The 54,087-nt window shown below is 58.2% G+C and carries 48 protein-coding genes; 11 read left to right on the top strand and 37 right to left on the bottom strand.

All coding sequences use genetic code 11. The features are described from left to right. Positions 1-92: 92 nt before the first annotated feature. From WMP96_RS08665 to WMP96_RS08635, 7 genes are read right to left on the bottom strand one after another with little or no spacing between them, the layout of a single operon-like run. The gene (locus tag WMP96_RS08665) at positions 93-500 is read right to left on the bottom strand and encodes a metal-sulfur cluster assembly factor (RefSeq protein ID WP_023021516.1); all 408 of its coding nucleotides are present in this window, start codon (positions 498-500) and stop codon (positions 93-95) included. Beyond that, positions 501-953, bottom strand: a complete 453-nt coding sequence (gene sufU, locus WMP96_RS08660; RefSeq protein ID WP_023021515.1) for a Fe-S cluster assembly sulfur transfer protein SufU — start codon at positions 951-953, stop codon at positions 501-503. After that, positions 950-2,197 carry a cysteine desulfurase gene (locus WMP96_RS08655; RefSeq protein WP_239203994.1) on the bottom strand — a complete coding sequence of 416 codons (1,248 nt, stop codon included), beginning with the start codon at positions 2,195-2,197 and terminating at the stop codon, positions 950-952. Before WMP96_RS08655 ends, sufU begins: the two co-directional genes overlap by 4 nt. 45 nt (positions 2,198-2,242) lie before the next feature. Next, positions 2,243-3,001 carry a Fe-S cluster assembly ATPase SufC gene (gene sufC, locus WMP96_RS08650; protein ID WP_023021513.1) on the bottom strand — a complete coding sequence of 253 codons (759 nt, stop codon included), beginning with the start codon at positions 2,999-3,001 and terminating at the stop codon, positions 2,243-2,245. 29 nt (positions 3,002-3,030) lie between these two features. Further along, a complete protein-coding gene (sufD, locus tag WMP96_RS08645) occupies positions 3,031-4,185 on the bottom strand; it encodes a Fe-S cluster assembly protein SufD (protein WP_340432912.1) in 1,155 nt (384 codons plus the stop codon). Positions 4,186-4,190: 5 nt separating this feature from the next. Continuing rightward, positions 4,191-5,630 carry a Fe-S cluster assembly protein SufB gene (sufB, locus tag WMP96_RS08640; protein WP_023021511.1) on the bottom strand — a complete coding sequence of 480 codons (1,440 nt, stop codon included), beginning with the start codon at positions 5,628-5,630 and terminating at the stop codon, positions 4,191-4,193. Next, positions 5,627-6,364, bottom strand: a complete 738-nt coding sequence (locus WMP96_RS08635; RefSeq protein WP_239203998.1) for a helix-turn-helix transcriptional regulator — start codon at positions 6,362-6,364, stop codon at positions 5,627-5,629. Before WMP96_RS08635 ends, sufB begins: the two co-directional genes overlap by 4 nt. Before the next feature lie 268 nt (positions 6,365-6,632). Between WMP96_RS08635 and mptB the strand changes: the two genes are divergently transcribed. From mptB to WMP96_RS08610, 5 genes are all read left to right on the top strand, one after another. Beyond that, positions 6,633-8,357: a polyprenol phosphomannose-dependent alpha 1,6 mannosyltransferase MptB gene (gene mptB, locus WMP96_RS08630; protein ID WP_239204000.1), complete on the top strand. Its 1,725-nt coding sequence runs from the start codon at positions 6,633-6,635 to the stop codon at positions 8,355-8,357. Positions 8,358-8,363: 6 nt separating this feature from the next. Next, positions 8,364-9,293, top strand: coding sequence for an ABC transporter ATP-binding protein (locus WMP96_RS08625; protein WP_023021508.1), 930 nt, complete (start codon positions 8,364-8,366; stop codon positions 9,291-9,293). Between the two features lie 57 nt (positions 9,294-9,350). Continuing rightward, positions 9,351-10,115, top strand: a complete 765-nt coding sequence (locus tag WMP96_RS08620; RefSeq protein ID WP_239204004.1) for an ABC transporter permease — start codon at positions 9,351-9,353, stop codon at positions 10,113-10,115. Positions 10,116-10,184: 69 nt separating this feature from the next. After that, positions 10,185-11,213, top strand: coding sequence for a COX15/CtaA family protein (locus tag WMP96_RS08615; RefSeq protein WP_239204006.1), 1,029 nt, complete (start codon positions 10,185-10,187; stop codon positions 11,211-11,213). Between the two features lie 64 nt (positions 11,214-11,277). After that, positions 11,278-12,267 carry a quinone oxidoreductase family protein gene (locus tag WMP96_RS08610; RefSeq protein WP_239204008.1) on the top strand — a complete coding sequence of 330 codons (990 nt, stop codon included), beginning with the start codon at positions 11,278-11,280 and terminating at the stop codon, positions 12,265-12,267. A gap of 88 nt (positions 12,268-12,355) precedes the next feature. On the opposite strand, the gene WMP96_RS08605 is transcribed toward WMP96_RS08610, so the two are convergent. Next, a complete protein-coding gene (locus tag WMP96_RS08605; protein ID WP_239204010.1) occupies positions 12,356-13,300 on the bottom strand; it encodes a heme o synthase in 945 nt (314 codons plus the stop codon). 347 nt (positions 13,301-13,647) lie between these two features. On the opposite strand from WMP96_RS08605, the gene tkt reads away from it, so the two are divergent. The 5 genes from tkt to pgl all read left to right on the top strand — a co-directional run bounded on the left by tkt (position 13,648) and on the right by pgl (position 20,220). Further along, on the top strand, positions 13,648-15,720 hold the full coding sequence (gene tkt, locus WMP96_RS08600) for a transketolase (protein ID WP_340432920.1): 2,073 nt from the start codon (positions 13,648-13,650) through the stop codon (positions 15,718-15,720). Between the two features lie 29 nt (positions 15,721-15,749). Further along, the gene (tal, locus tag WMP96_RS08595; protein WP_301715730.1) at positions 15,750-16,835 is read left to right on the top strand and encodes a transaldolase; all 1,086 of its coding nucleotides are present in this window, start codon (positions 15,750-15,752) and stop codon (positions 16,833-16,835) included. Between the two features lie 99 nt (positions 16,836-16,934). Beyond that, a complete protein-coding gene (gene zwf / locus WMP96_RS08590; protein WP_023021501.1) occupies positions 16,935-18,467 on the top strand; it encodes a glucose-6-phosphate dehydrogenase in 1,533 nt (510 codons plus the stop codon). 14 nt (positions 18,468-18,481) lie between these two features. Further along, complete coding sequence (locus WMP96_RS08585) at positions 18,482-19,417, top strand: glucose-6-phosphate dehydrogenase assembly protein OpcA (RefSeq protein WP_239204014.1); 936 nt, start codon at positions 18,482-18,484, stop codon at positions 19,415-19,417. A 41-nt stretch (positions 19,418-19,458) separates the two neighbouring features. Further along, the gene (pgl, locus tag WMP96_RS08580) at positions 19,459-20,220 is read left to right on the top strand and encodes a 6-phosphogluconolactonase (RefSeq protein ID WP_239204016.1); all 762 of its coding nucleotides are present in this window, start codon (positions 19,459-19,461) and stop codon (positions 20,218-20,220) included. Positions 20,221-20,371: 151 nt separating this feature from the next. Here the strand turns inward: pgl and secG are convergent, their stop codons facing one another. From secG to gap, 4 genes are all read right to left on the bottom strand, one after another. Continuing rightward, the gene (gene secG, locus WMP96_RS08575; RefSeq protein ID WP_005324856.1) at positions 20,372-20,605 is read right to left on the bottom strand and encodes a preprotein translocase subunit SecG; all 234 of its coding nucleotides are present in this window, start codon (positions 20,603-20,605) and stop codon (positions 20,372-20,374) included. Positions 20,606-20,788: 183 nt separating this feature from the next. After that, the gene (tpiA, locus tag WMP96_RS08570; protein ID WP_023021498.1) at positions 20,789-21,571 is read right to left on the bottom strand and encodes a triose-phosphate isomerase; all 783 of its coding nucleotides are present in this window, start codon (positions 21,569-21,571) and stop codon (positions 20,789-20,791) included. 37 nt (positions 21,572-21,608) lie between these two features. Further along, positions 21,609-22,826 (bottom strand): phosphoglycerate kinase, encoded by a 1,218-nt coding sequence (locus WMP96_RS08565; RefSeq protein WP_301715729.1) that lies wholly within the window; start codon positions 22,824-22,826, stop codon positions 21,609-21,611. Between the two features lie 119 nt (positions 22,827-22,945). Further along, positions 22,946-23,953, bottom strand: a complete 1,008-nt coding sequence (gene gap, locus WMP96_RS08560) for a type I glyceraldehyde-3-phosphate dehydrogenase (RefSeq protein ID WP_239204020.1) — start codon at positions 23,951-23,953, stop codon at positions 22,946-22,948. 541 nt (positions 23,954-24,494) lie between these two features. Here gap and WMP96_RS08555 point away from each other — a divergent pair. Continuing rightward, positions 24,495-26,141 carry an L-lactate permease gene (locus WMP96_RS08555; protein WP_239204022.1) on the top strand — a complete coding sequence of 549 codons (1,647 nt, stop codon included), beginning with the start codon at positions 24,495-24,497 and terminating at the stop codon, positions 26,139-26,141. A 130-nt stretch (positions 26,142-26,271) separates the two neighbouring features. Here WMP96_RS08555 and whiA read toward each other — a convergent pair whose 3' ends face one another. From whiA to pyrR, 25 genes are all read right to left on the bottom strand, one after another. Further along, the gene (whiA, locus tag WMP96_RS08550) at positions 26,272-27,261 is read right to left on the bottom strand and encodes a DNA-binding protein WhiA (protein WP_340432895.1); all 990 of its coding nucleotides are present in this window, start codon (positions 27,259-27,261) and stop codon (positions 26,272-26,274) included. Between the two features lie 171 nt (positions 27,262-27,432). Next, on the bottom strand, positions 27,433-28,428 hold the full coding sequence (locus WMP96_RS08545; RefSeq protein WP_200287481.1) for a gluconeogenesis factor YvcK family protein: 996 nt from the start codon (positions 28,426-28,428) through the stop codon (positions 27,433-27,435). Between the two features lie 23 nt (positions 28,429-28,451). Further along, on the bottom strand, positions 28,452-29,333 hold the full coding sequence (rapZ, locus tag WMP96_RS08540; protein WP_340432918.1) for an RNase adapter RapZ: 882 nt from the start codon (positions 29,331-29,333) through the stop codon (positions 28,452-28,454). Between the two features lie 40 nt (positions 29,334-29,373). Further along, positions 29,374-31,449, bottom strand: a complete 2,076-nt coding sequence (gene uvrC, locus WMP96_RS08535) for an excinuclease ABC subunit UvrC (RefSeq protein ID WP_340432890.1) — start codon at positions 31,447-31,449, stop codon at positions 29,374-29,376. Between the two features lie 3 nt (positions 31,450-31,452). Then, positions 31,453-32,001 (bottom strand): PH domain-containing protein, encoded by a 549-nt coding sequence (locus tag WMP96_RS08530; RefSeq protein ID WP_023021490.1) that lies wholly within the window; start codon positions 31,999-32,001, stop codon positions 31,453-31,455. A gap of 73 nt (positions 32,002-32,074) precedes the next feature. Then, a complete protein-coding gene (gene ribH / locus WMP96_RS08525) occupies positions 32,075-32,554 on the bottom strand; it encodes a 6,7-dimethyl-8-ribityllumazine synthase (protein ID WP_086587628.1) in 480 nt (159 codons plus the stop codon). Positions 32,555-32,594: 40 nt separating this feature from the next. Then, complete coding sequence (locus WMP96_RS08520) at positions 32,595-33,857, bottom strand: bifunctional 3,4-dihydroxy-2-butanone-4-phosphate synthase/GTP cyclohydrolase II (RefSeq protein WP_340432886.1); 1,263 nt, start codon at positions 33,855-33,857, stop codon at positions 32,595-32,597. A gap of 11 nt (positions 33,858-33,868) precedes the next feature. Then, the gene (locus tag WMP96_RS08515) at positions 33,869-34,483 is read right to left on the bottom strand and encodes a riboflavin synthase (RefSeq protein WP_301715727.1); all 615 of its coding nucleotides are present in this window, start codon (positions 34,481-34,483) and stop codon (positions 33,869-33,871) included. 35 nt (positions 34,484-34,518) lie between these two features. Continuing rightward, positions 34,519-35,541: a bifunctional diaminohydroxyphosphoribosylaminopyrimidine deaminase/5-amino-6-(5-phosphoribosylamino)uracil reductase RibD gene (ribD, locus tag WMP96_RS08510; RefSeq protein ID WP_239204032.1), complete on the bottom strand. Its 1,023-nt coding sequence runs from the start codon at positions 35,539-35,541 to the stop codon at positions 34,519-34,521. After that, positions 35,541-36,209, bottom strand: a complete 669-nt coding sequence (rpe, locus tag WMP96_RS08505; RefSeq protein WP_340432883.1) for a ribulose-phosphate 3-epimerase — start codon at positions 36,207-36,209, stop codon at positions 35,541-35,543. The genes ribD and rpe overlap by 1 nt, the downstream gene beginning before the upstream one ends. Positions 36,210-36,228: 19 nt before the next feature. Then, on the bottom strand, positions 36,229-37,782 hold the full coding sequence (locus tag WMP96_RS08500; RefSeq protein WP_239204034.1) for an RsmB/NOP family class I SAM-dependent RNA methyltransferase: 1,554 nt from the start codon (positions 37,780-37,782) through the stop codon (positions 36,229-36,231). After that, positions 37,779-38,729 (bottom strand): methionyl-tRNA formyltransferase, encoded by a 951-nt coding sequence (gene fmt / locus WMP96_RS08495; protein WP_023021483.1) that lies wholly within the window; start codon positions 38,727-38,729, stop codon positions 37,779-37,781. Before fmt ends, WMP96_RS08500 begins: the two co-directional genes overlap by 4 nt. Positions 38,730-38,804: 75 nt before the next feature. Further along, entirely contained in the window at positions 38,805-39,317 is a 513-nt protein-coding gene (gene def, locus WMP96_RS08490; RefSeq protein WP_023021482.1) for a peptide deformylase, read from the bottom strand. A gap of 98 nt (positions 39,318-39,415) precedes the next feature. Beyond that, on the bottom strand, positions 39,416-41,458 hold the full coding sequence (locus WMP96_RS08485; RefSeq protein WP_340432879.1) for a primosomal protein N': 2,043 nt from the start codon (positions 41,456-41,458) through the stop codon (positions 39,416-39,418). An 11-nt stretch (positions 41,459-41,469) separates the two neighbouring features. Continuing rightward, positions 41,470-42,702 (bottom strand): methionine adenosyltransferase, encoded by a 1,233-nt coding sequence (gene metK / locus WMP96_RS08480; protein ID WP_340432876.1) that lies wholly within the window; start codon positions 42,700-42,702, stop codon positions 41,470-41,472. Positions 42,703-42,811: 109 nt separating this feature from the next. Further along, positions 42,812-44,059 (bottom strand): bifunctional phosphopantothenoylcysteine decarboxylase/phosphopantothenate--cysteine ligase CoaBC, encoded by a 1,248-nt coding sequence (gene coaBC / locus WMP96_RS08475; protein WP_200287469.1) that lies wholly within the window; start codon positions 44,057-44,059, stop codon positions 42,812-42,814. A gap of 130 nt (positions 44,060-44,189) precedes the next feature. Beyond that, positions 44,190-44,492: a DNA-directed RNA polymerase subunit omega gene (gene rpoZ, locus WMP96_RS08470; protein WP_340432873.1), complete on the bottom strand. Its 303-nt coding sequence runs from the start codon at positions 44,490-44,492 to the stop codon at positions 44,190-44,192. 40 nt (positions 44,493-44,532) lie between these two features. Beyond that, on the bottom strand, positions 44,533-45,102 hold the full coding sequence (gmk, locus tag WMP96_RS08465) for a guanylate kinase (protein WP_301715722.1): 570 nt from the start codon (positions 45,100-45,102) through the stop codon (positions 44,533-44,535). An 8-nt stretch (positions 45,103-45,110) separates the two neighbouring features. Continuing rightward, positions 45,111-45,431 carry an integration host factor, actinobacterial type gene (gene mihF / locus WMP96_RS08460; protein ID WP_005328460.1) on the bottom strand — a complete coding sequence of 107 codons (321 nt, stop codon included), beginning with the start codon at positions 45,429-45,431 and terminating at the stop codon, positions 45,111-45,113. Positions 45,432-45,690: 259 nt separating this feature from the next. After that, positions 45,691-46,530, bottom strand: coding sequence for an orotidine-5'-phosphate decarboxylase (pyrF, locus tag WMP96_RS08455; protein ID WP_023021477.1), 840 nt, complete (start codon positions 46,528-46,530; stop codon positions 45,691-45,693). Beyond that, positions 46,514-49,855 carry a carbamoyl-phosphate synthase large subunit gene (gene carB, locus WMP96_RS08450; protein ID WP_239204040.1) on the bottom strand — a complete coding sequence of 1,114 codons (3,342 nt, stop codon included), beginning with the start codon at positions 49,853-49,855 and terminating at the stop codon, positions 46,514-46,516. The genes pyrF and carB overlap by 17 nt, the downstream gene beginning before the upstream one ends. Positions 49,856-49,880: 25 nt before the next feature. After that, the gene (gene carA, locus WMP96_RS08445; protein WP_340432917.1) at positions 49,881-51,062 is read right to left on the bottom strand and encodes a glutamine-hydrolyzing carbamoyl-phosphate synthase small subunit; all 1,182 of its coding nucleotides are present in this window, start codon (positions 51,060-51,062) and stop codon (positions 49,881-49,883) included. Positions 51,063-51,085: 23 nt separating this feature from the next. Then, positions 51,086-52,423, bottom strand: a complete 1,338-nt coding sequence (locus WMP96_RS08440; protein ID WP_301715720.1) for a dihydroorotase — start codon at positions 52,421-52,423, stop codon at positions 51,086-51,088. A gap of 34 nt (positions 52,424-52,457) precedes the next feature. Next, positions 52,458-53,414, bottom strand: a complete 957-nt coding sequence (locus tag WMP96_RS08435) for an aspartate carbamoyltransferase catalytic subunit (protein WP_086587612.1) — start codon at positions 53,412-53,414, stop codon at positions 52,458-52,460. Positions 53,415-53,416: 2 nt separating this feature from the next. Continuing rightward, positions 53,417-54,025 (bottom strand): bifunctional pyr operon transcriptional regulator/uracil phosphoribosyltransferase PyrR, encoded by a 609-nt coding sequence (gene pyrR / locus WMP96_RS08430; RefSeq protein ID WP_049360744.1) that lies wholly within the window; start codon positions 54,023-54,025, stop codon positions 53,417-53,419. Between the last annotated feature and the right edge of the window lie 62 nt (positions 54,026-54,087).

Raw genomic sequence — 54,087 nt, 5'->3', positions numbered from 1 at the left:
TCGGTGCCGACGCTAAGACGCGCTAACGCCCCCAACAACTGTCTCCCTAGACCGGGAAATGCGCTGCTGGAGGCGTGTGCGTAGGACGCGATTTAAACCGCGAAGCCGAGGGCCTGAAGTTGCTCGCGGCCCTCTTCCGTAATCATCTGCGGACCCCATGGTGGCATCCATACCCAGTTGATACGGACGGCATCGGCCAATTTATTGGCCTTGACGATGTCTTCCACCTGCTCAGCAATGACATCGGTCAATGGGCAGGCCGGCGAGGTCAACGTCATATTAATCATGACGATCTCCTTGCCATTGTCCTCTTCGAACCACAGATCATAGACAAGGCCCAAGTCAACAACGTTGATCCCGAGCTCAGGGTCAATGACGTCTCGCATAAATTCGGTGACGTCAAAGGCCTTGGAAATCTGCTCTTCGGTTTGCTCCGGTCGCTCGCCGCTGCCGGAGAAAGAGGAATTCTCGTTCTGATAAGGATCTACGGGATCAGTCATCTAGCTCTCCACTTCTGTTAGTGCATCGGCGGAAGCAGCCTGGAAGGCCTTCCATCCGAGGAGCGCACACTTTACGCGCGCTGGGTACTGGGACACTCCGGCGAAGGCTACGCCATCACCGATGAGGTCTTCATCGCCCTCGTCCTGGCCGCGAGAGGTGATCATCTTTTCAAACTCGGCCAGCTTCTCATTGGCTTGCGCGAGCGGTAGCCCAACGATTTCTTCAGCCATAACCGAGGTAGAAGCTTGCGAGATGGAACAGCCTTCCGCGTCATAGGAGACGTCCTCAACGGTCTTGCCGTCATCGGAAAGACGCACGCGCAGGGTCAGCTCATCTCCGCAGGACGGGTTCACATGGTGAACCTCAGCCTGATAAGGCTCCCTCAGTCCGGCGTGCTGCGGGTTCTTGTAGTGGTCCAGGATGACGTCCTGGTACATGGAATCTAGGTTCATGAGGCAACTCCAAAGAATTCGCGGGCGGCCTTGATTGCTTCCACCAGCTTATCTACTTCTTCCTCGGTGTTATAGAGGTAGAAGCTGGCTCGGGCGGTGGACTGTGCCCCGCAGGCGCGGTGCAATGGCCACGCGCAGTGGTGGCCAACGCGAATGGACACGCCGTGGTCATCGAGGACCTGGCCCAAGTCATGCGGGTGAACGCCGTCCACGGTGAAAGAAATGGCACCGCCGCGGTTTTCAGTGGTTTCCGGGCCGATGATGCGCAGGCCCGGGATTTCCTTCAGCTGGCGCAGTGCGCGCTCCGTAAGTTTCTTTTCGTGCGCGTGGATATTATCCATGCCCACTTCTTCCAAAAACTTCACCGCGGCGCCGAGGCCTACTACCTGGCTGGTCATCTGCGTGCCTGCCTCAAAGCGTGTCGGCGGCTCGGCAAAGGTTGTCTCTTCCATCTTGACAATCTCAATCATGGAGCCACCGGTCAAGAAAGGCGGCAGCTTCTTGAGCAGCTCCTCCTTGCCGTAGAGGACACCAACGCCGCTGGGGCCACACATCTTGTGACCGGAAAACGCCGCGAAGTCCACATCCAAGGCGTGGAAATCTACCGCCATGTGCGGTACGGATTGGCAAGCGTCGAGTACAACCATGGCGTCAACCGCGCGGGCGCGGCGTACCAGCTCATCCACATCCGCCACAGCACCGGTCACATTGGACTGATGGGTAAACGCAACGACCTTGACGGATTCATCGAGTTCGAGCGAATCGAGATCGATGCGACCGTCTTCGGTCATGGAGTACCACTTCAACGTAGCGCCGGTACGAGCGCAAAGCTCCTGCCACGGCACCAAGTTAGCGTGGTGCTCCAGTTCGGTGATCACAACGGTATCGCCCTCGCCTACGTAGAGGTCCCCCGCGCGTTCGTCGCTAAGCACATAAGCAACCTCGTTCAGGGCCTCGGTGGCGTTTTTGCTAAAGGCGATTTCATCGCGGTCCGCGCCTACGAACGCGGCGATAGCCTGTCGCGCGGACTCATAGGCATCATCGGCTTCTTCCGCCAACTGGTAGGAACCGCGGTGAACAGGAGCGTTCGTGTGCAACACAAACTCCTCTTCCGCCTTCCACACCGGCAGCGGGCGCTGGGAGGTAGCGCCTGAATCCAGATACACCAGAGGCTTATCACCACGGACGGTGCGCTGGAGAATCGGGAACTGCTCCCTGATTGCGTTTACATCAAATCCAGACATGAATCTTCTTAGGATAGTCTCGGTTGACCGGCCGGTGGCCGGTCCTTACTTGAGGAACTGGTCGTAGCCGTCAGACTCGAGCTGATCGGCCAATTCAGCGCCACCGGTCTTGATGACGTGGCCATCAGCGAAGACGTGGACAAAATCCGGCTTCACGTAGTTCAGGATGCGCTTATAGTGGGTAATCATCAAAATGCCACCATTGGTTTCCTTCTGGTAGCTGTTGATGCCCTCAGAAACGATGCGCAAGGCGTCAACGTCCAAGCCGGAGTCCGTCTCATCCATCACTGCGAACTTTGGCTTGAGGATATCCAGCTGCATAACCTCATGGCGCTTCTTCTCGCCACCGGAAAATCCCTCGTTAACGGAGCGGGAGATGAAGGACTTATCGATCTTCAGGTTCTCGCGGGCCTGGGTAAGCTCCTTATTCCATTCACGCAGCTTCGGTGCCTCACCACGGATGGAGGTGACGGCGGAACGCATGAACTGGGAGACCTTTACGCCTGGGACCTCAGTGGGGTACTGCATGGCCAGGAAAAGGCCGGCACGAGCGCGCTCATCGACGGGCATGTCCAGTAGGTTTTCGCCGTCGAGCAGCACCTCGCCCTCGGTGACCTCATACTTTGGGTGGCCGGCGATGGTGTAGGACAAGGTGGACTTGCCGGAGCCGTTCGGGCCCATAATGGCGTGGATCTCGCCAGAGTTGATGGTCAGGTTGACGCCCTTGAGAATTTCCTTCGGCTCGCCGCCTTCTTCCGTCGGCAGCACCTGAGCGTGGAGGTTCTTAATTTCCAGAGTAGACATAATGTGTGTGGTTTCCTTCTATGAAAGCTTTAGGCGGAGATCTTTTCCAGTTCTTCGGAAATGCGGTCTTCCAATTCCTCAGACAGGGACTGCACCGGGATGCGGTGGATGACCTCATTGAAGAAGCCACGGATGATGAGGCGGCGGGCTTCAGCCTCTGGAATGCCGCGAGACATGAGGTAGAACAACTCAATGTCATCGAAGCGACCAACGGTGGCTGCGTGGCCAGCGCCGGTAATTTCACCAGTCTCAATCTCCAGGTTAGGGATTGCATCCGCGCGAGCGCCCTCGGTCAGGATCAGATTGTTATTGGTCTCGTAGGTATCAGTGCCCTTTGCATTGGAGCGAATGAGAACATCGCCCACCCAGCAGGTGCGGGCCTCATTTTGCTTAGTACCCTGCAGCGCGCCCTTATAAAGAACATGGGAGCGGCAGTTAGGAACGGAGTGATCCACGAGCATGCGGTTCTCAAAGTACTGGCCTTCGTCCGCGAAGTACACGCCCAATAGCTCTGCGTCGCCACCTTGCTCGGTGAAGTTCACGCGCGGCACGATGCGTACTACTTCGCCGCCAAAAATGGCAGAGTTATGGCGTAGCACGGAATCGCGGCCGAGCTGGGCAACGTGGTTGGACAGGTGAACCGCATCGTCTTCCCAGTCAACGTCAACGACAACGGTCAAGTGAGCACCATCGCCCACGATGAACTCGACGTTATCCGCGTGGGTGCCGGAGCCGACATACTTCAAAATGACGGTAGCTTCGGCGTGGTGGCCTACCTCGATGGAGGTGGCGCCAAAGGACGTTACGCCCTCTCCCCTGCCGGTATAGGTGATGACGACGGGTTCTTCGACCTGAGCCTCTGCATCGATGGTGACAACCTGGCCTTCTGGCATGGAGGTCCATGCCTGTGCCGCGACACGATCAGACGGGGTACCTACACGACCCAATCGTTCATCCTCACGAGCGACGGTCTCGGAGCTTACGCCCTGGTGCTCGCTCACGGTGACATCCTGGGCTACAGCCTCAGCAAAGTCGCCATTATGCAGGCCACGGAGCTTGCGCAGGGAAACAAAGCGCCAGACCTCGTCACGGCCGTGCGGCACCGGGAAGTCCTCCACGTTGGTGGAGGTAAAGACATCACCCTTGGTGATCTTATCCGGATTGAATTCGTTCGAAGCGACCATTTTCTTTAGCCGACCGATCCTTCCATTTGCAGTTCGATGAGGCGGTTGAGCTCGAGGGCGTACTCCATCGGCAGCTCCTTAGCAATCGGCTCAACGAAGCCACGCACGATCATCGCCATTGCTTCTTCTTCCGCAATGCCGCGGGACATCAAGTAAAACAACTGCTCCTCAGAAACCTGGGAAACGGTTGCCTCATGGCCCAGCGTGACGTGGTCATTACGGATGTCGTTATACGGATATGTATCCGAACGCGAGATGTTGTCGACCAACAGCGCATCGCATTCGACGTTCGAAGTGGAATGGTGCGCGTTCTGATTGACCTGCACCAAGCCGCGGTAAGCGGCGCGACCGCCGGCACGTGCCACCGACTTGGAAACGATATTGGAAGAGGTGTGCGGGGCCATGTGGGTCATCTTGGCACCGGTGTCTTGGAACTGATCCTCACCAGCAAAAGCAACGGAGAGGACCTCGCCCTTTGCATATGGTCCGGTCATCCACACTGCCGGGTACTTCATCGTGACCTTGGAACCAATATTGCCGTCGACCCATTCCATGGTGCCGCCCTCTTCTACCTTGGTGCGCTTGGTCACCAAGTTGTAGACGTTGCTGGACCAGTTCTGAATGGTGGTGTAGCGGCAACGGCCGCCCTTCTTCACAATGATCTCCACTACTGCAGAGTGCAAAGAGTCAGACTTATAGATAGGTGCGGTACAGCCCTCGACGTAGTGCACATAGGCGTCCTCATCAACGATGATGAGGGTGCGCTCAAACTGACCCATGTTTTCCGTGTTGATGCGGAAATAAGCCTGCAGCGGAATATCCACGTGCACGCCCTTTGGCACGTAAATAAAGGAGCCACCCGACCACACGGCGGAGTTCAGCGCGGAGAACTTATTATCGCCCGCGGGGATGACGGTACCGAAATACTCCTTGAAGAGCTCTGGGTAGTCACGCAGCGCAGTGTCGGTATCGACGAAGATAACGCCCTGGCTTTCTAGGTCCTCACGAATCTGGTGGTAGACAACCTCAGATTCGTACTGGGCTGCCACGCCTGCAACGAGGCGCTGCTTTTCGGCCTCTGGAATGCCCAACTTATCGTAAGTGGCCTTAATGTCATCCGGGAGGTCTTCCCACGTCTGGGCCTGCTCCTCGGTGGACTTCACGTAGTACTTAATCTGGTCAAAATCGATGCCAGATAGGTCCGCGCCCCACGTGGGGATGGGCTTTTTATCAAAGATATTGAGAGCCTTTAGGCGCTGGTTAAGCATCCATTCTGGCTCGCCCTTCTTGGCGGAAATATCGCGTACTACATCTTCGTTTAAGCCGCGGCGAGCAGAAGCACCAGCCGCGTCCGAGTCGTGCCAGCCGTACTCATATGCACCAATGGAATCAATGATTTCATCATCGGTCATCTTGTTGTCGGGTGCCGATTGTGCCTGGGTCATGACTCGCTCCTTTCAGTATTTGTATTAACGGGTGTCAAGGGGATGTTAGTGGTACAGATTCCGTGACCTCCAGCAATGGAAGCCAAAGGCTGTACGTGTTTGCCTAATAAAGCAGAAAAGACTTCCTGTTCCGCCTCACACAGCTCTGGATGCTCGGCCGCCACGTGGGAGACCGGACAATGGTGTTGACAGATCTGCACTCCTTGGCCGGCGCGGTCCACCGTGGCGGCGTACCCGTGCTCATCCAAGACCTCGGCCAGCTTGCGAGCCACGTCTTCAACAGACTCGCCCTCTTCTATCAGAGGCCGAACATCTGCCACGAGGCGCTCAAAGCGGACTTTGGCAAAGTGTTTGACGGCCTCGGACCCGCCGACCGCGCGTAAAGCTGTCAGGGCTTCTGAGGCCAGATCATCATAAGCGTGACCGAATTGTGCGCGGCCACGATCGGTGAGGCGGAAGTATTTGGCTGGTCGCCCGCGACCAGAACCGCTGACCGCAGAGCCGCGGGGAGCGGGGCGGCGGCGCACGACCTCCGTCAGTTCCTCTTCCACCAAGTTGTCTAAGTGCCGGCGAATTCCGGCAGCAGAAAGGCCAAGGCGTTCACCCAAGTGGGAAGCGGTAACGGGCCCGTCTTTCAACAGCAACAGCATAACTTGACGGCGGGTATCACCATCCGTGGTGCGGGATTCCTTCGCCGGCTTCGGCGTAGCCACACTACGTTGCGGACTGCTCATGCTGGGACCTCCCTTCGCGCTTCAGACACTTACTGCCGTCCCGCAACGTCCTCCCGTAGCTCCGGGATGCTCGCCGCAGTTCAACAGCGCCTTCAATATTAGACAACACTAGTGTTCCTTAATTCATTCCGGAATGCCACCATTGGCCAAACTTCGGCGTGGCACGGGGGTGGCAACACTCCCCTAACGGCCCGACTCGACCGTGCTGCCCACGATGTGGGCGGGCCCGCTGGGGTTTAAGCAATTGATTCGCGTAAAGTCATATGCCATGACAGGCAAAATCCGCGGCTTATTTTCTGGCGTGAAGGCAGAGCTGCCGCAGCTGGGTACCGCTGGTTCCCGGTCGGCACGGTTACACGCCGAAGACACGGGGGCCGCCGAACCTGATTCTCGGTTTGATTTTGTCCCCGCCAATGCGGATGGCCTCAAGCGCACCACCACAGCACAGTGGCGGACATTTTTCATTCTGCGCTGGGTAGGCACGGTAGGCTCCCTGCTCATTGCGTTCGGCGCCCTAGGCGCCGGCGCACTCCCCGTGGTGGGCAATCCCTACGACAACGTGCCCTTCGGCTCCTTGATGTCCCGCATGCTGCAAACCTCCTCCGCCATAGTAATGGTGGGAGTAGGCCTATTGGTCTCCGCTTGGGTGTTCCTCGCCCCCTTTGTCGGAACCCCCTTGCGCCAACCTCAGGACAAGGCCACCGCCCCAGCGGGTGCTCGCCGTCTGGTGACCACGCATCAACTGTGGCAAACCTGGGCGGGGTGGGTCATCCCGTTGATTTTTACCGCCCCGCTATTCACCCAAGATATCTACTCCTACTTGGCTAATGGTTCCATCGTGGCACAGGGCATGGATCCATATTCTGCCGGGCCCGTTCAATTGCTAGGGGCAGGTAATAAGCTCGCCCGCTCCGTGCCGTTTATCTGGGCTAATTCCCCTTCCCCTTATGGCCCGGTAGCACTCGGCCTAGCAGCTGTGGTCAGCGCGGTTACTTCTAACTCCATCCTCTTGGGCGTTATCACCCATCGCCTATTGTCCATCGCCGGGATTATTGTTGCTGGTTGGGCCATAAGCTGTCTCGCGCGGCGCTGCCGGGTATCTCCAGAATCTGCACTGTGGCTCGGCATCCTCAACCCGCTGACCATCTTGCATCTAGTGGGCGGAATCCATAATGAGTCCATCATGTTGGGTTTGCTATTGGTGGGCATGGAACTGGGTCTCCGCGGCGTCGACAAGCTGGATGCCTCCCGACGCAGTGCCTACCTAGCCCTGGTAGCTTCCGGTTTTTGCCTTTCCTGTGCCGGAATGGTCAAGGTTACTGGCTTTATTGGGCTGGGCTTTGTGGGCATGGCCTACGCTCGCCGCCTCATCAACGCACACGGTACGGCACGCTGGAAGGCCCTGGCCTACGCCATCGCTTTGCAAATAATCGTTTTAGTAGCAACCGTTGCTCTTATTAGCGTCTGCACCGGCATTAGCTTGGGGTGGATTACCGGGCAAGGCGGGGCGGCGTCCATTCGCTCGTGGCTTTCTACGTCCACCGCCGTAGGCGTAGGTACCGGTTTTATCGGAATGCTCCTAGGCCTTGGCGACCACACCGAAGCCATTCTCACAGTCACCCGCACCTTTGGTGTTCTCGTGGCGGTAGCCTTCATGGCCCGCATGCTCTTTGCCACCTTGCGCGGCCACATCCACCCCGTGGGAGGACTCGGCATCGCCTCTTTAGTACTGGTTATCTTTTTCCCCGTCGTCCATCCGTGGTACATCCTATGGGCCGTACTACCTTTGGCCGCGTGGGCTAATAGGCTCATTTTCCGCTTCAGCGTCGTAGCCTATTCCGCAGCGATGAGCTTCTTTGTGCTGCCGCGCGGTCTCGGCCTTCCCCCCAGCACCATCACTGTGGTCTACGTGTCAGCCGCCTGTGCCTTCACTGCTATCGCCACCCTGTGGTGGGTTGCAGTGCGGCGCAGCGGAATCCGTGTCCTAAACTAATGCCACGTGAATTCCATTTCAGCCGACCGCCCAGCCCTAACCTTGGACAACGTGGTGAAGAAGTTTGGCTCCACCACTGCCGTAAACGGCCTTAGCCTCAGCGTTGCCCAGGGCGAGGTCTTTTGTCTCCTTGGCCCCAATGGTGCCGGAAAGTCCACGACGATTGAAATGTCAGAGGGCTTTCTCCATCCCACCAGCGGCACCATCGACGTCCTAGGGCTAAACCCAAGTACCGAACCAGATAGGGTGCGAGAAAAGGTCGGTATCATGCTCCAAGGCGGCGGTTCCTATTCCGGCATCCGCGTGCTAGAAATGCTGGAGCTTTCTGCCCGATACAGCGCCCGGCCTCTCTCCCCGCAGTGGCTACTAGAAACGTTGGGGCTTGAGGGGGTGGCTCGCACCCCTTATCGCAGGCTATCTGGAGGACAACAGCAACGCCTGTCCCTCGCCTTGGCTATCATCGGACGACCCGAGTTGGTTTTTCTGGATGAACCTACGGCAGGCATGGATGCACAATCCCGGTTGGCGGTCTGGGACCTAGTCCGAGCCCTGCAGCGGGATGGCGTAACCATCGTTCTAACCACCCACCTGATGGATGAGGCGGAGTCGCTGGCAGACCGCTTGGCCATCATGGATCATGGTCAGCTGGTAGCTCACGGCACCCCCGCAGAACTTACCGCCCAGACGGAATCGGCAGGGCTTAATTTCAGCACCGACATCGACGTAGATATGGAGGCCCTAGCTGCGGCGGGGATTAATGCCACCAAATCCCGTCCCCTGCATTACCGCTTGAGCCAAGCCGGCACTCCCGAGACCATCGCCACGCTCAGCGCTGAGCTCGCCCGCCAAGGAGTCTTACTGCGGTACTTAGATGCGGCCCACCGCAATCTGGAAGAGGTATTCCTTGACCTCACGGGCCGCCACTTGCGCAGCTAGCTGCAATCCCATCTTGGGAAAATATTCAATTCATTGTGTCGAGGAAAGAAGCCATTTATGAGCACCACCTTTAAACCCGGGACCTTTACTCCCGCCCCCAAGCGGACCAGCGCCGGCGCTATGCTGCTCGCGCAAGGCACGATGGAAGCTAAGCTCATGCTGCGCCACGGCGAGCAGCAACTGCTCAGCGTCATCATTCCACTGGCCATCCTCATTGGTGCGGCCCACTTGGAGTCCGTTACCAAGCACGGCCTGCACGAGGTTTTCCCCATGGTGCTTGCAGTTGCGGCCACCTCTGCGGGCTTTACAGGTCAAGCTATTTCACTTGCCTTTGACCGACGCTACGGGGCCCTCAAGCGCACCGGGGCATCCGGGGTGCCGGCATGGGCCATTATCGGCGGCAAAATCCTCGGCGTGCTCACGATGGTGGTATTCCAAATCCTTGTCTTGGGCATAGCCGCCTTCATTTTGGGTCTGCGTATCAGCGCGGGTGGGGTGTTGCTCATGCTCCTCTCCCTTTTCTTTGGCGTCGCGGCTTTTACCGCCATGGGGCTACTGCTTGGCGGCACGCTTAGTTCAGAGATGGTGCTCGCGCTGGCCAACCTCATCTGGTTCCTGCTCCTCGGCGTGGTCGGGTGGACCCTATACTCCCAGGGATTGGGCGATAATGGCATCCTCAACGTGGTCCCCACCGTCGCTCTGGCTGGCGCACTTACCGACGCCTCCAATTCCACCTTCCCCGGCCTCGAACTTATTTCCTTGGTAGCTTGGCTCGCCGTGGCGTCGTTCGCAGCGGTCCGTTGGTTCCGCTTCGAGGGCTAAATGTGACTTTTGTCCGGTTCCGCCCGAAACAAGAGGAATTTTTATGCCCAAAATCTCCCGACTAGTAGGATGCTATGCGTGAATTACTGGACAAAAATCAAGCGCTTCTTTAAAGAAGCCGCCCCTACGCTGCAGCAACAGCGCCTCATCGCGCTCATCCTTCTCTTATGCCAGGGTGGCATTACCGTGTCTGGGTCCATTGTCCGCGTGACCGGCTCGGGACTCGGCTGCCCTACCTGGCCCGAGTGCCAGCCTGGCTCCCTTGTCCCCATGGAAGGCGCCGCTCCTGCACTGCACCAGGCCATCGAGTTTGGTAACCGCCTGCTCACGTTCGTCGTCACCGCTGCGGCGGTAGCCGCCGTCATCGCCATGCGCATGGCACGTCGGCGCACAGAGCTTAAGGTGTATGCATGGCTCAATGTCGCTGGCATTGTGCTACAGGCGGTCATTGGCGGAATTTCTGTCCATCTCGACCTGCGCTGGTGGTCTGTAGCACTGCACTTCCTGCCATCAATGCTCTTGGTATGGCTGGCGGCAATGCTCTATTCCCGCATCTTGGAACCCGATGACGGAACGCCACGAGCACGATTCCCCCAGGCGATTCGCTTACTCGCTGCAGTCGCTACCGTTGCCCTCAGCATTGTCCTTATCACCGGCACTATGGTTACCGGTTCGGGCGTCCACTCTGGCGATTCCGGGGTCGGAATGGAAGGCCGCTTGCAGGTGGATACCGAAGCCATGGCCGTCACCCACGCCATGTGCATGTACGCCTACCTGACGCTTACCGTGATTACCATCTTCCTGCTCTATAAGAACCGTGCCCCACAGGACGCGAAGAAGGCGGGCTGGGTCCTCATCGCCTGCATCCTTATCCAGTGGGCCGTAGGCGTCTACCAGTTCTATATGAGCATTCCGCGCTGGACTGTTCCTTTCCACATTGGGCTATCCTCCTTTGTCACGGCCTATACCGCACTACTGTGGGCACACGGCGTACGCCGTACCGATGGCACCGCAGATCTCATCACCGGCTCCCCTAGCGGCGATGAAAAGTACGCCGCACGCCAAGCCTCGCTAGAAGCAGCACGCGTGACGGCTTAACGCGCAGCGCAACCAGCCGGCCGAAGTCCTGCACTCGGCCGGCTTTTTGCGCTAGCCTGGCTATATGCACGCAATTCAGGTCACAGAAACCGGCGGACCAGAAGTACTTCGCTATACCGAAGTTCCCGCCCCCACCCCGAATGACGATGAGGTCTTGGTAGACGTCATCATGGCCGGCGTCAACTACATCGATACCTATTACCGTGAGGGTATCTATAATGCGACCGCCCCTTTCATTCCCGGATTCGAAGGTACTGGGCGAGTCGTCCACGATCCAAAGGGAGAAATTGCGGAAGGCACAATGGTGGCGTGGAACCAGGCCTTCGGCTCCTACGCCGAAAAGGTCTGCGTCCCGCGCGAGGGACTGGTGGCAGTCCCAGACGATTTCCAACCTGAGGTCGCAGCATCCATGTTGCTCCAAGGCATTACCGCGCACTATCTAGCGCACGGGGTCTATCAATTGGGCGAAGGTGCTTCTTGCCTGATTACCGCCGGTGCCGGCGGCGTGGGGCAAATCCTCACCCAGATGGCATCGTCGCTAGGTGCTACCGTTTATACGGTCGTGTCCACGGACGAAAAGGAAGAACTATCCTACGCGGCCGGGGCGGATAAGGTTTTTCGCTACGGCGAGGGGCTCGCCGAGCAAGTTCGCCGCTACAACGGTGACAAGGGCGTCGACGTGGTTTATGACGGCGTCGGCAAAGCTACCTTCCAGGAATCGCTAGAGGCAGTACGCCCACGCGGCACCGTCGCGCTTTTTGGTGCCGCCTCTGGCCCGGTTGAGCCTATCGACCCACAGCTGCTGAACAAGCATGGGTCCATCTTCCTGACGCGGCCTTCCATCGGCGCATGGACGGCACAAGAAGGCGAGTTTCAAATGCGCGCCCAAGCAGTCGTCCAAGCTGTCATGGACGGCGACCTACGCTTTAACGTCACGGCCTCCTATCCTTTGGCAGAAGCCGCTGCGGCTCACCGCGACCTGCAGGAGCGCAAGACTACCGGCTCCATCGTTCTGCGCGTCCAAGACGGCGACGGAGACGGGGACAAGGACTAGGTTTCACCCACCTACACCTAGAGCGCGGGAGAAAAGCAGCACTGCTTCTCCCGCGCTCTTTTTGCCCCGCTCTTGGAATGGGGCACAGTTAGAATAACGTGGCCGACCAGCCCAGCATCCGGCCCAAGGGCTCCCAGCCTAAGACTGCGTCGATGGACAAACCGATAAAGAGCACCGAAAGGTAGTTATTGGAGTAAATGAACAAGCGCATCGGTTTAACCTTGGCGCCATTTTTAACTCCCTTATGCAAACGGATAGCCATCCACAGGAATACCGCACCCGAAGCAAGCGCTGCGACCAAGTAGATCCACGATGCTGCGGGGACGATGAGTAGGGTCACGATCACCGTTCCCACGGTGTACCACACGATCTGGCGAGTGACTTCCGCTTCGCCTGCCACTACAGGCAGCATCGGCACGCCGGCTTTTCGGTAGTCTTCCTTGTACTTCATGGCCAGCGCCCATGTGTGCGGCGGAGTCCAGAAGAAAATAATGAGGAAGAGCACCACTGCCTGCCACCAGCGGTCAGGCTCTCCGGCTGGGGCGTTATCCCGAATTACGGCCCAGCCAACCATGGCCGGCATACAGCCTGCGAGGCCGCCCCAGACGATGTTTTGCGCATTGCGCATCTTCAAAAACTTGGTGTAGACGAAGACATAGAAGAAGTTCGTCAACACGACGAAGAAAGCTGCGAGCCAAGAATGGGCAAGGAGGCCCAGCCACAGCACGGAAAGGATGAGCATTACCCAGGCGAAAATTGCTGCGTTTCGCTTAGAAATCTTGGCCCTTACCAACGGGCGGGCTCTCGTGCGCTGCATTTTTTGATCCAGCTCGTAGTCCACGACGTTATTAAACGTGTGGGCGGCGGCAGCGCCCATCCAACCGCCAAAAATGGTCGACACGATAAGCCAGATATTGTCTGAAACGGCCTCCACGCCGCGCTGCGCTTGGAGCATCGCCGGGATTGCGGCCACGAGGAGGAGCTCAATGATCCTCGGTTTCGTTAGCGCAAAATAGGCCTTGATGGTCTCCAAGGAATTCCTCCACTATCTGAACGTTGGTGAACTGTGCCTCGCACGTATCCTGCGCGCGGTCACCCCTAGCGGTCGCACATGCCCGTGAAAAAGTTCCAGTTCTCTCACTCACATTTTTCGGCGCAGGCGCGAGAGGTTACAGACCCATGTCCGCTAGATTTGGCACACGCTTTTGCGTGCTCGCGTGCACCGCTTAGCCATGCCAGCATACCGGTTATGCCTGGCTTTCTATAATTGCGCACCGCCGGCTAAAAAATTACTAGACTTAATAAAGTTAAGTACTTTTTGCCTAGACGTAAGCGAGGCTTTTCGTGTCGAAAGATAAGTTGTCCCCAGAGCTCCAAACTATGGTTGAGCGCCGTTATCCGGAGGATTGGTCGGAGCTTGACACCCGCGCTATCGACACCGTGCGAGTACTAGCCGCCGACGCGGTACAAAAGTGCGGTTCCGGTCACCCCGGCACGGCAATGTCACTCGCTCCCCTCGCCTACACGCTCTACCAGCGGGTCATTAATCACGATCCCGCTGACGTGCACTGGGCTGGCCGCGACCGCTTCGTACTTTCGATCGGCCACTCTTCCCTTACCCAGTACATCCAGCTCTACTTGGGCGGCTTTGGCTTGGAAATGGAAGACCTCGAGCAGCTGCGCACGTGGGGGTCACGCACCCCAGGCCACCCCGAGGTCCACCACACCGACGGTGTTGAAATCACCACTGGCCCCCTCGGCCAAGGTCTAGCGTCCTCCGTTGGAATGGCCATGGCGGCGCGTAAGGAGCGCGGCCTTTTCGATCCAGAAGCCCCTGCTGGTGAATCCCCCTTCGATCACTACATCTACACCATCGCCTCCGATGGCGACCTACAAGAAGGCGTTACCGCGGAGGCTTCTTCTCTGGCTGGCACGCAAAAGCTGGGCAACTTGATCGTCTTCTGGGACGATAACCGAATCTCTATTGAAGACGATACAAATATTGCCTTCAATGAAGATGTGGTGGCCCGATATGAGGCCTACGGCTGGCACGTCCAAACGGTGGAATCCGGAGAAGATGTCGTAGCCATTGAGGCTGCTGTCAAGGCTGCTCAAGCAGAAACCGATCGTCCGTCCTTCATCCGCGTAAAGACGGTTATCGGCTACCCTGCCCCGAATAAGATGAATACCGGCGGTGTCCACGGTGCTGCGTTGGGCGATGACGAGGTAGCTGCCACCAAGGAAGTCTTGGGCTTTGATCCGGAGCGCAGCTTCCACATCGATGATGAGGTCATTGCGCACACCCGCATGTTGCGCGAGCGCGGCGCAGAAAAACACTCTGCGTGGCAAGAAAAGTTCGACGCATGGGCTGCAGCTAATCCGGAGAGTAAGGCACTTTTTGACCGCATGAATGCGCGCGAATTGCCGCAAGACTTCAGTGCTGATCTACCGGAATGGGAACCAGGCGAAACTTTGGCAACCCGCAAGGCTTCTGAAGCCGCCATCCAGGCCTTGGCTGCTTCTCTGCCGGAGATGTGGGGCGGTTCTGCCGACCTTGCCGGTTCTAATAACACCGTGATCAAGGGCGCGGATTCCTTCGGCCCCGCGGCCATTACTACCGATATGTGGTCGGCTCAACCCTATGGCCGCAACCTGCACTTCGGTATTCGCGAGCACGCAATGTCTGCGATTATGAACGGTATTGCCCTGCACGGTAATACCCGCGTCTACGGCGGCACCTTCCTTATCTTCTCCGAGTACCAGTACCCGGCTGTGCGCTTGGGTTCCCTGATGTCGACCGATACCTACTACGTGTGGACCCATGACTCCATCGGTTTGGGCGAAGATGGCCCTACCCACCAGCCAGTAGAGACTCTTTCTGCCCTGCGTGCCATTCCCAACCTGTCCGTTATCCGCCCTGCGGATGCCAACGAGACTGCACAGGCATGGGCGGCAGCCCTTGAGTACAAGGCCGCGCCTAAGGGCCTGGCGCTGAGCCGCCAGGGACTACCAGTGCTGGAAGGCACCAAGGAAAAGGCGCATGACGGCGTCCGCCGCGGTGCCTATGTTCTGGTGGAAGAGTCCAAGGAGACACCAGAGGTCATCCTTCTTGCTACAGGCTCTGAGGTGCAGCTGGCTGTCGCTGCCGCGAAGGAGCTAGAGGCAGCTGGAACGGCGACCCGCGTTGTGTCCGCACCCTGCCTCGAGTGGTTTGATGAGCAGGATGACGCTTACCGCGAATCTGTGCTCCCCAGCAAGGTGCAGGCGCGCGTTTCTATTGAGGCCGGTATTGCAATGTCATGGCATAAGTACACCGGTTCCTTTGGCCGCAGCATCTCCATTGAGCACTACGGCGCATCTGCTCCTGCAGGCGAGCTCTTTGAAAAGTTTGGATTCACCACTGCAGCGGTAGTTGAGGCGGCACAGGAGTCCCTAGCCGCCGCGAATAAGTAACCCCTAACAGGACTGGATAAGGATAAAGCATGAGCCATATCTCGGAACTTGCCCAGCTGGGAACCTCGACCTGGCTTGATGATCTTTCTCGCGAGCGTCTCGTTTCCGGCAACCTCAAGGAAATCATTTCGACCAAGTCCATTGTGGGCGTGACCACCAACCCAGCGATTTTCGCTGCGGCGATGACCAATGGCACCGCTTACGACGCCGAGCTGGCAACGCTAAAGGAGTCAAAGGCCAGCGCCGATGAAGCGGTATACGCCCTTGCCATTGAAGACGTTCAAAATGCGTGTGACCTCTTTGCGGATATTTACTCCTCCACTGATGGGGCAGATGGCCGTGTATCCATAGAAGTCGATCCGCGAATTTCGGATGACCCTACCGCCACACTCGAACAGGCCCGTGAGCTGTGGTCGAAGGTCGATCGCCCTAATGTCATGATCAAGATTCCAGCCACCACCGGCTCCCTCCCAGCAATTGAGGATGCCCTGGCGGAAGGTATCAGTGTCAATGTCACCCTCATTTTCTCTGTGGAACGCTACCGCGCTGTCATCGAGGCCTTCTGTACCGGTCTCAAGCGTGCCGCCGAGTCCGGAAAGGACGTCACAACTATCCACTCCGTAGCGTCCTTCTTCGTTTCCCGTTTGGATACCGAAGTAGACAAGCGCTTGGAGGCCATTGGCAGCGAGCAAGCCCTAGCACTGCGGGGCAAGGCGGGCGTCGCCAATGCACAGCGCGCCTATGCCCTCTTCCAGGACACTTTGCTTGACGACGCCGACTTGCCAGAAGGCTCCCACCTTCAGCGTCCATTGTGGGCTTCGACCGGTGTGAAAAATCCCGATTACCCAGCCACCTTGTACGTATCTGAGCTAGCCGGTCCGCATACGGTCAACACCATGCCGGAAAAGACCATCGATGCGGTTCTCGACCAAGGCAATCTTCACGGAGATGCCCTATCGGACAGCCGCGAGACGGCAGAAGGCGTCTTTGCCCAGCTAAACGAGGTTGGCATTGATTTCGACGATGTCTTTGCCGTGCTAGAGCGCGAGGGAGTAGAAAAGTTTGTTGCCGCTTGGAATGAACTACTTGCTTCCATCGAGGAACGACTCGCGTAAACTAGCCGTGTGACTTGTGCCCCGCCGAAAATTCGGCGGGGCATTCTGCCGCTAGAATATTAGCGAGCTAAAAGCCCATAAACTCAGGAAGGATTCTTCGTGACCGACTCAGCCGCTTGGGTCAACCCCTTGCGCAATGCCAGCGACAAGCGATTGCCGCGAATCGCAGGACCCGCGGGCATGGTCATCTTCGGCGTTACCGGTGACCTAGCATATAAAAAGCTACTGCCCGCAATCTACGACCTAGCGAGCCGAGGTCTCTTGCCCGCTGGTTTTACCCTGGTGGGTTATGGTCGCCGTGACTGGGACAAGGTCGCATTTTGTGACTACGTTCGGTCAGCTGTAGTGGCGGGCTCGCGCACCGAATTTAATGAAGATGTCTGGCAGCACCTGTCGCAGGGCATCGAATTTGTCCAAGGTTCCTTCGATGATGCCGGCTTCGATCGCCTCTCCGCCCGCTTGGGCGAGCTAGACCGAGAGCGAGGAACCGGCAGCAACTGGGCATATTACCTTTCCGTTCCACCGGAGTTTTTCTCCAATATCTGCCACCAGCTGGAGCGGGTGGGCATGGCCAACTCCGTTGCAGACTCATGGCGCCGCGTCATCATTGAAAAGCCTTTCGGCCATGACCAGGAATCTGCACGCAAGCTCAATGAGATTGTCAACGCTGTCTTTCCTGAGTCCGCGGTGTTCCGCATCGACCACTATCTGGGCAAAGAAACGGTACAAAATATCTTGGCTTTGCGCTTTGCAAATCAGATTTTTGAGCCTATGTGGAATGCCCACTATATCGATCACGTCCAAATCACCATGGCTGAAGACATCGGCCTAGGCGGTCGCGCTGGCTACTATGATGGCATCGGCGCAGCTCGAGACGTCATCCAAAACCATCTTTTGCAGCTCTTGGCCCTCGTCGCGATGGAAGAACCGTCGTCCTTCGAGCCGGAAGAATTGCGGGCTGAAAAGGTAAAGGTCTTGCGCGCTACCCATGCCGTTCACCCTCTGAATAAGACCACTGCTCGCGGCCAATATTCCGCGGGGTGGCAAGGCTCCGAGTTTGTCAAGGGGTTGCGCGAGGAAGAAGGCTTCGATCCGGAATCCACAACGGAGACCTACGCTGCCTGTACCTTGGAAGTCAACTCCCGCCGCTGGGGAGGAGTACCTTTCTACCTGCGGACGGGCAAGCGCTTAGGCCGCAGAGTGACCGAGATTGCGCTAGTTTTCAAGGCGGCTCCTAACCAGCCATTCGTCGATGGTCAAACCGATGCGCTGGGCAGAAACGCGGTCGTTATCCGCGTGCAGCCGGATGAGGGTGTCACCATGCGCTTTGGTTCCAAGGTGCCCGGCTCCACTATGGAGGTGCGCGACGTCAATATGGACTTTGCCTACGCTGAGGCCTTTACCGAGGAATCCCCGGAGGCCTATGAGCGATTGATCTTGGATGCCCTCCTGGACGAGTCTTCGCTATTCCCCACCAATGAAGAGGTAGAACTTTCCTGGTCGATTTTGGACCCCATCATCGACTACTGGGCCGAAGCAGGACAGCCCGAGGAGTACCGCGCTGGCACCTGGGGACCAGAATCCGCCGATAAAATACTGCGTCGCCGGGGTCACTCCTGGCGCCGCCCATAGGAGGGACGCAGACAATGATTATTCCATTGCCCAATACCACTACGCGTGAAATCTCCAAGAAGTTAGTAGAGGCGCAAGAACATTACACCCTGACTACCGGCCGAGTGCTCACTCTAATCGTGGCGGCCCGTGAGGATGATGACCTTGAAAGCATTCTCGCTTCCGTGCGCGATGCCTCCCACGAGCACCCGTCACGTGTGTTGGTCGTAGTAACGGGAGACCCGCAGGTCGAAACCCACCTTGATGCACAGCTACGCGTGGGCGGCGAAGCAGGTGCCTCCGAGATGGTCATCATGAAGTTGCACGGTGCTTTGGCAAACCAAGACGAAGCAGTAGTCACGCCGCTGCTACTACCTGATACCCCGCTGGTCGCTTGGTGGCCTACTCTGTGCCCACCGGACCCTGCCTCCAGCTCGGTGGGAAAGTTGGCGCAGCGCCGCATAACTAACGTTGCCTTTGACGGACGCGTGACCGGCGAAGATCTTCGCACCTTATCTGCCGGGTACACGCCGGGTGATTCCGATATGTCTTGGGCTGCCATCACCTTGTGGCGCGGTGTCGTTGCCTCCGCCTTGGACCGTCATCCCCACGAGCCGGTGAAGTCGGTAGAGGTAGCAGGTCCGGCCGGCCACCCAGCCCCGGATTTCGCCGCTGGATGGTTGCTCGACCGCTTGGCAGTTCCCGTACATCGCGCAGTGGCCGACTCCGAGGAGGACCACTTCCCAGTGACTCATTTGCGGTTCAATCGGGAGACAACCCACGTAGACGTCGATGTCATTGACGAGCGCACGGTGCGTGTGTGTGTTCCGGGTTCGCCGGAATCCTTGGTGAGCCTCAATAAGCGCTCACAAGCTGAGGTGCTTTCTGAAGAACTGCGCCATTTGGATGCCGATAAAACCTATGCACAAGCGCTCCGTGCACTAGCCCAGGTAGACTACAGTAATCAGTAAACGGCTTTAATCTGAATCTTTGTAAAGGATAGCGATACATAATGGTAACTCTTCACCGCGTGAGCGATGTGGATGACCTTATCTCCCAGGCCGCACTGAAATTCGTGGATACCGTAGCGCGTATCCAAGCATCGGGTGGCGGCCTCCACGACGATGGTGTCGCGCGTGTTGTCCTCACTGGCGGCGGAGCCGGAATTGGCGTTCTCCACGAGTTGGCCCGTTTGGATTTCGCCGCACAGCAGCAAGGTGAAAATTTTCCTGCTCAGCGCATCGATTGGTCGCGTGTTCACGTTTTCTTCGGCGACGAACGCAATGTACCCGTTTCCGACGCAGATTCTAATGAGGGCCAGGCGCGCAATGCGTTGCTCAACCACGTAGATATCCCAAACCAAAATATTCACGGTTTTGATCTGGGCGCGGTGTCTATGGAAGCAGCGGCAAGCGCATATGAACCAGAGTTGAAGGAATTTGCCCCTCATGGTTTCGACCTACACCTACTAGGCATGGGTGAGGAGGGCCATATTAATTCCTTGTTCCCGCATTCCTCCGCTATTCGGGAGCAAGAAGAACTAGCTGTTCCCGTCCACGATTCCCCAAAGCCGCCCAGCGAGCGCATTACCCTCACCCTTCCGGCGGTCAATAAATCCGATCGCATTTGGCTCCTTGTGGCCGGCGAAGCCAAGTCGGAAGCGGCCAAGCACGTGGTAAAGGGCGCTGCGGCCGAGGAATGGCCGGCAGCCGGCGTACACGGTAGGAAGGAAACCGTTCTCTTCCTTGCCGATGACGCTGCTTCCGAGATATAAGCAGGCAATCCGCAGTGTGCGTGCGGGCACATTGCTTTTAGCGCCTGACGCCAATCGAAAAGCGCCGGCACCGCTTCCCCACTTTCAGATCCCCTAGGAAAATTAGTGGTAGGAAGCTAGTGCCGGCGCTTTCGCTATCCTGGCTTTTCGCTTAAGCGAAGGCTTGGATCAGGTTTAGGCCCACAATGCAGGCCAGCCAGATGATAACCATCACCACGGTGTAGCGATCCAAGTTCTTTTCCACGACGGTCGAGCCGGAAAGGTTCGACTGCACGCCACCGCCGAAGAGGCTGGACAGGCCGCCGCCTTTACCTTTGTGCAGCAGCACGAAGATGGACATCAAAATAGCTGCGATGACCAAGATGATTTCCAGTGCCAAGACCATGAGGATAATCCTTATTTCTAACGTGCGCCTTGTGGTTGACTCTTGCCACCCACTAGCGCGGAATCGTACTTTTAGGCTTTGCGTCCAGCAAAGCAGTCACACCGGCCCACTGTACACGATGGCGCGGGCCGGAACCATTCCAACCCGCGCCGAACGCGAACCTGTGACAGGTGATATCTCCTGTTAGTTCAGGGCATTAGCTGCGTTGGCAGCCAACTTGGCAAACTCTTCGCCCACCAGGGAGGCGCCACCGATGAGGCCGCCGTCTACGTCTGGCTTGCTGACGATCTCCGCAACGGAATCAACCTTGACGGAACCGCCGTAGAGAATACGAATGCCTTCCGCTACCTCGTCACCGGCGAGCTCTTTCACGAGCTCGCGGATGGCGGCACAAACCTCTTGTGCGTCGTCTGCGGAGGCTACCTTGCCGGTACCAATGGCCCAGACCGGCTCATAAGCAATGACGGTCTTGGCAAGCTGCTCAGCGCTAAGGCCAGCCAAAGAATTACGGGTCTGGTTAACCACGTAGTCCACGTGAGTACCGGCCTCGCGAACGGCCAGTGGCTCGCCTACGCACACGATGGGGCTAATGTCATTATCCAAGGCTGCGGCGGCCTTTTCTGCGACGAGCTTATCGGTCTCGCCATGATACTGACGGCGCTCCGAGTGTCCCACGACTACCCAGCTGCAGCCGAGCTTGGCTAGCATTTGACCAGATACCTCGCCGGTGAAGGCGCCAGACTCATGCTTAGAGATGTCCTGCGCGCCGTAGGTGATCTGCAACTTGTCGCCTTCTACCAGCGTCTGGATGGTGCGAATATCGGTAAACGGGACCATATAGGCCACGTCGACCTTTTCGTAGTAGTCCTTAGGCAGGGAGAACGCAAACTTTTGAACGGAACCGATAGCCTCGACGTGGTCGAGGTTCATCTTCCAGTTACCTGCGATAAGTGGCGTACGTGCCATGATTTTTCCTCTCTTTTAGCAAGTGACTCAGCAGATTTTAGGCTTCAAGGACGGAGACGCCCGGAAGCTCCTTGCCCTCTAGGTACTCAAGGGAGGCGCCGCCACCGGTGGAGATGTGGCTAAAGCCATCCTCGTCCAGGCCGAGCATGCGCACGGAGGCCGCGGAATCGCCGCCACCGACAACCGAGAAGGAGCCGTTGTTTTCGGTGGCGTCGATAATAGCCTGCGCGACGCCCGCAGTACCCTTGGAGAAGGCCTCCATTTCGAAGACACCCATCGGACCGTTCCAGAAGACGGTCTTGGAAGAAGCAAGCACCTCTGCGAAGTGCTCCACAGACTTTGGCCCGATGTCTAGGGACATCCAGCCCTCTGGGATGCCGTCGAGCTCGACAACCTGGTGTTCCGCATCCGCTGCGAACTTGCTTGCGGCAATGAGATCCACAGGAAGGACCAGCTTGTCACCGAAGCGTTCGAGCAGCTCCTTGCAGTTATCAATCTGGTCTTCTTGCAGGAGGGACTCCTGGACGTTGTAGCCCTTGGCGGCCAGAAGGGTGTAGCACATGCCGCCACCGATAATGACCTTGTCTGCCTTATCTGCTAACGCCTCAATTACGCCGAGCTTATCCGAGACCTTGGCGCCGCCAAGTACTACTACGTATGGGTGCTCCGGCTTCTGGGCCACGGTGGAAAGGACGGAGAGTTCCTTTTCTACGAGCTTGCCTGCGTAAGCCGGCAGGCGCTTTGCGACGTCATACACAGATGCCTGGGCACGGTGGACAACGCCAAAGCCATCGGAGACGAAAGCGCCATTATCGGCTGCCAAAGCAACGAGCTCATCAGCAAATGCGCCGCGCTCCGCTTCATCCTTGGAGGTCTCGCGAGGGTCGAAGCGGACATTTTCCACCAACATGACATCGCCATCGTTGAGCCCGTTCGCACGCTCATGAGCGTCCTCGCCGGTGACATCGCCGGCCAAGGCAACGTACTGGCCAAGAGCCTCGGACAGAGCTTCAGCGACTGGGGCCAAGGAGTACTTAGCGTTTACCTCTCCCTTGGGGCGGCCAAGGTGCGCGGACAGAATGACCTTAGCGCCGCCTTCCACCAAAGCCTTGATGGTGGGAAGAGAAGCGTTAATGCGACCCGGGTCAGTAATGTTTCCTTCTTCATCAAGGGGAACATTGAAATCAGAACGAACAAGGACGTGACGAGATTCGACGCCTTCCTTGAGAAGATCATCCAGAGTCTGGAAAGCCATTATTTTCTCCTTCTTAAATTCGGATTGTTCACAAGGCTGTAGATATAAGAATACCGACCGCGACACAATGCCGTTTAGGCTTGCATCGGGGCCGGACTCTCATTATTAAAGCTCTAAGTTTAGAGCTTGTCTGCCACCAGGCTAGTCATACGTACAAGCTGGGAGGTGTATCCCCACTCATTGTCGTACCAGCCCAGAACCTTAACAAGGTTGCCGTTGGAGACCTTGGTCATGCCGGAGTCAAAAATGCAGCCGTGCGGGGAGGTTACGATATCGGTGGAAACCAGCGGGTCCTCGGTATAAGCGAGGGTGTCCTTGAGCTCGCCTTCAGCAGCTTCCTTCAGGGCGGCGTTAATCTCTTCAACGGTTACGTCGCGGGAAGCGGTAAACGTCAGGTCGGTAGCGGAGCCGGTGATAACTGGAACACGCATGGCGTAGCCATCCAGCTTGCCTTCCAGCTCAGGCAGTACCAGGGAGACAGCCTTAGCTGCGCCGGTGGAGGTAGGCACCATATTTACAGCAGCGGCGCGGGCGCGGCGCGGATCCTTGTGCGGTGCGTCTTGGATGCGCTGGTCGCCGGTGTAGGCGTGGACGGTGGTCATCAAGCCCTTTTCGATGCCGAACTTGTCATTGAGGACCTTTGCCATCGGCGCCAGGCAGTTGGTGGTGCAGGATGCTGCGGAAATAACATTGTGGTTTGCCGGATCGTAGGTGTCAGAGTTAACGCCATAGACGAAGGTTGCGTCTACTTCCTTGCCCGGAGCAGAGATGATGACCTTCTTAGCACCAGCCTCGAGGTGAGCCTTGGCGTCATCGCCATTGGTGAAACGGCCGGTGGACTCGATCACGAGGTCTACGTCGTATTCGCCCCACTTGAGCTGCTTCGGGTCCTTCTCCGCGGTAACCACGATGCGGTTACCGTTAACGGTAATGGATTCATCATCATGGGTAATCTCGCCATCGAAGCGGCCCAGTACGGAGTCGTACTTGAGCAGGTTAGCCAGCGTACCGTTATCGGTCAGGTCGTTTACTGCAACAACTTCGAGGTTGTTGTCGCCCTGAGCGACTGCACGGAAAAAGTTGCGGCCGATACGGCCAAAGCCATTGATACCTACGCGGATAGTCACTGTATTTCTCCTCAAAGAGTCGAGTAAATGTGCGTATGGGTATGTGCGCGGGCCCTTCGATATATTCGGTGCTTGAGAAGCGCCCGAGCGTTTTCCCTTACAATGCCGATACTACCGAGCGTTTTTTAACAGTGCAGTGCGCTAGCAGCCTTGAGAACTATCGGATGACAGATTATCCAAAAGAGCGTACACTTTGCCGATCCTTTTTATTTCTCCGCCATAAACCCGCTGGATACGCCCGAACGCGTGGGTTTATGTGGCCTTGACGCTGTTAACGTGAAATATATCACTGTATAGCTTCCAGGGTTACGCCCGCCTCTGTCCGGTCGGACATTTCCGAGCCTCAGTCCTGATGGCAACCAAGTCGACCGAATTGTTTTCGCCTCGACCATCACACGATATGCTTTCAATACTCACTGGCTCACATTCGCGTTTCAGTCCACTACATCTGTTCCAGCGCAATCGTTGGTCACCGTGAGAATGCTTCAGGTGCTCGTTATTCTTCAACGGGCAGGACCACCGTAGAACCCAAGGACGTCTCTTGTTCGAAATTAATACCTCTGCTGTGGGTGACAGCCTCGGGCTTACCGCCCTGGTGGCGATTCTCCCTCTCATCGCATTCTTTATCATGCTGCTCGGCGTCAAAGCGCGCGCACACACTTCTGGCGCCGTCGCCCTCGCAGTATCCCTTCTTATCGCCATCGTCGGCTTTTCTATGCCGGTAGATATGGCCTTGTCCTCCGCCGTGCGCGGCGGCCTTTTCGGACTACTTCCCATTGTCTGGGTAATCATTACCGCAATCTGGTTTTATGAAATCACCGTCGCTTCAGGACGCTTCGAGGACCTTCGTAAAACCTTCGACCTTCTAGGCGATGGCGATATTCGCATCCAAGCAATTCTTATCGCCTTTTGCTTTGGCGGCTTGCTAGAGGCCCTCGCCGGCTTCGGCGCACCCGTAGCCATTACCGCGACCATGATTATGGCACTCGGTGTAAAGCCCCTACGCGCAGCAATCGTAGTGCTCATTGCTAATACGGCACCGGTTGCTTTCGGCGCGGTGGGCATCCCAGTGACCACCGCTGGCGAGGTCGCTGGACGCAGCGCTGAACAAACCCATGATATTGCCGCACTTATCTCTTTGCAGGTGCTCATCATCGCCGCCGTCGTGCCTTTCCTGATCGCCTTCATTTTGGACGGTGTCCGCGGCGTCAAGGAAACTGCGCCGGCAGCCGCAGTGATTGGCGTTTCCTTTGCCTTGGCACAGTGGCTGGCCGCAACGTTCTTTGCTTACCAGCTCACCAATGTTATCGCCTGCATCGTTTCCCTGGGCTGTGCCTTTGCCTTCCTCCGAGTGTGGAAGCCTAAGGGTGTTAAGGAGCTGCGCGAGCGCCTCGAGCTGCCCGCCGCTGAGTCGACCACCGACCTGAATGGTCGCCGCATTTGGATGGCACTACTTCCCTACGCTGTAGTAACTATTGTCTTTGCTGTTGCTACTGCGGCCCCAGCCATCTTTGGTTTCCTCAAGCTCCACTTTGCCTGGCCTTTGCTGGATGACGCGATTGTCGACGCCGACGGCAACCTCATGGACACCAGCTTCAGCTTCAACGTCTTTGGTAACCCAGGTACGCTCCTTCTACTCTCGGGCATTATCGTTGCGGTTGTCTACCACTTCTTTAATGAAAATGGCCGCTACAGTCTCAGCTTCGGGCAGCCGGTCAGCGCTTTTGGGGACGTCGCCAGCCGCATGAAGTTCTCGGCCCTCACCATCATTCTGGTGCTGGCATTGGCTTATACGATGAACTACTCCGGCCAAACGATTGCTATTGGTGAGTTCGTCTCTTCTGCAGGCGGCATCTTCGCACTCTTCGCTCCGGTACTGGGCTGGATTGGTACCGCGGTCACCGGCTCAGATACCTCCGCCAATGCCCTCTTCGCCAACCTGCAGGTAGCAGCGGCCGAGCGTATCAGCGTGAACCCGGACCTCATGCTGGCCGCCAATACCGCAGGCGGCGTTGTGGGCAAGATGATCTCCCCGCAGTCCCTCGCTATTGCGGCCACCGCTGTAAAGATGGAAGGCAAGGAGTCTGTCATCCTGAAAAACGTAGTGGGCTACTCCGTGGTCTTCTTGGCCGTTGTGTGCATCATCGTATTCTTGATGACCAACGCCCTAGGATTCCTCGTTCCCTAGGCATCTAGCTCTCCCTGGCTAGCTGGTTTCCCCACCAGCTAGCTATCACAGAGAAAACTCCCCACAGTGACGGCTACCGCTCAGGTATCCGCGCTGCGGGGAGTTGTGTATGTGCCGGTGATTGCGGCGTTTAGGACTCTTTGAAGAGGTCGTCGGTGATCGCTTGGTTAGTATCGGGGATATCAAGCTCTTCCGCTCGCTTATCGGCCATAGAAAGCAAGCGGCGAATACGCCCGGCTACCGCATCTTTAGTCATGGGAGGCTCAGCCAAGCGGCCCAATTCTTCCAGCGAGGCCTCACGGTGCTGCACGCGCAGGCGTCCTGCATCAGCAAGGTGCTCGGGGACGTCATCACCAAGGATCTCCATCGCTCGGTCAACGCGGGCCGCCGCGGTGACTGCAGCACGAGCCGAGCGACGGAGATTTGCATCATCGAAATTGTCCAAGCGCCGGGACGTATCGTGCGCCTCTCGCTTGACGCGCTTCTTTTCCCAGCTTAATCGCGTTTCTTGCGCGCCCATACGGGTCAACAGTGCCCCAATGGCATCGCCATCGCGGACAACGACGCGGTCTTCCCCGCGGGTCTCCTTAGTTTTGGCAGAAATGCCCAAGCGGCGGGCGCAACCCACTAGGGCCAATGCCGCCTCCTGGCACGGGCACATAACTTCAAGCGCAGAAGAACGACCCGGCTCCGTGAGGCTGCCATGGGCTAGGAAGGCTCCGCGCCACGCTGCTTCGCTATCAGCGACGGTGCCGGAAATAACCTGCGGAGGAAGCCCCACTACCGCATGGCCGGAGCGGGTAATAAGGCCGAGACGGCGCGTAAGTTCCTTCGCCCCGGTGGAAATGCGCACCGTAACTCGGGATTTCTTCGTGGTTCCTGCTGGGCCCGCTACGTGACTATCAGCGGAAATCCCATAAAGCTCATCGAGTGCAGCGATCACGCGCCGCGCAATAGCGTGGCTTTCTAATTCCAACTCATAGGCCATGTTGTCGCCGGAAATATCTAGCTCGCCGGCGAATCGCAGCATCGCGGCTAGTTCGGCAGCGCGAGCGGACTGGCGTGGCACAACGACAGCCGTCAATTCTTCTTTGACCTGGTCGGTCAATGGTGTGGTCACCTAGTTCGCCCCATTTCTTTTCTCACAGTCACAAGATATACGCACAGGCCAGGGCCACTATGCAAGGCCCGGTGCGGTGAAAGGATTTCTGCCATCATACCGCGCGCGCTCAGGCACCGCGCAGTCGGCCGAACCCGAACGACGCGAGCGATGGGACTTTGCCGAGATGTATCAGCTCCGGTTGGGATCGCCAGTGTTGCGATAGTCCGAATACAGGTCGAGGAGTGCCGCAGACAGCTTCTCCGGATCGTGTTTATTGATGCTCCGACCATTGTCATCAACTTCGCTCACATCCGCGAACGTGGCACGGGCACCAAGGGACTGGGCGGCGCGCTGGATATACACGCGCTCACTATCAGTAGGCAAAGCCGCCCCGTCCACCAGAATGCGATCAATGCGCAAATCCGGGGCGTGCTGAGAAAGCACATGCAAATGGCGCTCTGCGGAAAAACCATGCGTTTCGCCCGGCTCGGCGGAAAGGTTTAAAACAACTACGCGCAGCGCATCAGACGCAGAAATGGCTTCCACGACCTCAGGCACGAGAGTATGTGGCAATACCGAACTAAACCAAGAACCCGGGCCAATAGTAATTAGGTCCGCGCGCTCAATGGCATCGAGGACATCCGGATTTGCTTTGGGGTTTTCCGGCACGATACGCACACGCCGGACTTGCCCCGGTGTGGAGGCAACCGCGACCTGCCCCCGGACTTGGCGCATGACACGGGGGTCGTCGTCAAGCCCGGCTACTTCCGCCTCAATCTCTAAGGCTTGGTTGACCACAGGGAATACCCGGCCCTGGGAATTAGTAAGCTCTGCGATGGTATCTAACGCGGCCTGGTAATCACCGAGCACCTCGGTCAACCCTGCAATCATTAGATTGCCCACCGCATGCCCCGCCATTGCACCGGTGCCTCTAAAACGGTGCTGCAAGGTACGCGCCCAGAGGTCACCCACCGGATCACTATTAGCCAACGCAGCTAGCGCCATGCGCAGATCTCCAGGCGGGATTATTTCTAGCTCGCGGCGCAATCGGCCGGAGGAGCCACCATCATCTGCAACAGTAACAATGGCGGAAATGTCGCCTGCTCCGCTCAATCGGGCGGACAAAAGAGTCTGATAAAGTCCATGGCCGCCTCCTAGGCAGACCATGTGTGAAGGATTGGTCATAAAAGCGTTAAAACTCCTGCGCTCTAGCCTCGAGCAATATCCCTGTGCAAGGTGCTGACGTCCAAAGTGTCATTGTCCCGCAACCGTGCCGCAATAGCCTCTGCTACGGCAACGGAGCGGTGATGGCCACCCGTACAGCCCACGCCTAAAGTTATGAAATTCTTCCCTTCGTGCCGGTAACCATCCAGCATGGTGGAAAACATCCTTATGAAATTATCCACGAATTCCTGTGCCGCTGGCTGTGAGAGCACATACTGAGCAACCGGCTCATCCGTGCCACGGTATCTACGCAGCTCCGGTACCCAATAGGGATTGGGTAGGAAACGCACATCAACCACCAAATCTGCATCGCGGGGTGAACCATTTTTAAACCCAAAGGATTCAACGGTCACATGCTGCTTTTCATTTTGCATCTCACCAAACGCCGCCTCAATAGCACGGCGGAGATCATGAATGGATAGGTTGGTGGTGTCAATGATGATGTCCGCATGAGCTCGCACGTCTGCTACTGCTTGACGTTCGCGTTGGATGCCTACTTTGAGTGTGTCGCCCTCTTGCAACGGGTGGGTGCGGCGTACTGAATCAAAACGACGAATGAGCACGTCATCACGAGCATCCAAAAAGAGCACGGTGGGCTTCATATTTAATTCCGTGAGCTCTTCCATAATCTCTAGCAGAGACCCTGGAAACATGCGCGAGCGCACATCCGTTACGGCTGCGACCTTGCCCACTGGGGTTTCTTCCTGGTTACACAGTTTGAGCAGATCCACAATGGCGCGAGGCGGAATATTATGGGCCACGTAGTAGCCCTTATCCTCAAATACTTTGGCAGCGGAACTCAACCCGCCGCCGGACATGCCGGTTATCAAAATGGGTGGAGTTTCGAAATGCGTCATGCCCCTCAGTCTAGCGCTTCAAGATTCGCCGTCTCTAGGAGTATGCCCCTTATTTACCCGTAGAATCGTGCAAATTCTCGTACACGGTCTGGGCTAGCTTTGGCCCAAAGCCATCTACCTCACAGATCTCTTCCACCGTGGCGGCCTTGAGCTTTTTCACCGAGCCAAAATGTTTCACCAAGTCGGTGCGCCGCTGCGGACCTAAGCCCGGAACGGAGTCGAGTACTGAAGAGCGCATTCGCTTAGAGCGCTGTTGCCGGTGATAAGAGATGGCAAAACGGTGCGCTTCATCGCGAATTTGCTGCAGGAGAAAAAGAGCTTGCGAGTTTCGCGGTAAAATGACCGGTTCATCATCGCCGGGAACCCAAATTTCCTCGAGGCGCTTGGCCAGGCCCACCAAGGTCACATCCACAATGCCTAACTCATCGAATACCTCTTGAGCTGCGGCAACCTGGGGTGCGCCGCCATCCACGATGAAAAGCTGCGGTGGATACGCAAAGCGACGGCCTGCCTCGGCAAACTCTTCCGCCACTTTTTCTTCCGCGAAGGAGGACTCTTCTACTTCCTCATCCGGATGCGCCAACTTATCTTGTTTGTGGCGCTTAAACCGACGGCGAGTGACTTCTGCGATAGATCCGACGTCATCAGAGCGGCCATCGCCCGCTGCCTCTTTAATGCGGTAGCGCCTATAGTCCGACTTTTTGGGCAAGCCATCTTCAAAAACCACCAAAGAAGCAACCACATCTGTGCCCTGAATATGGGAGATATCGGTACATTCGATGCGCAATGGGGCTTGCTCCATGCCCAAAGCCTCTTGAATATCTTGCAAAGCCGCCGACCGGGCGGTGAGGTCTCCCACCCGCTTGAGCTTGTGCTGGCGCAACTGCTCCTTGGCGTTTTTCTCCACCGTGGCCATGAGCTGTTTTTTATCGCCGCGCTGGGGAACGCGCAGGTCCACCTGGGCACCGCGCAGTTCCTCTAAAAGGGCGACGACCTGATCAGGTTCATCCGGCAGGGCCTGCACCAAAATTTGGCGTGGGATGACTTGGACACGGCGGGACTTCATGTGCGATTCCTGGTCCACCCCGCGCCGTTTTACGTCCGCAGCAAGCGCGGCGTCCTCGCGCGCCTCCTGCTTCTCGCGCTCCACTGCATCCGAATAAAACTGGATGAGGAAATTTTGTACCAATGCCGGCAGCGCGGGATCAGGCTGGCCTTCTTCCAAGGGCTCAGAGTTAGCTTGGTCACCGGCGCGTTCTACTACCCACCCGCGCTGCCCGCGAATGCGTCCGTCACGCACATGGAAGATCTGCACCGCTGCTTCGAGTTCATCCGAGCTAAAAGCAATGAGATCGGCATCTGTACCGTCAGTGAAAACCACGGCCTGTTGCTCCATGATCTTGTCAATAGCGCCCAAGTCATCGCGCAGGCGTGCGGCGCGTTCGAACTCTAGATTCTCGGCGGCCTGCTCCATGTCATGGGTGAGTTTGCGGCGGACTGCACCGGTGTTTCCATTCATGAATGAAACGAGTTCATTGACGGTATCCCGGTGTTCTTCCTTGCTTACCCGGCCGATGCAGGGGGCATCGCATTTGCCGATATAGCCCAATAGACACGGCCGCCCAAGGCGCTCGTGCCTGTTATAAACGCCCTTGGAACAGGTGCGCATGGGAAAGACGCGGGTGAGCAGGTCTAGGCTTTCGCGCACGGCCCAAGCATGGGAATACGGGCCGAAGTAGCGTACGCCCTTGCGGCGAGGGCCGCGGTAGAAAAAGGCGCGAGGAACTGTTTCTCCGACCGAAACCGCGAGCATAGGATAGGTTTTATCGTCGCGGTACATGACGTTGAAGTGGGGATCAAAGCGCTTAATCCACGTGTACTCCAACTGCAAGGCTTCCACCTCACTGGCCACTACCGTCCATTCCACGGAATTGGCCGTGAGCACCATTTGGCGTGTGCGCGGGTGCAGCTGAGTGATGTCCTGAAAATAGTTCGATAGTCTTGCGCGCAGATTCTTGGCTTTGCCCACGTAGATTACGCGGCGGTTTTCATCGCGGAACTTATAGACGCCCGGGTCAGTGGGAATGGTTCCCGGAGCCGGGCGGTAGGTAGTGGGGTCAGCCAATTGTTAATCCTGTGGCATGTACTTAGCTTCCACGTCGCGGAAGCGGCGAACGTTGTCGATGACGGTGTCTTTGTCACCAGACTGCAAAGCCCAGACGGGAACGAACTCGAACTCGGGAAGCTCAAGACGCGCCATACGTTGGCCCACGGGGAAGGACAGCCCATAGACCACCTGCCAGGGATAAAAGCGGGTACCCACAATATTGCGGACCTCTACCCCATCCTCATTGGCGCGCAGGCGCGGCCGGTTAAGGGCAACCCAAGACAAAATGGAAATAAGGAGGCCCACGCCGGGAAAGGCGAATTTATCAATGGTGGTGACATGCGCGCCGGTAAAAGACACATCCAAGGTGATTCCCATGAAGATATGGATAGCCATAACGAGGATCACCCAGCCGATTGCCACCTTACGCAAAAAGGGCGAGGTCGCCTTAAACTCCCACGGCTTAGACGTTGTCTGGGCAAAGGGATCGGCACTGGTATAGGCCAATACTTCGGCGTCGCTAAGCTGCCGGCTTCGCTGCGGATTCTTTGGGGCCTGCGCCTCGTTCATGTGCATACTCCTCTGGAACACCCCACAGTCCATCGTGGTGATCTAGCGTGGGGCGCTGACGCATTGCTAAAAGTTACTTCTCTGCTGCGTTTAGTCTACGCAACTGCAGGGCGGTATCTAAAGCCGCCATCATTGCCTCGGCGCCCTTGTTTTCTGCCGAGTCTGCAAAGCCGGCGCGATCAATGGCCTGCTGCTGGTCATTGACGGTAAGGACGCCGTTCGCTACCGGGGTGGATTCATCGAGCGCGATGCGGGTAAGCGCCTGGGTAACCGAGTCACAGACGTAGTCAAAATGCGGCGTTCCCCCACGGATAACGCAGCCCAATGCCACCACCGCATCGTATGTGCGGGCGGCCGCCTGGACAACAACGCCAAGTTCCAAGGCGCCAACTACGCGGTACTCGGCAACCTCGGCGCCATTTTCCGTAGCGGTCTCTACCGCTTGGGCGTGGAGCTGATCGCAGATCTCCGCGTTCCATGTCGCAGTCACCACGGCAACGCGCAGTCCACTGCCATCTACCTGGGCAATTTCGGGTAGGCCTTCTTTACTCATTTCTTTCCTTTCGCGTGATCTCCACAAAGCTACTAAAGATCTACTTATGCGCCTCATCCCACTGGGCAACCTGCGGAAGATCGTGGCCCATGCGGTCGCGCTTCGTACGGAGATATTCAATATTATCCGCATGCGCCGGGATTGCTAGCGGGGTGTGATGACTTGCATCCACACCAAAACCGCTCAGGCCTTCGCCCTTATGTGGGTTATTAGTCAGCAGGTTCGCGGACTCTATGCCAAGATCACGCAGGATCTGGCCGGCTACGGAATACTCGCGTGCGTCTTCGGGCAGGCCCTGTTCTAGGTTGGCATCGACGGTGTCCATGCCGGAATCCTGCAGCCGGTACGCCTCCAGCTTATGCAAAAGACCAATGCCACGGCCTTCCTGACCGCGCAAGTAGATAACCACGCCGCTGCCTTCCTGACTGATACGGCGCATGGACTCATGCAGTTGCGGACCGCAATCGCAGCGCCGCGAGCCAAAGGCATCACCGGTCAGGCATTCCGAATGGACTCGCACCATGACCTCACGCGCGCCGCGCAGTTGGGCGGGATCGCCTGCCACCAACGCGACATGCTCCTGTCCATCTATTTCATGGCGGTAGCCAATGGCGGTGAAATGACCATACTCGGTGGGAAGCTGGGTGCTTACCTGGCGAATGACCTGGTTCTCACTATGGCGGCGCCACTCGATGAGCTGTGCAATAGAGATCATGGACAGGCCGTGCTTATCTGCGAAGCGGCGCAGCTCTGGCGATCGTGCCATGTCCGTGGGGTCATCCTCAGAGACGATCTCACACAGCACACCGGCCGGGCGCAGGCCCGCCAATCGGGCAAGGTCAATGGAAGCCTCCGTATGGCCATCCCGCTCTAGAACACCACCAGGGCGCGCGCACAACGGCACCACGTGACCCGGGCGGGTGAATTCGTCCGGCGTGGTATCAGGGTTTGCTAGCCGGCGAATAGTCTCTGCCCGCGAGGTCGCAGAAATACCGGTACTACCCGTAGCTGCGTCCACCGTCACTGTATAAGCGGTGCCGCGCACATCCTCGTTGACCGCCAACATCGGCGGTAGATTCAGGCGATTACAATCTTCTGGCAACAATGGTGCGCAGATATATCCAGAAGAGTAGCGCACCATAAAGGCCACCAGTTCCGGGGTGGCTAGCTCAGCGGCGAAAATCAGGTCGCCTTCATTTTCGCGATCCTCGTCATCGATAACAACTACCGGCTTACCAGCGGCGATATCCGCTATGGCCTGCTCAATGGAATCAAGACGGATACAATTATCACTCGCGCTCATAAGGTAGCAGTCTAGTCCTTGCCCTCAGGGGTTAGCGCTTCGGGGTGAAGCATCTTTTCTACGTACTTGGCCAGCACATCCACCTCGAGGTTGACTTCTCCTCCAACTGGCAATGCACCGTGAATAGTGTCCCGCAAAGTGGTGGGGATAAGGGATACTTCGAACCAGTCCGGCCCCACGGCGCTAACAGTCAGCGAGGTGCCGCTAACGGCAATTGAGCCTTTTTCTACGACGTACCGGGCAAGCTCGGCGGGCAAGCTAAACCGGAGGATATCCCAGTTCTCGGAGGTAGTCCGGCTCTGCAGCGTCGCGGTGCCATCCACGTGTCCTTGCATGATGTGACCGCCTAGCCGGGTGGTAGGCAGCAATGCCGGTTCCACATTGACCGAATCGCCCTCAGCTAGGCGGCCCAAAGCTGTCCGGTCGAGGGACTCCTGCATCACATCTGCGCAAAATATATCTCCAGATAGATCCGCCACGGTGAGGCATACGCCGTTGATAGCAATGGAATCCCCCAGTGCCGCCTCCGCGACGGTGCGCGGGGCGCGAATGCTCAAGCGCAAGGCGTCCGCGTACGGTTCCATACCGGCTACGGTGCCCAACTCTTGTACTAGCCCAGTAAACACATCCAGCCTTTCTCGTTATCTGCTAATCCGAGCGCCTAGCGCACATATTCAATTAGAACGTCATCACCCAGCGCCTTCATTCCCACGCGCTGGAATCGGGTGGCCCCCGCCAGAGTCTGGGTCACGGGATGGGCGAGCACGCCACGGCCTTCCCCCAGCAACAGGGGCGCAATATAGGCAGAGATAGCATCGACCAAGTCGGCCTTGAGGAAGCTACTGGCGAGTCCGGCGCCGCCTTCTACAAGGACGTCGCGTGCCCCGCTGGCGTAGAGCTCGTATAACGCTTCCTCGATGCTGTCGTAGTGCTCATATCCCAACTCGCGTAGGTTGCTTGCCGCATCGCCTGCCGATTCCAAATCTCGCTTGCCAATTACCACCCGGCGTGGCTGGTGTTCCCGCAAACTGCCGTCGCTAAACCGCGCGGTAAGTGACGGGTTATCAGCAAGCGCAGTGCCGGTGCCGACGATGATGGCGTCGCGGTGAGCCCTATCTGCATGCACCCAATCGCGCGCCCCTTCGCCCGTAATCCACTGGCTTGACCCATCCGCTGCGGCAGTAAAGCCATCCAGCGTCTGGGCGAACTTTAAGGTTACGTGCGGCCTGCGTGCTTTCATGGCAAAGAGCCAAGGCACGAGCGCATCATCGGCGTGCGGGGGCTTTTCCAGCTTGGCGACGTCCACCCCAGCCTCCGCCAACACACGCGCTCCACCGGCGGCCTGCGGAGTGGGGTCTGCATGAAGGTAGTACACGCGAGCCACGCCGGCATCGATAAGCGCCTGTGCGCACGGACCCGTGCGACCGGTATGCGCACACGGCTCCAAGGTGACCACGGCGGTGGCTCCTCGCGCCCTATCGCCAGCCTCGCGCAACGCCATGACCTCGGCATGCGCGCCTCCCACGGGCTGCGTAGCACCGACGCCCACGATGTCACCGGCAGTGGACACGATGACCGCGCCCACCGGCGGGTTGGGGCTCGTGGTTCCACGCACCTCAGCTCCCGCGGCCATTGCCCGAGACAGCGCTGCGGAAAGGGTACTCTCCTCTAGCTCCGCGCCCACTAGGCACCAGCCGCCAATTCACGCAGCTGATGTACGATCCCGGCGGGATCTTCTGCCTTGAATACGGCCGAGCCAGCTACAAAAGCATCGCACCCAGCCGCGGCGGCTTGGGCGATGGTGTCTGGCGAAATTCCGCCATCAATCTCGATGACGGTGTCGAGCCCCTGCTCATCAATGCTTTGGCGCAGCACCCGGACCTTTTCCAGCATCTCTGGCATGAATTTCTGCCCGCCAAAACCAGGCTCCACGGACATCACGAGCACCTCATCAAAGTGATGCAATTTATCCAGCCACGGTTCGATAGCCGTACCCGGCTTAATGGAAAAGGCAGCACGCACCCCTAGTTCTCGAATGCTCTGCGCCACATCCACCGCCGCCTGCTCATCGGCGACAGCCTCCACGTGGAAGATAATGGTATGCGCACCCGCCTTGGCATAGGTCTCCACCCATTGCTCGGGTTCCTCGATCATGAGGTGGACATCCAATGGTTTATTGGTAAGCCGATGGACCGTTGCCGTGATATCCGGGCCGAAGGACAGGGTGGGCACGAAGTGCCCGTCCATAATGTCCACATGGACCCAGTCTGCGGTTTCAATCGCCGCTAATTCCTCGCCCAAGCGAGAAAAATCAGCGGCCAAGATGGAAGGAGAAATAATCGGTGCGGACATGCCCACTAGTCTATCGCGATTAGTCAGCCGCGCGGCGCAGAGCCGCAAAGAACATGGCATCGGTACCGTGCCGATGTGGCCACATTTGCACGGACTTTTCATGCCCTACATCGCCCATATCAGGAATGAGCCTCTGCGCGTCTAGCTCTGTGGCACCGAGCTCGCGTACGGCGCGGTCGACGATGCCACGAGTCTCGCGCAAGTCTGGCGAACACGTGGAATAAATGACCACTCCGCCTGGGCGCACCAGGTTTAAGGCCGAGGATAAAAGCTCAAATTGCAGCTGAGTAAGCTCGGCAATGTCGGACTCAGACTTGCGCCACCGCGCCTCGGGGCGGCGACGGAGTGCGCCGAGTCCGGAACACGGGGCATCGACAAGCACTCGGTCAAACCCCTGACCCACGCCCGGATTGCGTCCATCTGCCACATGAACGTCCACAGGTAAATCACTTACCGTTTTTTCAATCAGAGCCGCACGGTGCGGGGATACCTCCACCGCGTCCACGTGCGCGGAGTCGATGCGGGCAAGCGCACCCATTAAGGCCGCTTTACCGCCGGGACCGGCGCAGAGATCCAGCCACCGACCAGTGTCTTCGCCCTCCACCGGCGCTTCACATACCGCGCGGGCGATAAGCTGCGAGCCTTCATCTTGGACTGCAGCCAAACCCTGACGTACCGGCTCCAATTGGCCGGGATCGCCGGACTCCATATACACGGCGTAGGGGGAAAAGCGCCCTTCCTCATTGCCGGTCACAAGTGCTAATTCTTCGGCCGAGATTTCCCCGGGACGGGCCACCAGATGCACCGCAGGCCTATCGGAGTCCGCAGCCAGGGCGGCCTCTAGCTCGCCCAGCCCCAGCACACGACTAAACGATTCCGCGATCCAGGTGGGATGGGCATGTTTGAAGGCAATGCCGGCGATTTCTCCCTCCGGGGCAAGCTTGTCCAGCCACGCCTTGGCCGACGTGCGGGTAATGGTGCGCATAATGCCATTGGCAAAACCCTTGGCCTTGACCTCACCGCTGGCTTCCACCAAGCGCACGGTGGTATCAACCGCCGCATGGGCCTCCACGCGGGTATAGAGAACCTGATACGCGCCCAAGCGCAAGGCATCAACCACAGCTGGAGAAATGGCTTCGAGGCTGCGCGAGGAGCATTCTGCGATGACGGCATCTACTACGCCGAGGGTGCGGAGGGTGCCGTAGGTGATCTCGGTGGCAAAGGCGGCGTCTCGCCCGGTGAGCTTTTGCTTACGCAGTGCTGTGGGCAAGATGAGGTTGGCAAAGGCATCGTCATCGCTCACCCGACGCACGACGTCGAAAGCCACCGCACGCGGCGCGTCCACACCAGCGGTCAGTGCAGCCTGAATCAGACTGCCTTCCTGGCGCTTGCCGGAACGCTGACCAGAAGCATGAGCCTGTCGACCTCTGCGGTGGCCGTTACGTCCACCATGTTGCTGCTGGTGCGGGCGGCCACCACGGCCTTTCGCTCCACCGGATTTCCGGGGGTCCTGCGGCTTGCCTTCCGGCGACTTATCACCAGATTTACTACGGGAACGGAAACCACCACTCATTGGAACTTCACCTCGGCATCCTTGCCTAGTCCGCGGGCCCAGTCGGCCGCATTCATCATTTTCTTGCCTGGTGGCTGGATTTTACCCAGCTGGACCGGCTGCGTTGCGGTACCAACAAAAACGGCGTTCTTTGCAATGTAGAGCTGCCCAGGCTCTAAGTGCTCCGGTACCGCGGCTGCTGCCTCCACGGGGCTTACTGGTCCCACTTTTACCCGGGCCTCGTCCCACATGGTCCATGCGCCAGGACCTGGGGTGTGCGCACGAATATGCCGGTCGATGGCAAAGGCAGGCTGGGACCACTCCACGCGAGCTTGTGCGGTAGAGATTTTCGGGGCATAGGTGGCCTCGCCCTGCTGCGGTTGTGCCTCCAACTGACCCGCCGCTAGGCCATCCATGGTGGCGACGAGCAGATCGCCGCCGGAATAGGCAAGGCGAGTGAGCAGGTCATCGGCAGTATCGGTGGTGCGGATTTCCTCCGTCACGGTGCCCAGCACCGGACCGGTATCTAGGCCTTCTTCAATGCGGAACGTAGATGCGCCGGTAATCTCATCACCGGCAGCTATGGCAGCTTGTACCGGTGCCGCGCCACGCCATGCCGGGAGCAGGGAAAAATGCAGGTTCACCCAACCATGCTGCGGCAGCTCCAGCAGGTCCTTGGTGACCAGATTGCCATAAGCCACCACCGGAATTGCCTCGGGTTCGAGCTCCCGCAGGCGGGCACGCAGGGCCTGCCCGTCCTCCGTGTCTGGACGCAAGCTGCTAGGAGTTAGCACTTCGATGCCATGTTCTTGGGCTACTGCTTTCACCGGGCTGGGGTGAAGGCTACGGCCGCGGCCCTTCCTAGCATCTGGGCGGGTAATTACCGCCACCACCTCATGCGAGGAGGCAATTAGCTTTTCCAAGGCCACAACAGCGGGCTCAGGGGTACCGGCAAAAATAATCCGCATGCGGGAAACTCTCCTATTAATCTCGTTCAAACTACTAGGCTACAACGCCGTAGCGCTGCCGCCACAGTAAGCGGGCTATGAGGCGTTAAACCACTCGGATTCACGGATGGCGCGCATAACGTCTTTTCGGTCCACGGCATCGAGGCGCTGCAGGAAAAGCACTCCATCGAGATGGTCTGTTTCATGCTGGATGCACCGAGCCATCAGCCCCGCAGCCACCATGGATAAGGGGCGGCCCTCTATATCCTGACCGCTGACAAAGACGCGGTTGAAGCGGGTGGTTTGCGCGCTAATGCCGGGAATAGAAAGACATCCTTCCGGGCCTATTTGCTGCTGCGCGCCCAACGGCGTCCAGACGGGATTAACAATCGCGCCACGCAAGCCAGATTGGGTATGCGAGCAGTCATAGACAAAAATCCGTTTGAGTATGCCCACTTGATTGGCCGCCAGCCCTACTCCCCCAGCTTCGTCCATGGTCTCGAGCATACCGTTGGCCAAAATGCGCAGTCCGCGATCGAACGTGCTTACTTCTTCTGCGCGACTGCCCAGGACAGGGTCGCCGTAGATACGGATTCCGCGAAGAGACATGGCAATCACACCTTTCTTATGCGCCGAAATAAAGCCGGCCTGACAATGGAGGGTTTCCCCGTCGAGACTAGCGCATAAGCCCTAGCCACCCGATACGGCTAACCCACGTGGATAGGATCAACCACGATACGCAGTGGCAAGTCATCCTTGCGCGCGCTACGCGCCGCGTTTGCACTGCGCAAGGCGCGCCCTAATTGGGAACGAGGCCCCAGTGGGGTGCGGATCACCAGCCGCTGCGCGGGACCAAAGCGCTGGCTATCGTAGTCGCCGGGCAGGCTATGGCCCGGGGGAAGAGGAACTGGGCCCAAAACCTCCGCATGCTCAGGAAGATCCACATGCTCAGCAAAGCCATCCAGGGACGCATCCGCACCGTCAATGGCGGCAAAGTGCACCGCAGGTGGGAATCGTACTTCTCGCCGGGCAGCAAGCTCGGCTGCGGCCGCGCCAACCATATCCCAGCGCAAGAAATGCTGAACCACGTTAAGAGACTCATCGGCAGCCACAATTACCCGGCCGCCCTTGAAATGCGGCTGCACTAGCGTGGCCGCCTGCGCCCACTTCGATAACGTGTCTTCAGTAGCACGCAGATCTTGGCGGTTGAGCAATGCACCAGCGTCCAAGAGCAGCGCCGCACCGTAGGCGCCATCTCGTACATTCGGTTCGGCGCCAGGGGTGGCGATGACTAGGGCCGGCGCATTATCCACTGCCTCGAGGATCTTATTTCCGCCAGAGACCACTACCCGGGTATTAGGAAAGGCACGGCCCAATTCCTCCGCGGTGCGCTCTGAGCCTAAAACGATGGCGCGCAGGCGCGGGGATCCGCATTCACTGCAGCGATGGCGCGCCTCGATGCGACCGCACCAGCGGCAGGTGGGCATTCCTGTCTCCTCCGCGCCGCCCTTGCTTGGCGACGCCCCCGTCGGCGGCAGCCCCAATGGCCCGTTGCAGTGCCGGCAGCGCGCCGGCGCGCGGCATCGGCCGCAGGCCAAAATTGGTGCGTATCCCTTGCGCGGTACTTGCACCAATACCGGCTCTCCCCTATCCAGCGCCTGATGGGCGGCTTGGAAGGCCTGTGCCTGAACTGAAGTGGTGCCGCCTTCTAAATCGCGAGCAATCGATAGACCGAATGGGCCTACCGCCTCAATGGCTGGGCAACGCGCCCCGATCGTTTGTTCTTTGGCGACCACATCGTGCGCCCAGCCTGACTCCACGAGGAGCTGCGTTTCCGCAGTCCGCGAATGGTTTGCCAAGACCATGCTGCAACCTTCAAAAGCAGAACGGGTGGTTAGCACTTCCCTGGCATGGACATAAGGTTTGAGGTTATCTACCAAATTATCGTTGCCATCATCGAGGATAACCGCCAGCTGTAGATGTTTTACTGGGGCGAAGGCGGCGGACCTAGTACCAATTACGACGCGCGCCTGGCCTACCAGGGCTGATAGGTAGCGGCGGTAGCGGGCCTGCGGGCCCATACTATTAGTCAGCACTGTAATCTGCTTCGCCCCTAATACCTGGCGAAGGGCGGCTTCTACCGCATCAACGCTCTTCTGGTCCGGGGCAACTAAGAGCACCCCGCCTCCGTCTAACGCCACCTTGGCCGCGAGCGCAGCTAAGGCATGCGCCCAATCATCGCCCGGGGCGATTTGCCATGCGGCACGGGCGAGCTTGCCAGACAGGATTGAATCAACGAAAGCCTCACCATGCTCATAAGCAGACCACCCCGAAAGGTCAGGCTCGCTCGTGGTACCGAGCTCCTCCCACGGGGTTTCCAAATCGGATTCCTCCGCCTTTGCGTGCCTAGGTGGAATAGCAGAGCGGATAATATCTGAGCGCACTCCGCCATAGCGGTCCGCTAGGGCGTCGATAAGCCGGGCAAGCTGCGGCGGATACACCTGGAACGGTGAGATGATGCGCTCGATAAAGCGCAGGTTACCGCCAAATTCAGAATCATGCAGCCGCTCTAGCACTATCGCATCAACCAAGCGTCCATTAAAGCGGATGCGGACCTTAATGCCCGGCTGAACGTCCTCCGAATCTGCCTCTTCTACAAGGTAATCAAAACCCCGGTCAAGGTGCGCGACCCCTAAAAGAGGCAACACCCGCACAACCGGTTTCCGGGTGGCGGGTGTTTTCTTAGGCATAAGCCCCGATTCTACAGACCGGCGGCCGCGCGCAGTGCTTCTACTCGGTTCAACTGTTCCCATGGCAGCTCAACATCGGTACGGCCAAAGTGACCATAAGCCGCAGTCTGGGCATAAATGGGCCGTAGCAGGTCGAGTTCGCGGATAATCGCGGCTGGACGCAGGTCGAATACCTGATTTACCGCAGCCTGAATATTCGCATCGCTCAGGCCTTCCTTAGCAGTGCCGAACGTCTCCACGTACAAGCCCACCGGCTTAGCACGACCAATTGCGTAGGCAACCTGAACTTCGGCGCGATCCGCCAAACCAGCGGCGACGATATTCTTAGCCACCCAGCGCAGTGCATAAGCAGCGGAGCGGTCTACCTTGCTGGGGTCCTTACCGGAGAAGGCGCCACCGCCGTGACGAGCCATACCACCGTAGGTATCGACGATGATCTTCCGGCCGGTAAGACCGGCATCACCCATGGGTCCACCGAGAATGAAAGACCCTGAAGGGTTGACCAACAACGTCGTGTCTTCGGTGTAGTACTTCTCCAAGCCCGCGTCCTTAATGACCCATTCAAGGACCTCGCTGCGCAATGGGCCCTCCAGCCAAGCGCTATCAACCTCAGTATCGTGCTGAGTAGAAATCACCACGGTATCTAGGTGGGAAGGCTCATTGTCATCGGTATAGGCGAAGGTCACCTGGGTCTTGCCATCCGGACGCAGGTGATCCACGATGCCCTCCTTGCGCACCTGCGTCAGGCGGCGAGAAAGCCGGTGTGCCAAGGCGATAGGCAGGGGCATATACTCGGCGGTCTCATTGGAGGCATAGCCGAACATCAAGCCCTGATCACCTGCACCAGCGGTGTCATTTTCCTCGTCATAGTCCTCGTCATGGGCGCGGGCTTCGGTGGAGTTATCTACGCCGGCGCCGATCTCCTGGGACTGCTCACCGATGGCAATATTGACACCGCAGGTATTGCCATCAAATCCCACCTCAGAGGAGGTAAAGCCAATGGACTTTAGGGTATCGCGCACGAGCGCCGGGATTTCTACATATGCCTCGGTGCGTACCTCTCCCACCACGTGAACCTGACCGGTGGTAACCAACGTCTCAACGGCGACGCGGGATACGGGATCCTTTTCCAGCAGGGCATCGAGGATGGCGTCCGAGATGGCGTCACAAATCTTATCGGGATGGCCTTCCGTAACGGACTCGCTGGTAAAAAGACGAGTTGCCGCTGCAGCGTTATCAGTCACAAAAACTTCCTTCGTTCTCACTGTTGATTCGATGCTGTGGGTTTTCTACGCCCAAGCCTAATACCTCGCAATCCTAGACCAAGCGGTCTATAAATGCAATTTTAGCTGTCTACACCCGAAACATTTCATTCACAGCCGCCAAAATCTGTGCGGCGACTACTTGTTTCGAGCCATGTTCCACCCGTTGCGGCGCGGAATCTGGCCGCAAAATCCATCCCTCATTCGACTTTTGGCCAAAGGTCTTGGCCCTACCGACCTCATTGGCCATAAGCACATCGCAGCCTTTGCGAACAAACTTTTCTTGGGCATATTCCAAGGCAGACTTGTGGGCGTCACCCGTTTCGGCGGCAAACCCCACAATCACACACTCCGCCGGAATCTCCGAGCGCTCTCGTGCGGCCACAAGCCCTTTGAGGACATCCGGGTTTTCTACCAAATGTAGGGCCGAGAGTGCGTCGTCTGCTTGCCCCTTCTTCATCTTTGACTCAGCTGCCTCCGCGGGGCGGAAATCAGAAACTGCGGCAGCCATAATGATCACGTCCGCATCACGGGCCTCTTCGTGCATCGCTTCCTCCAGTTCCCGGGTGGAAACAATGTGGCGCACCTTCGTACCGCTGGGGACAGGCAGCTGCGCAGTATTCCCAGCCACAAGGGTGACCTGAGCCCCCTTCTGGGCGGCCCATTCCGCGAGCGCGAATCCCTGCCTACCAGAAGATCGATTACCCAAGTACCGCACTGGGTCCAGTTCTTCCTGGGTGCCTCCCGCTGATATGACTACCCTTTTGTCTTGCCAGGTATGTTCAACCCGGTAACCAGCCAATTCGGTGCGCACTACCTCAGCAATCTGCTCCGGCTCCGGAAGGCGACCAGGACCTGAGTCCTTGCCGGTCAAACGGCCATGGGCGGGCTCAATAACCGTAATACCGCGCCGCCGCAAAGTAGCGACGTTGTCTTGCGTGGCGGGATTGTGCCACATCTCTGTATGCATGGCCGGAGCAATGATGACCGGGCACGTCGCCACCAACACGGTCGCCGTAAGTAGATCATCAGCCCGACCGGCGGCCAGTCGCGCGATTAGATCCGCAGTTGCGGGCGCAATTACCACAGCATCCGCCCGCTGCCCGATGTTAACGTGCTGCACCTCATCCACAGCCTCAAAAACGCTGGTGGAAACCGGGTGGCCGGACAGGGCTTCAAACGTTGCAGCGCCAACAAAGTTTAGTGCGCTTTCCGTAGGGACAACGCGCACATCATCGCCCGCCTCCTTGAGATTGCGCACAAGGTGGCACGCTTTGTAGGCGGCGATGCCGCCAGCAACGCCTACAACAATATTGCGAGAGCTATCTTTTTCAATCACACCGCACGATGGTACCTGGCGGCACAAAGAAAGGCCCCACTCGCCGCCCCGGGAAGGTGCACCCCTAGCCGGGGATACACGTCCGTGGCGACGCGTGGAGCCTACAAGCTATTGCACGCTTGTGCGCTAGCTACTTGCCTTCCTCGTGGTCCAGCAAGCCAGCGTCAATTTCGCGCAATGCGATGGACAAAGGCTTTTCGCCTGACTCTGGAGTAACCAGTGGGCCTACGAATTCGAAGACACCTTCATCCTGCTCTTGGTAGTAGCTATTGATCTGGCGGGCGCGCTTAGCAGCGAAGATGACCAAAGCGTACTTAGAGGAAACCTTGTCCAAAAGCTCATCGATCGGGGGATCAGTAATGCCGATCGGATCATCAAATACTGGCTCCGCCTTTGCGGCTTCAGTGTTAGAAGGGGTGGTCACGTTAGTCACATGCACCTTTACATTGATTGAAGATGGTCAAAAAGGAGGTCTATGCCTGCAGGATATCACTGATGGCAGCCACTGCCTGGTCCAAATCCTCGTTAACAACGACGTGGTCGAACTCATCCTGTGCGGCTAGTTCCTCATGCGCAGTTTGCAACCTACGGTCAATGACGTCTTGCGGCTCAGTACCGCGGCCGGTGAGCCGCTCCACAAGCACGTCCCATGATGGGGGTGCCAAAAAGACCAAGTCTGCCTCCGGCAGTGCTTTCTTAACACTCCTAGCGCCCGCAAGATCAACCTCAACGAGCACTGGGCGTCCTGCGGCCAAAGCTTCCTCTACCGGCTGAGCAGGGGTTCCAGAGCGCTGCAATCCACCGTGAATATCAGCCCATTCGAGCATTTCCCCGGCGTCGATTCGCTGCTGGAAGGTTTCTGGGGTGACGAAGAAGTAGTCAACACCATCCTGCTCCCCGGGACGGGGCTGGCGCGTAGTCATCGACACGCTAAAGTACAGCCCCTCGACGTCACTGCGCAGACGCGAAACCACGGTGGATTTTCCCACTGCGGATGGCCCCGCCAGAACGACGAGGCGACCGCGTGCAGTTGCGTCAGCCATGGTTGCAACTATTCGCCGTAACCGAAACGCTCGAGGAGAGCACGACGCTGACGCTCACCCAAGCCGCGCAGACGACGGGTCTGAGCGATCTCCAGGTCCTCCATGATTTCCTTAGCCTTGACCTTGCCAACCTTCGGCAGAGCCTCGAGGAGTGCAGAAACCTTGGTCTTGCCGATGATCTCATCGGTCTCAGCCTTTTCGAGCACGTCCTTCAGGTCGGTCTCGCCGCGCTTGAGCGCAGCCTTGAGCTCAGCGCGAGCCTTACGGGCCTCAGCGGCCTTTGCGAGAGCTTCCTTGCGCTGCTCATCAGTCAACTTTGGAAGGGCCACGGGTTTCCTCCGATTCATTAGATTGATTCTGTTACGTCTAGTACTTGGTACCAGATTACGGTTGCCTAACGCAGTTTATACACCGCGGAAAGTTATCAATAACCTTCGGGCAAACCGACTTCTGGTAATCCTAGCACTGCTCATTGAACGGTGACGATTAGCGGGTCCAAAAGCACGCCTATTTTAGCACGTCACCGCACATACCTTAAACAGAGTACCAGGTAAGCAGCGCGGCCAGTAATCTGCCACGCCGCCCCTTTTAGTCCCGGAACTCCTGAGCCACGCGATTCACCGCTTTGCGCAGGTCAGCGAGAGCAGGTCCTTGTTCCAATACTGCTCGGGACACGTTCGCGAATCCCAGCGATGGCCGAGCAGAGACAATGCTGTGCACTTGCTCTGGGCCAGCACCTTGGGCGCCAACGCCTGGCAGAAGAACCGGGCCATTGAGCGCATCCAGGCGAGGTGGATTGTCCAAAGTAGCCCCAACGACTACCCCGATGTCTCCCGGCTTGTCGGCCTTGTGCGCCGCTACATTGAGCGCGGCACATTCATCGACCACTCCTTGTGCGATGGTGCTCTCCTCGCCTACTGGGACGGCTTGGATGGCACGTGCCTCCGGGTTGGAGGTAGCCGCCAAGACGAATACGCCGCGTCCGGTTTCTTCGGCCTTGCTAAATACCGGGCCTAACGCACCAACGCCTAGATAGGGAGACACGGTCACCGAATCTGCGCGCAGGGGTGAGCTATCACCTAGCCAAGCATCTGCGTAGCCGGCCATGGTCGAGCCAATATCGCCACGCTTGGCATCGGCCACGGTCAGGCATCCCACCTCGCGTAGGGACGCCAAGACGTCCTCGAGGACCGCAAACCCCTGGGAACCGAAGCGCTCGAAGAAGGCAACCTGCGGCTTTACCAAGGCAGCGGTATCGCTGAAGGCTTCTACGCAGCGCATGCTGAAGGTCCGCAGACCATCAGCGGTGGGCTCCAGTCCCCACTTTTCCAGCAGATACGGATGCGGGTCTATACCCACACAGAGGCGACCACGCGCCTGGCCCGCTGCCTCAAGCAGCTCACCAAATCCCTTAGTTTTGTGGGCCATGCTCAAGCTCCTGAAGCGCGCGTACCTGCAGGTTGCCAATGCGCATCGCTTCGATACCTTGGACGGCTGCGGTTACGCCCTGCACGGTGGTTACCAGCGGGATTTCCATGTGGACCGCGGCAGCGCGGATATCGTAACCGTCGTGGCGCGCGCCTGCAGAGCCCGCAGGGGTGTTGAGAATCCAGTCGATTTCACCGTTGAAGATCTTATCCACGATGGACTCTTCGCCTTCCTTAGCCTCAGAGACCTTGGCGGCAACCTCACATTCGATGCCATTGCGGCGCAGCATCTGCGCCGTACCGGCGGTAGCGACGATGTTGTAACCCATGTTCGCCAAGCGCTGGATCGGGAAAATCAAGGTGCGCTTGTCCCGGTTGGCGACGGATACGAAGATAGTGCCCTCCGTAGGCGGCACGGCGAAGGCAGCGATTTCGCCTTTGGCGTAGGCCGCACCGAAGTTGGTAGCCAAGCCCATAACCTCACCGGTGGACTTCATTTCCGGCGACAGCAGCGTATCGAGCAGGCTGCCATCGGTCCGGCGGAAGCGGTTAAACGGCAAGACCGCTTCTTTGACTGCGATCGGGTGCTCCAGCGGCAAGGAACCACCGTCATATTCAGAAGGAATCATGCCTTCGGCGCGCAGCTCCGCGATGGTAGAGCCCATCATGACGCGAGAAGCTGCCTTAGCTAGTGGAACGCCGGTCGCCTTGGAGACAAATGGCACGGTACGGGAAGCACGTGGGTTGGCCTCGATGACGTAGAGGATGTCGTCCTTCAGGGCGAACTGAACGTTCATCAGGCCCTTGACGCCAATACCCTCCGCTAGAAGTCGGGTGGAGGTGCGGACCTTTTCGATATCCTCTGGTCCCAGTGTCATAGGCGGCAGTGCACAGGAAGAGTCACCCGAGTGGATGCCGGCTTCCTCGATGTGCTCCATCACACCGCCCAAGTAGACCTCGTTGCCGTCGCAGAGTGCGTCGACGTCGATCTCGATCGCGGAATCTAGGAAACGGTCCACCAGGACCGGGTGGTCCGGGGAAAGCTCGGTAGCACGCTCGATATAGTCTTCCAGCGCCTTTTCGTCGTAGACGATCTCCATACCACGGCCGCCCAGGACATAGGACGGGCGGACCAATACTGGGTAGCCGATAGAGGAGGCAACCTCGCGCGCCTCAGCAAAGGAGGTGGCGGTGCCATACTCTGGTGCTGCCAATTCGGCTTCGTCGAGGACCTTGCCAAACTCGCCGCGGTCCTCAGCGGAGTCAATAGCTGCTGGGCTGGTGCCAACAACTGGTACTCCTGCCTCCTCCAATCGGGCTGCAAGGCCCAGTGGAGTCTGGCCGCCGAGCTGAACAATGACGCCGGCAACATCACCGGAAGCGGCCTCCGCGTGGTAGACCTCCATAACGTCCTCGAAGGTCAACGGCTCAAAGTAGAGGCGGTCCGCGGTGTCATAGTCAGTGGACACGGTCTCTGGGTTGCAGTTGACCATGACGGTCTCATAGCCCTGCTCCGAGAGCTCGAGAGCTGCGTGCACGCAGGAGTAGTCAAATTCGATACCCTGACCGATGCGGTTCGGTCCGGAGCCCAGAATAATGACCTTGCCCTTGGAGCCCTCCGGTGCGGGGCGAACCTCGGTCTCGGCTTCCGGATCAAGCTCATAGGAGCTGTAGTGGTATGGGGTCTGTGCCTCGAACTCGCCGGCACAGGTGTCAACGGTCTTGTAGACAGGGCGGATACCCATGCGCCAGCGCAGGCTGCGTACGCCATCTTCGCCGTTGAATTCGGGGCGGAGGGCGGCAATCTGGGCGTCGGAAAGCCCAAAGACCTTGGCCTCGCGCAGCAGCTCCTCGGTGAGCACTGGGGCATCGATAAGCTCCTGGCGGAAGGCGACCAACGTGGCCAGCTCAGCAATGAACCACGGGTCTACGCCGGAAGCCTCATGGACCTCGTCCACCGAGGCGCCGAGGCGCAGGGCCAATTCAATGTCGTACATGCGGCCCTCGGTCGGGCGCTCTAGATCCTTGAGTACCGCCTTGAGGTCACCAGCGCGCTCGCCGGCGAAGTACTCATCTGGCTTGGTCCAGAAGCCATTGGGCTTGTTTTCCAAAGAACGCATGACCTTATTGAGGCCCGCGATGTAGTTGCGGCCAATTCCCATGGCCTCGCCCACGGACTTCATGGTGGTCGTCAAGGTATCGTCTGCGCCTGGGAACTTCTCAAAGGCAAAGCGCGGGGCCTTGACAATGACGTAGTCCAAGGTGGGCTCGAATGCGGCCTTGGTCTCGCCGGTGATGTCGTTTTGTACCTCATCCAAGGTGTAGCCGATGGCGAGCTTGGCAGCCAGCTTGGCAATGGGGAAGCCGGTGGCCTTGGACGCCAGCGCGGAGGAACGGGACACGCGCGGGTTCATCTCGATGACGATAATGCGGCCATCATCCGGGTTGACGGCGAACTGGATATTGCAGCCACCGGTATCGACGCCGACCTCGCGGATAATCGCGATACCAAGGTCGCGCATCTTCTGGAACTCACGGTCGGTCAGGGTCAGCGCTGGGGCAACCGTAACGGAATCGCCGGTGTGCACGCCGAGGGCGTCAACGTTTTCGATGGAGGCCACGACCACGACGTTGTCGTCGCCATCGCGCATGAGCTCGAGCTCGTATTCCTTCCAGCCGAGAATAGACTCCTCAATAAGCACGTTGGCCTCAGGGGACGCGGCCAGGCCGCCGCCGGCAATGCGGTCTAGGTCCTCACTATTGAAGGCCAGACCTGAGCCCAAACCACCCATGGTAAAGGAGGGGCGGACCACTACGGGCAGGCCGAGCTTGTCGACGGTCTCGTGTACCTCATCCATGTTGTGGCATACCGCGGAGCGAGCGGACTCGCCGCCAATGGAGGCGACAATGTCCTTGAATTTCTGGCGGTCCTCGCCGCGCTCAATGGCGTCAATATCGGCGCCGATGAGCTCAATGCCGTACTTGTCCAAAATCCCCTTGCGGTCCAGCTGGACTGCCGCATTCAGCGCGGTCTGGCCGCCCAAGGTGGCGAGCACAGCATCAATAGGGTGACCCTCTTCTTGCTCTTTGACCAGAATCTTTTCGATGTAGTCCGGCTCGATGGGCTCAACGTAAGTGTGGTCCGCGAACTCGGGGTCCGTCATGATGGTGGCCGGGTTGGAGTTGACCAGGGTCACCCTCAAGCCTTCCTCCTTGAGCACGCGGCAGGCCTGCGTGCCGGAATAGTCGAACTCGCAGGCCTGGCCGATGACGATCGGGCCGGAGCCGATGACCAGGACGTGGTTGATGTCGTTGCGCTTTGGCATAGTTTTTCTTCCTTTTCCTGGTTGTTTACTTATTCGGGGTGTGGTTAGCCATCAGTTCTTCGAACTGATCAAAAAGTGGATTGGCATCGTGCGGTCCAGCTGCGGATTCGGGGTGATATTGCACCGAGTAGGCCATGCCATTCTTCAAAGCAACGCCCTCCACCGTGTCATCATTCAGGCAGATGTGCGTAACCTGCGCGGGACCGAAGTCGGTATCAAACTCGGCGTCCTTGCTCTCTAGGTCATAGCCCTCCGGCGCCTTGAGCGCGAAGCCGTGATTCTGCGAGGTGATATCGATCTTGCCGGTTAAGTTATTGCGCACTGGAACGTTGATGCCGCGGTGGCCGAACTTCATCTTGTAGGTATCCAGGCCCAGCGCGCGCCCGAGGAGCTGGTTGCCAAAGCAGATGCCGAAGAACGGAATCTTTGCCTCAAGCACCTGCTTGATGATGCCTACCATCTCATCGGCCGTAGCCGGGTCGCCCGGGCCATTGGAGACGAATACGCCATCCGGGTTATAGGACTTCACCTTGTCAAAGGAGGTATTTGCAGGCACAACGATGGTCTCAATCCCGCGCTGAGAAAAGTGGCGCGGAGTCGCGGTCTTCACACCCATATCGAAGGCAACGACGGTGTACTTCTTCTCCCCCACGGCCTCAACCGTGTAGGGCTCGTCCGTAGATACCTCCGCGGCGAGATCGGCGCCTTCCATAGAATCCTGGGGCTTAACTTCCTTGAGCAGCTCCTCTACTGGACGCTGCGCATCCTCGCCGGAAAAGAGTCCGGCGGCGATAGAGCCGTAATTGCGCAGGTGGCGTACCAAGGTGCGGGTATCGATGCCGCGAATACCGATGACGCCCTGCTTCTCCATCTCTTCACTCAGGCTGCGCTCTGCGCGCCAGTTGGAAACGCGCTGGGCGAGGTCGCGGATAACGAGGCCAGCAACCCAAATACGGTTGCCGTGGGACTCATTATCCTCGTCATTCCACCCGGTATTGCCAATATGCGGCGCTGCGGAAACCACAATCTGGCGGTGGTAGGACGGGTCCGTCATGGTTTCCTGGTAGCCGGTCATCGCCGTGGTAAATACGGCCTCACCCAAGGTGGTGCCGGTGGCACCAAAGCCATAACCGCGGAAGGTGCGCCCGTCCGCGAGAACGAGGATTGCTGGGGTTCTATCAGTCACGTCGTGGCCTTTCTCTGCCATATAGGTGGTCTCAGTGTGCAAGGTTAGTCTTCTTCGGAGGCTGCCAAGTCAAAAGTGACGGCTCCTCGCAAAATGGTGTGGGTAACGCGGGCGCCGAACTCTTCACCTGCATACGGGTTGTTTTCGGACTTGGATGCCAGCTTGGAGGAATCAGAAACCCAGTGGTGGGCCGGGTCCACAATGGTCAAATTCGCGGGCTCGCCTTCTGCGATGGGACGGCCGTGACCCGGCAGGCGGGTAATTTCCGCCGGTCGCTCGGACATAACGCGGGCGACAAAACGCCAATCGGCCAGTCCGGTCTCAACGAAGATTTTGGCGATAACGGCCAGGGAAGATTCCAGGCCCAACATGCCTGGTCGGGCATTTTCAAACTCCACGCACTTGTCTTCGGAGCCGTGCGGGGCATGGTCAGTGGCCACGCAGTCGATGGTGCCGTCGAGCAGCGCCTGGCGCAGCGCTTCGGTATCGCGCTTCTCGCGCAACGGCGGGTTAACGCGGAAGAGGCCATCGTAGGTGCGCAGCTTATCGTCAGTCATCAACAGGTGGTGCGGGGTGACCTCAGCAGTCAGCGGGATGTCCTGCTCCTTGGCCCACTTGAGCAGCTCCACGGTTCCCTGAGTGGATGCGTGACAAATGTGCACGCGATTGCCATAGTCGCGCGCCAAGAGTGCATCGCGGGCCACGATGGATTCCTCCGCCACGCGCGGCCAGCCACGCAGGCCTAGCTTGGCTGCGGTCTCGCCTTCGTGCGCCGAAGCACCGCCGGTCATGCGATCATCCTCGGCGTGCTGAGCCAGCAGCACATCCATACCCTTGGCGTACTCCAAGGCGCGACGCATCAGCTGCGGATCCTGAACGCACTTGCCATCATCGGAGAACATGCGGACCTTGGCATCCGAGCGAGCCATCATGCCGAACTCGGTCAGAGTCTTGCCTTCCAGGCCCTTGGTAATAGAGCCCACTGGGTGGACGTCGCACAGCGCCAAGGCCTGGGATTTAGCCCACACGGATTCCGCGATGATCGGCTGATCGGTCACCGGGTTTGTATTGGCCATAGTAAACACGGCGGTGAAACCACCCTTAGCGGCAGCCTTGGAACCGGTCTCGATGGTTTCGGTGTCCTCACGGCCGGGCTCGCGCAGGTGCACGTGCATATCCACGAGCCCCGGTAGCAGAACGTTGCCCTCGCCATCAATGACCTTAGCGTCTTGTGCCGCAACGTCACCGCCAATGGCTGAAATAACGCCATCTTTAACCAGCACACTGGTGGGCTCGCCTTCGCCATACAAGCGCACATTCTTAATGACAAGTGGGGATTCCGCCGGCGCGGAAAGGCGACCGGTTTCTGGGTAAGTAGTCATTTTCTCTCCCTAAGGTTGATTGCGGGTCGCGATATTAAATGCCGGCGTTTTCGCCATTGGTCAGCAGGGTAAACAGCACGGCCATGCGGGCGTGCACGCCGTTGTGTACCTGCTGTAGGACGGCGGTTTTATCCAGATCAGCCACGCCATAATTGATCTCCATGCCGCGCAGCATAGGGCCAGGGTGCATGACAATGGCGTCTTTGTGCATTGCCGCCGCGCGGTCCTTGGACAGGCCGAAAAGGTTGGCGTATTCGCGGTGGGACGGGAAGAAACCGCCATTCATGCGCTCTTGCTGCACGCGCAGCATCATGACCACATCGGCCTCGGCGATCTCTGCATCAAAGTCATAGGACACGCGCACCGGCCAATTCTCCACCCCAAAGGGCATAAGCGTAGCTGGCCCCACGAGGGTTACCTCTGCCCCCAGCGTGTTAAGCAAATCCACGTTGGAGCGCACCACGCGCGAGTGCAGGCAATCGCCCACAATTTTCACTTTGAGACCGGCAAAGCCTTGCTCGCCCTGCAAGCCGAGTCGTTGCCGCATGGTTACCGCGTCAAGCAGCGCCTGCGTTGGGTGCTGGTGGGCGCCATCACCGGCGTTGATAACGGAGGGGCCCTTGCCCTCAGGGGCTACCCACTGGGCCAGCTGCTGCGGTGCACCAGAGGAAGGGTGACGCATGATGATCGCATCGGCGCCGATGGCGGCCAAGGTAAGGCCCGTATCCTTCAGGGACTCGCCCTTCTTTACCGAGGAGGTAGAGGCGGATAGGTTGATGACGTCCGCCGACATCCACTTGCCGGCCGTTTCAAAGGAGGAACGGGTGCGAGTGGAGTTTTCATAAAAAAGCGTATAGATGGTGCGCCCGCGCAAGGTAGGAAGCTTTTTAACTTCGCGGCCTTCGAGGGCCTCGCGGAAGCGATCCGCTTCATCCATCAGGCCGATAATTTCAGACTTATCGAGCTCCGCCATATCGATGAGGTGCTTCATGGTTATGCCTCCCCCTTCTCAGTGCCTGCGGCATCGAGGTTGACGGCAGCTCGGGTCAGCACGACTGCGTCTCGACCGTCAATCTCATTGTTATATACGGTGACGTCTTCTTCTCGCGCGGTAGGCAGGTTTTTGCCCACGTAATCCGCGCGGATGGGAACCTCGCGGTGGCCGCGGTCAACCAGGACGGCGAGCTGGATAATGTCGGGCCGGCCTACGTCGCTTAGCGCATCAAGGGCGGCGCGAATCGTGCGGCCGGAATACAAAACATCATCGACCAGGATGACAATCGCGTTATCGATACCGCCGGTAGGAATGGTGGTGGGTTGCAATGCGCGATGCGGCTTATTGAGCAAATCATCGCGGTAGAGGGTGATATCGAGGGAGCCCCATGGGACTTCTACCCCGGAAAATTCTGCGATCTTAAGTGCAAGACGCTGTGCTAGCGGCACGCCACCAGAGGGAATGCCAAGCAGAATGACCCGCGGAGCCTCCGCGGAATCGAGCGCCGTTTTTTCAATAATCTGGTGCGCGATGCGTGCAACGGTACGCGAGACATCATCGGAGCTTAAAAGCTCCAATTGCTTCGCGGTAGCGTTAGTTTCACTCATCGTGACCTCCTTCCCCGCCTCACGGTGCGGTCTTTAAAGGATGCCGATAGATGGTCTCAAAA

This window comes from Corynebacterium sp. KPL4035, from assembly GCF_037908325.1.
Lineage (GTDB): Bacteria > Actinomycetota > Actinomycetes > Mycobacteriales > Mycobacteriaceae > Corynebacterium > Corynebacterium kefirresidentii.
Note: the sequence above shows the minus strand (reverse complement) of the source record. Positions and strands in the feature narration are given on the sequence as shown.

Bases quoted from the DNA above. Each gene is read 5' to 3' on its own strand.
- WMP96_RS08665 (WP_023021516.1), bottom strand. From the start codon at position 500: ATGACTGATCCCGTAGATCCTTATCAGAACGAGAATTCCTCTTTCTCC.
- sufU (WP_023021515.1), bottom strand. From the start codon at position 953: ATGAACCTAGATTCCATGTACCAGGACGTCATCCTGGACCACTACAAG.
- WMP96_RS08655 (WP_239203994.1), bottom strand. From the start codon at position 2,197: ATGTCTGGATTTGATGTAAACGCAATCAGGGAGCAGTTCCCGATTCTC.
- sufC (WP_023021513.1), bottom strand. From the start codon at position 3,001: ATGTCTACTCTGGAAATTAAGAACCTCCACGCTCAGGTGCTGCCGACG.
- sufD (WP_340432912.1), bottom strand. From the start codon at position 4,185: ATGGTCGCTTCGAACGAATTCAATCCGGATAAGATCACCAAGGGTGAT.
- sufB (WP_023021511.1), bottom strand. From the start codon at position 5,630: ATGACCCAGGCACAATCGGCACCCGACAACAAGATGACCGATGATGAA.
- WMP96_RS08635 (WP_239203998.1), bottom strand. From the start codon at position 6,364: ATGAGCAGTCCGCAACGTAGTGTGGCTACGCCGAAGCCGGCGAAGGAA.
- mptB (WP_239204000.1), top strand. From the start codon at position 6,633: ATGACAGGCAAAATCCGCGGCTTATTTTCTGGCGTGAAGGCAGAGCTG.
- WMP96_RS08620 (WP_239204004.1), top strand. From the start codon at position 9,351: ATGAGCACCACCTTTAAACCCGGGACCTTTACTCCCGCCCCCAAGCGG.
- WMP96_RS08615 (WP_239204006.1), top strand. From the start codon at position 10,185: ATGCTATGCGTGAATTACTGGACAAAAATCAAGCGCTTCTTTAAAGAA.
- WMP96_RS08610 (WP_239204008.1), top strand. From the start codon at position 11,278: ATGCACGCAATTCAGGTCACAGAAACCGGCGGACCAGAAGTACTTCGC.
- tkt (WP_340432920.1), top strand. From the start codon at position 13,648: ATGGTTGAGCGCCGTTATCCGGAGGATTGGTCGGAGCTTGACACCCGC.
- tal (WP_301715730.1), top strand. From the start codon at position 15,750: ATGAGCCATATCTCGGAACTTGCCCAGCTGGGAACCTCGACCTGGCTT.
- WMP96_RS08585 (WP_239204014.1), top strand. From the start codon at position 18,482: ATGATTATTCCATTGCCCAATACCACTACGCGTGAAATCTCCAAGAAG.
- pgl (WP_239204016.1), top strand. From the start codon at position 19,459: ATGGTAACTCTTCACCGCGTGAGCGATGTGGATGACCTTATCTCCCAG.
- secG (WP_005324856.1), bottom strand. From the start codon at position 20,605: ATGGTCTTGGCACTGGAAATCATCTTGGTCATCGCAGCTATTTTGATG.
- tpiA (WP_023021498.1), bottom strand. From the start codon at position 21,571: ATGGCACGTACGCCACTTATCGCAGGTAACTGGAAGATGAACCTCGAC.
- WMP96_RS08565 (WP_301715729.1), bottom strand. From the start codon at position 22,826: ATGGCTTTCCAGACTCTGGATGATCTTCTCAAGGAAGGCGTCGAATCT.
- WMP96_RS08545 (WP_200287481.1), bottom strand. From the start codon at position 28,428: ATGACCAATCCTTCACACATGGTCTGCCTAGGAGGCGGCCATGGACTT.
- WMP96_RS08530 (WP_023021490.1), bottom strand. From the start codon at position 32,001: ATGAACGAGGCGCAGGCCCCAAAGAATCCGCAGCGAAGCCGGCAGCTT.
- ribH (WP_086587628.1), bottom strand. From the start codon at position 32,554: ATGAGTAAAGAAGGCCTACCCGAAATTGCCCAGGTAGATGGCAGTGGA.
- WMP96_RS08520 (WP_340432886.1), bottom strand. From the start codon at position 33,857: ATGAGCGCGAGTGATAATTGTATCCGTCTTGATTCCATTGAGCAGGCC.
- rpe (WP_340432883.1), bottom strand. From the start codon at position 36,209: ATGTCCGCACCGATTATTTCTCCTTCCATCTTGGCCGCTGATTTTTCT.
- WMP96_RS08500 (WP_239204034.1), bottom strand. From the start codon at position 37,782: ATGAGTGGTGGTTTCCGTTCCCGTAGTAAATCTGGTGATAAGTCGCCG.
- fmt (WP_023021483.1), bottom strand. From the start codon at position 38,729: ATGCGGATTATTTTTGCCGGTACCCCTGAGCCCGCTGTTGTGGCCTTG.
- def (WP_023021482.1), bottom strand. From the start codon at position 39,317: ATGTCTCTTCGCGGAATCCGTATCTACGGCGACCCTGTCCTGGGCAGT.
- WMP96_RS08485 (WP_340432879.1), bottom strand. From the start codon at position 41,458: ATGCCTAAGAAAACACCCGCCACCCGGAAACCGGTTGTGCGGGTGTTG.
- gmk (WP_301715722.1), bottom strand. From the start codon at position 45,102: ATGGCTGACGCAACTGCACGCGGTCGCCTCGTCGTTCTGGCGGGGCCA.
- pyrF (WP_023021477.1), bottom strand. From the start codon at position 46,530: ATGGCCCACAAAACTAAGGGATTTGGTGAGCTGCTTGAGGCAGCGGGC.
- carB (WP_239204040.1), bottom strand. From the start codon at position 49,855: ATGCCAAAGCGCAACGACATCAACCACGTCCTGGTCATCGGCTCCGGC.
- carA (WP_340432917.1), bottom strand. From the start codon at position 51,062: ATGGCAGAGAAAGGCCACGACGTGACTGATAGAACCCCAGCAATCCTC.
- WMP96_RS08440 (WP_301715720.1), bottom strand. From the start codon at position 52,423: ATGACTACTTACCCAGAAACCGGTCGCCTTTCCGCGCCGGCGGAATCC.
- WMP96_RS08435 (WP_086587612.1), bottom strand. From the start codon at position 53,414: ATGAAGCACCTCATCGATATGGCGGAGCTCGATAAGTCTGAAATTATC.
- pyrR (WP_049360744.1), bottom strand. From the start codon at position 54,025: ATGAGTGAAACTAACGCTACCGCGAAGCAATTGGAGCTTTTAAGCTCC.